Genomic DNA, 56,415 nt, shown 5'->3' with positions numbered 1-56,415 from the left:
GATCTCCGAGCGCAGCGCGCGCAGGCCGGCGAGTTCGGCGGTGTACGTCTTGCGGTCCATCAGGCCTGCTCCCCCTCGGTGGCGGGCTGGTCGGCGGTGCGGGTGGCGACGTAGGCGATCGGGCCGCCGGACACCGACGCCAGCCGGGTGCCGAGCAGCAGGCCCGCCAGGCGCGCGTCCTCGGGGTCGGTGGGGGCGGCGGCGTTGACGGGGGCGGTGAGGTCGGTCAGGTAGCCGGCCAGGCGGGCCCCGGTGAAGCGGTGGCGCCCGGTGGTGCCGGCCGTGCCGTCGGACTCCCACCCGGTGAGGCCGGTCAGCACCGCGACGACGAACCCGGCGACCGTGACCGGCAGCACGGCGCCGGCCGCGACCCGGGCCGGATCGCACCGCCACCAGCCGGAGAGCGCGGCGAGCAGCTGCGCCTGGTCCAGCCCGGTGCCGAAGCCGATCCAGTCGCGGTCCGGTTCGTCCACCTTCGCGGGGGCGTCCGAGCGCAGCACCGCGACTTCGGCCGGGCCGAGCACGGCGAGGTCGGCGGCGGGACGGGCCTGCAACTGCTGGAGAGCGGCCAGCGGGAACACCTGCCGGCCCGTCTCGCGTACGCCGGGGACCACGCCGGTGGCCATCAGCTTCTTCACCGTCGGGATCGAGCAGCCCAGCGCCGTCCCGGCCTGTCCGGTCGTCACGAACACCCCCAGACCTCCATGCCTGTCGACTTGGCTTGAAACGCCAGGGGAACTCTATGCCGCCCGCTGCGCAGGTCATGCCTTTTCAGTGGGCCATACAAGCATGAAAGGGGCGGTGGTCCACCCCGCGCCGCTCGGCGCCGGGCGGGGCGTGGCCGGCCCGAGGGGGGAACGGGCGCGGCGAGGACGGCCTCGCCTGCCGCGAGAGGGGCGTCAGCCGCCGTACTCCTGGGCTTCCTTGGTGGCGGGGCCGCGTGCGTCGATCTTGAGGATGCGGGAGGCGATGGCGCCTTCGTTGCGGCCGAACTCCGTGGACAGCTCGGAGAGGGAGGCGCCCTGGGCGCAGCGTGCGGTGAGTTCGGTGTCCTCTTCCGGTGTCCAGCGTTTGTAGGCGTTGGGGTGCAGGCGTCGTTTCTCCTCGACGGTGTAGGCCTTCTCGGGCTCGGGGGTTCGGGGGGTGGGAACGGTGGCGGCGGCGGTGGTGGTGGCGGTGGTGAGGCTCTGGAGCAGTTGGGTGATCAGGGCGGTGTCGGCGAGGAGGATGTCGCCCTGGAGGTCGGTGACGATCTCGCCGCTCTCGTCGCATCCGGTGATGCTCAGGTGTCCCCGTCCTGGGGTGGGGGACTCGTAGGAGAGGTCGTAGCTGCGGGAGCCGTCGGGGGCGCGCAGGGTCAGGGTCTGCCGGGTCGTCTGGGTGGTGATCCAGTCGGAGTGGTCCGAGTCCGGGTCCGGGTCCGGGTTCGGGTTCGCGGCCGGGTTCGTCGGCATGGTGGGGCCCTTCCCGCCGTGGCACGGGTGGGGCCCGTGCGTGTCCTGGTCTGATGTCGGGTCAGTGGGGGCCGACACGATAGCAGCGGCGGGGCGGGCCGGCGGCGGGTGGGTCAGGCCGGGAGGTGGGCGGCGACGAGGGTGGCGAAGTCCTCGGGGGTGAGGATGCGGATGCCGAGTTCCTCGGCCTTGGCGCGCTTGGAGCCGGCCTTGGAGCCGGCGACCAGGAGGGTGGTGCGCCGGGAGACGGAGGAGGAGGCCTTGCCGCCGGCGCGTTCGATGAGTTCGTTCATCTGGTTGCGGGAGAGGTCGGCGAGGGCACCGGTCATGCTGCCGGTGACGACGACGGCTTCCGCGGCCAGCGGGCCGGCGTCGGCGCGGGTGTCCGGGGTGTCGTTCTCCCCCGTCTGCGCGGCGGCGGCCGGGGTCGTGACGGCGGTGCCCACGCCGAGGGCGGCGAGGCGGTCCAGCAGCGGGGCGAGGTCGGCGAGTTCGGCGGCGATGACGCGGGCCTTCTCGGTGCCGATGCCGTCCACGCCGGCGAGGGTGTCGGCGTCGGCGGCGCGTACGGCGGCCATGGAGCCGAAGTGCGCGGCGATCCGGCGGGACATGGTGCGTCCGGTGCCGCGGATGCCGAGGGCGCAGAAGACCCGGTTGAGGGGCTGGGTGCGGGCGGTGTCGATGGCGGTGAGCAGGTTGTCGGCGCTGGTGTCCCCCATGCGTTCCAGGGTGAGGAGTCGGTCGCGGGTGAGGGTGAAGAGGTCGGCGAGGTCGGTGACGAGGCCGGCTTCGACGAGTTGGACGGCGCGGGTGGTACCGAGGCCTTCGATGTCGAGCTGGTCGCGGCCGGCGGCGTAGCGGACGCAGGCGACGGCCTGGCAGTCGCGGCCTCGTACGCAGCGCCAGCGCTGTTCGGTGGTGTCGATGGCGTCGCCGCAGCGCGGGCAGGCCTCGGGGAAGGTGATCGGCTGTTCGTCCCCGGTGCGGGCGTCGAGGACGGGGGCTTCCACACGGGGGATGACGTCACCGGCGCGGTGGACGAAGACCTGGTCACCGAGCATCAGGCCGCGGCGTTCGATGTCGGCGGGGTTGTGCAGGGTCGCGAAGGTGACGGTGACGCCGTCGACGGCCACCGGTTCCAGGACGGCGCGCGGGGCGATGATGCCGGTGCGTCCGACGTTCCACTCCACGGCGAGCAGCCGGGTGACCTTGTGCCGGGCGGCCAGTTTGCGGGCCACCGCCCAGCGCGGCGCGCGGGAGCCGCAGCCGGCGTCGGTACGGTCGGCGGCCGGGTCGGCCTTGACCACGACGCCGTCGATACCGAAGGGCAGCTCCGCGCGCAGCGCGGCGATCTCCTCGACGCGCCGGCGGACCTGGGTGATGTCGGTGCAGCGGCGCGGTGCGGCGGGGGTGGTGGCGGCGGTGTGGGCGCCGAGGGCGGCGAGGTGTTCCAGCAGGGCGCTGTGGGCGAGGCCGTCGGGGCCGACGGCGTCGTAGGCGAAGAACGTCAGTTCGATGCGGTAGGGGCGGTCCTTGGCGCGCAGGGTGCCGGCGGCGCCGTTGCGCGCGTTGGCGAAGGGGGTGGCGCCGTGCTCGGTGCGGACCTGGTTGGCGTGGTCGAACTGGTCCTGGGTGAGGAGGACTTCGCCGCGCAGTTCGATGTCGGCGGGCTCGGTGAGGTGGGCGGGCAGGCCGAGGATGGCGTCGGCGGCGTGGGTGATGTCCTCGCCGGCGAGGCCGTCGCCGCGGGTGATGACCCGGTGCAGGCGTCCGGCACGGTAGCGGGCGGCGATGGCGAGGCCGTCGAGCTTGGGCTCCACGCACCAGGCGGTGACGGGGCGTGCGAGGCGCCGTTCCAGTGCGGCGGCCCAGGACTCCAGTTCCTCGGCGGAGAACACGTTGTCCAGGGAGAGCATGGGGACGCTGTGCGGGATGTCGCCGCTCGCGGCGCCGCCGGCGACCTTGCCGGTCGGCGAGTGGGGCAGGGCCTGCCCGGGGTGGGCGTCCTCGTAGGCGGCGATGGCGCGCAGCAGGGTGTCGTACTCGTCGTCGCCGAGGGGGGTGGAGCCGTCGGCGTAGTACGCGGCGGCGGCCTGGACGGCGATGGTGACGGCGTCGGCGTACGCGGACGGGCCGGACAGCGGGGCGGCGGTGGCGGTCATGCGGGCATCATGGCGCCCGGCACTGACAGTGACGGCCGGGGGCGGGGCGGGTCAGACCGGTGAGGGCGGTGGCGGGGTCAGACCGGACGGACGGCAGCGGTGGGGGCGGGCGTGGGTTCGGCGGGCACGGCGGCGGCCCGGACACCCGATCCCCCGGGTGTCCGGGCCGCCGCGCCGCCGGCGTGTGGTGCGCCCGGTCAGCCCGCGAGGGTCCGGTGGAGGGCGTCGAGGCCGTCGGCGTAGATGGCGTGGAACAGGTCGACGGCCTCCCGCTCGGTGGCGCCCTTCGGGTTGAAGCGGCCGGACCACTGGACCTCGGCGGCGTCGGCACGGCCGGGGACGGCGTGGACGCGGATGGTGGAGACGTAGCCGTCGACCGGGAAGGGGGCCTGGAGGATGGCGTAGCTGTAGCGGCGCTCGGTCTCGTTGAAGTCGACGAGGCGCTCGACGATGACCTCGCCCTCGGGGTTCTTCAGGCTGCGGACGCGGCCGCCTTCGGAGGCGGTGCTCTCGGGGATGTAGGGGAGCCAGTCGGGCAGGGCGTCGAAGCCGCCGATGAGGTTCCACACCTTCTCGGGGGTGGCGGGGACGATGCGGCTGACGGAGGTGGAGGCCATGATCGCTTCTCCTGGGCTGTGCTGGGGTGCGGCGTGGGTGTGGGGGGTGGGTGAGGCTGGGGGGTCAGGCGCCGTTGGGCAGCGGGGCGGCCGGGCTGACGAGGCCGGCGGCGCGCAGTTCCTGCCAGAACGCGGCGGGAACGCTCTCGCGGAGCGCCGCCTGGTCCTCGGCGATGCGGCCGGGCTTGGTGGCGCCGGCGACGACCGCGGCGGTGGCCGGGTGGGCGAGGGAGAACTGCAGGGCGGCGGCCTTGATGCTCACGCCGTGCTTCGCGGCCAGGGCCTTGAGCCGGGTGACGCGCTCGATGATGTGCGCCGGGGCTTCCTGGTACTCGAAGTGGGTGCCGCCGGCGAGGATGCCGGAGCTGTAGGGGCCGCCGACGACCATGTCGACGTTCTGCTCCTGGGCGAGGGGCAGCAGGCGCTGGAGGGCGTGCTCGTGGTCGAGGAGGGTGTAGCGGCCCGCGAGGAGGAAGCCGTCGGGCTTGGGCTCGTCCAGGGCGAGGGTCAGCTCGATGGGCTCGGTCTTGTTGACGCCCAGGCCCCAGGCCTTGATCACGCCCTCGTCGCGCAGCCGGGACAGGACGCGGAAGGCGCCGGTGCGGGCCTCCTCGAACTTGCTCAGCCACGCGTCGCCGTGGAAGTCCTGGGCGATGTCGTGGACCCAGACGATGTCCAGGCGGTCGGTGCCCAGGCGCTTGAGGCTGTCCTCGATGGAGCGCTCGGTGGCCTCGGCGGTCCACACGTGCAGCATCTTGTTCGGGTTGCCGTGCTCGAACAGCCCGCCCTTCTCGCCGAGCTCGCGGGCGCCCTCCTCCACTTCGTCGAGGATGACGCGGCCGACCTTGGTCGACAGCACGTAGGCGTCACGGGGCTTGGCGGAGAGCACCTCGCCCAGGCGCTCCTCGGCGAGGCCGGCGCCGTAGAAGGGGGCGGTGTCGTAGTAGCGGACGCCGTGGTCCCAGGCGGCCTCGACGGTGGCCAGGGCCTCGATGTCGGGGATGGCGCGGAACATGTTGCCGAGGGGGGCGGTGCCGTAGCCGAGCTTGCCGGGGAGGATGTTCTTGAGGGCCATGTCAGTGCCTTTGCGGAGCGGGCGGGCGGTCGTGGGGAGGGGACCCGCCGGGGGTTACGCACACACCGGGTGATTGGTGCAGACGCGCCTTACATGCAGAAACAATAGTTGCATGCGCGGGGCAATGCAAGGGGTGGGCCGCTCCCGGACGAGCGGGTGGGCGGGGGCTGGGTCCGGCGCCCCTCCCCCGCCCACCCGGCCGGACCCGGGTCAGGAGGCGGTGAAGACCACCTGGTCGACCGTCCAGAACGCGCTGTTGGTGCCGGTGTAGCGGAACTGGAAGCGGGCGGTGGCGGCGCCGGCCGGAACGGTGACGGGAAGGTTCTCGACGGTGTTCAGGTCGCTGCGGTAGGACTTCACCAGCTGCGGGGCGCCGTTGTCGAAGACCACGTAGAGGTCGCCGGTCTGCGGACCGTCGATCTTGTAGTTCGTGGCGAAGGACAGCACGCCGCGGCTCGCGCCCGTCACCGGGTAGGCCGGGCTGACCAGGGTGGAGTCGAACTGGCCGGCGCCGTGCGCCTTGTCGTCCCACTCGTCGGAGTCGGCGACGGCGAAGACGTTGCGGGCGCGCACGTTGGTCTCGCGGGACTGGCCCAGCTCGGCGGCGCTCCAGAACTCGTCGGTGGCGAAGGTCCAGCCGCGCCACTCGGTGACGCCGCCGCCGGGCATCCGGGAGTTGTCGATGCTCCAGCCGGCCGGCGGGGTGTGGGTCCAGCCCTTCACCGCGGCCGGGATGCCGCTCTCGTCGGCGCGGGACTGAAGGCTCGGGCGCAGCGCGTCGAAGGCGTCGGGGGTGATCTCGTCGATGGGGCGGCCGTCGAGCTTCCAGGCGGGGTCGATGGCGGCGCCCTCGTGCTTGAGGACGGTGGGGGCGATGTCGACCGGCTTGACGTCGTAGCGGCGCGAGCCGGGGGTGTAGCCGGTGCCGTTGGCGATCAGGAAGGTCTGGCGCTCGTTGGCGCTGTTGCCGCCGTGGCCGCCGGCGTCGGTGTGGCCGTGGTCGGTGGTGACGATGACCAGCCAGTCCTCCGAGGCGTACGTGGGGCGGGACTTGACGGCCTGGAGGACCTGGCCGACCAGGGCGTCGGCGGAGTGCAGGGCGGCCAGGTAGTCGGGGCTGGCGCCGCCGCGGTTGTGGCCGGCCTCGTCGACCTGGTCGAAGTGCAGGAAGGTGGCGTCGGGGTTGCCGTGGGCAAGGTAGTCGACGGCGTCGGCGGCGGTCTTGGTGTCGTTCTCGCCCTCCTGGAGGCGCACGTCGGCGCGGCCGTTGAAGACGTTGCCGGCGATGGGGTTCCAGGAGCCGATCACCAGGGTGGAGTCGGCGGGATCGGCGTTCTCCAGGCGGGTGGCGAAGTCGGGGTAGAGGTCGAGGCGGGCGCCGGTGAAGTTGTTGTCCTTCACCTGGTGCTTGTCGGGCCACACGCCGGTGGCGATGGTCGACCAGCCCGGGCCGGAGAGGGTGGGGGCCAGCGGGTTGGCGTAGAGGTTGCTGGTGGCGGTCATGCCGCCGGCCATCAGGGCCTTGAGGTTGGGGGCGTCGGCGGTGAGCAGCTTGTCGTAGCGGGTGCCGTCGACGCCGATGACCAGGGTCTTGGCCTGCTTGGTGCCGTTGGGCAGGCCCCGGTACGGGCCGTCCGTGGCGGCGGCCGCGGTGGAGGTGGTGGTCGTGGCGGAGGTGGCGGCCGTGGCGGTGGCCCAGGCGGTGGCGGACAGCGGGATCAGCGCGGCGACGGTGGCGGCGACCGTGGCGGTGGCGAGGGCGGCGGAGCGGGAGGTGCGCAACGGGGGCTCCCCATGGGTCGTCAGTGCGGTGCGTTTGCACCGGAAGTGAGGATGGGTCAGACGGGCGAGGACGACCGCTCGCCGAATCCACGGTCGTATGAACAACCGCCGAAATTCAGACCAGACCCGTTATGTTCACGTGATCTTGAGTCCCGGGCCGCCCGGGCCGCCCGGAGGGCACTCGGTAGGCTTGCGCGGTGAACCAGCCCATCCTCCGCCCCGGCCCCGAGCCCGCCCGCGCCGGCGTCCCCGAGCACGGCCGGGTGCCCAAGTACTACCTGGTCAAGGCCCGGCTGGAGGAGCTCCTCGCCGAGCTGGGACCGGGCGGGCGGCTGCCCACCGAGGCCGACCTCGCGCAGCGCCACGGCGTCGCCCGGGCCACCGTGCGCCAGGCGCTGCGCGAACTGCTGCTGGAGGGCCGGCTGCGCCGCCAGGGCCGGGGCACCGTGGTCGCCGGGCCGAAGATCGAGCAGCCGCTGTCCCTGAGCAGCTACACCGAGGGCCTCTCCCGCCAGGGCCTGCGTCCCGGCCGCACCCTGATCACCCTGGAGGAGCTGCCCGCCGACGCGGCGATGGCCCGTCTGCTGGACGTCCCCGAGGGCGAGCCGCTGTGGCACCTGGAGCGGGTGCTGCGCGCGGACGAGGAGCGCGTCGGGCTGGAGTCCACGTACGTGGCCGTCGCCCGGGTGCCCGCGCTGGCACGGGACTTCGACCCCGAGGGGTCCTTCTACGGCTACCTGCGCGAGCACGGGGTGCGGCTCGGCGCGGCGGACGAGCGGATCGAGACGGTGCTGGCCACCCCGCGCGAGGCGCTGCTGATCGGCACCCCGCCGGCGCTGCCGATGCTGCTGCTGCACCGGCGCAGCCTGGACGCCGGGGGGCGGCCGCTGGAGCAGGTGCGCACCCTCTACCGGGGCGACCGCTTCAGCTTCACGCTCGCCCTCGGTGCCCCGGACGGCGGCTGACCGGACGGCGGACGGACAGGGGCCGGACGGGGGCCAGACGGCCGGGGGCGCGCGGGGCCGGCGGGCGCGGGCGCGGGCGCGGGCCGGAACGAAGGACGGAGGGCCGCGGCGATCCGCCGCGGCCCTCCGTCGCTCAGGTCCTGGTCCCGGTCAGCAGGGGCTCAGCCAGTAGACCCAGCCCCAGGGGGCGGCGGGGTCCTCGCTGTAGCCGCCGGGCGAGGTCCACCCGAGGTTGCCGTTGACGTCGTAGAACTTGGCGTGCAGCCCGGACCGCTGGTTGTTGATCCACGAGCCGGTCCCGCCCCAGGGGATCGGGTTCAACTTGTCGCAGGTGAAGAACGTCAGGGTCGCGCCCGTGAAGTTCGGCAGCTGGTACGCGCACACGTAGGTGTACGGGCAGGTCGCGGCGAGACCGCGCACGTCGCCCGGCGCGGCGAGGTCGCGAGCCCGCGCCTCCCCGGGCAGCGGGACGAGGAGCGCCCCTCCGTCCAGGCTGATCTTGTTGGCGGCCACCTGGGTCCCGCCCATCGTGGCGAGGTAGCCGTCGACCCTGCTCTGGAGTTCCGCGGCCTGGGAGCCGTTCAGCCCGGCACTCCTCGCCTGGGCCGAGAAGTCCGGCCCGGCACCGGCCCGGCCCGGGCCGGCGGCCGCCCCCGCGGCGGCGCCGGCCACGCCCGTGGTGGCCAGGATCGCGAGGACCGCCGTCACCACCGCGACGACGGCTTTCCCCGCCGCGACGGACTTTCGAATTCCGCGCTCTGTCACTTTTCCCCCGTCCGTGAGATGTCCTGCCATTGCACTGGGGACAACCTAAGCCGCACCCGCCCGCATTTGAAGTCGGCGGACGAAAGCGGAATTCACCGGTGTCGAATTCGGTTCACCCCGACAAGGACCGGACGGGACCCGGGCAGGGCCGGACGGGCCCGGACGGGGCCGGAGGCTCCGGTTTCGCCGGGCGTGGCGCCGTGTCCGGCAGGCCGGAAGGCAGGACGGCCCGGCCGATTCCGGCGCCGGAGCGGGAATTGCCGCAAAAGGCGCGCGACGGGCGGCATCCGCCTTCATTCGGCCGGTAATGGTTTCAATGCGCCCTTCTCCGGCGATTGTGCGCGCCGGTGATCGGACCGGCCGAATGGACCGGCCGAATGGGCCGCCCCGGGAATCCACGGCGGGCGGGTGCGGTTCTCGCCGCCGACGGGCAGGGGACGTGGAGGGAGCGGCGATGCGCGAGTGACGGCCGGTACACCGGGAGTTTCCGCAGGCGGGGGCCGGACGGAGCGCGCCCTGCCCGACCTTGTAGGTTTCGGTGTCACCGGCTGCGAGGTGCCGGTGACGCCGGGTGGGGTAGGGGAGCTCCGCCGGGCAGGAAGGGGACGAAGCGCGGAAGGGAAGAGCGGACAGTGGCCACGAGCACGGAGAGCGTGTTCCGCAGCGAGGGCGTGCCCGGGAAGGAACGGTTCGACTGCTGGCGGGAGTTGGTCGGCCGCACCCGTGACAGCGAGGTGACCAGCGCCCACGCCGACGACTTCCGGGCCGAGATGCGGCGCCTGGAACTGGGCCCGGTGACCCTCCTGCGGACCTCCTTCCCGCCCACCCGCTTCCAGCGCACCGCCCGCCGGGTGCGCCGCTCGGACCAGGGGGTGTTCCACCTGACCCTGCTGCTCGACGGCGGCTTCGCCCTGACCCGCGACACCGGGCGCACCGAGACCTTCGGCCGCGGCAACCTCCACATGCTCGACAGCTCGCACCCCTTCGACCTGCGGGCCTTCGGCACCCGGGCCCAGGCCCCCGAGGACCTGCGGATCGAAGCCGTCGGCATCGACTTCCCCACCGCGCTGCTGCCGCTGCCCGCGCACCGGGTGCACGAGCTGCTGGGCCGCGGCTTCTCCGCCCGGGAGGGCACCTGCGCGCTGCTCTCGGACTTCCTCGTCGGCCTCGACCGGCAGGCCGCCGCCCTGGGCCCCGCCGAGACCCCCCGCCTGGGCGGCGTCGTGGTCGACCTGGTGGCCGCCTGGCTCGCCCGGGAACTGGACGCCGAGGCCGCCCTGCCCGACGACACCCGCCGGCGGGCCCTGGTGGAGAACGTCCGGGGCTTCGTCGCACGCCGCCTGCACGACCCCGAACTGACCCCCGCGGTGATCGCCGCCGCCCACCACATCTCGGTCAGCTACCTGCACCGCCTGTTCACCCGGCATTCCGGCGGCGAGACCGTCGCCGCCTTCGTGCGCCGGCGCCGATTGGAGAAGGCCCACCGCGACCTGGCCGACCCCGCGCTGCGCGACCTGCCCGTCCACGCCGTCGCCGACCGCTGCGGGCTGCCGCGCGCCGCCGAGTTCAGCCGCGCCTTCAAAAGCGTGTACGGGCTCTCTCCCAGCGAGCACCGGCGCCAGGCCCTGGCGGGGACCGGATAGCCGTGCGGACGGGCGGGCTGTGCGCGCTCGGGCGGGCGCGGGCGGGCGGGCCGTACGGGCGGCGGGCCCTGCCCGCGCGAAAACGCCGCATCGTGCACACCTGGCACGCACGGGCGGGGCGGAAAACCCGGACCTGTGCACCCGATGCCAAGAACTGTCCACTCAGAGCCAACACCGCGGGGTGCCACCCTGGCATCCTCCAGAGGTGAACACCGCGCGGCGGAACACCCTGTTCCGTTGACGCGCCGGCGGACCGGCACGCCACGGGGGTGCGTGCCGATCCGCCGTTCCCGTACCGGGCGGGCTCAGCGGGCGGGCTCAGCGGGCCGGCGCCGTGCCGTTCGCGTCCTCCCTGGTCCAGGCGCCGGCGCCGAGGCGGCCCGTGGTGCCGAGGTCGAGTTCCGGGGTGACCATGACGGGGGCGGCGTCGGGGGTGGCGCGCACCCGGACGTACGGGGCGTTCTGCGGGGTGCCGGCCTCGGTGGTGTTGCGCCACACCAGGACGGAGCGGGCCCCCTCCCCCGGGCGCAGCGCGATCTTCCGCGGCGGGTCGTCGGCGCCGGTGCCGGAGGCGATCTCGGCGCCGCCGCGCAGGACGCGCACGCCGTCGAGGGGTTGGTGGTCGGCGTCCAGGGGCTGGACCTGCGGGTAGCCGTCGAGGGTGACGGTGGCGGTGCCGCAGTTGCGCAGGTGCACGCTGACGGCGCGCAGGCCCATCGCGGCACTGCCGTCGTCGGCGTAGAGCCGCAGGCCGGAGGGCGGGCAGGGGCCGTCGGGGTGGGGGGCCTCGGCGGTGGGCACGGAGCGGACCGTGAGCAGTTCCGGCTTCGGCGGGCGGGGGTTGTCGGGCCTGCCCTGGGTGGGCGCGCCGGGCGCGGTCAGGTCGATCCGGCCCTTCTCGGTGGCGCCGGGGGCGAGCGCGGTGACGGTCCGGGTGAGGTTCACCGCGTCCCCGGGGCTGCCGAACACCGCCGCGCCGCGGCTCGGGTCGGGGCCGTCGAACACCACGGTGTAGTCGTACGGTTCGGCGTTCGGGTTGGTCACCTCGTACTCGAAGCAGGTGGGCCCGGCGGTGGTGATCCGCGCCCCGCCCTGGGCGAGCCTGGTCGGCTGCGGTGCTCCGGGCACGGTCGGCGGCGGGGTGCCGCACGACGCGGGGGTGCCGGACTCCCCCGGGCCGCCGCCGGAGGCCGTGGTCGTCGCGGAGGCGCAGCCCGTGAGCAGCAGGGCGGCGGCGGTCGCGGCGGTGGCCGTGGTGGCCGCGCGATGGCGGCCCGTCAGCGGGCGTCGGGGCGAGGGGTTCTGGCGCATCGGGCGAGTCGATCACACCCGGGTGCCGGGGGTCCACCGCCGCGTCGGCGGCTGCCGCCCGTGCGTCCGGCCGTGGTTGCCGGGGTGTCACGTGCCGCGGTGGCCGTGAGTGCGGATATGTATACCTGGGATCGTTTCGTCCCTGTTCGACACAGATCACTCCGACCGGTGAGGACTCCGTGACCGCACCCCGCCTCCCCCTGACCGCCGACAACACCGCGCTGGTCCTGATCGACCACCAGGTCGGCACGATCGCGTGGGCCGGTGAGCTGGCCGGCGAGGACGAGCGCGACCAGCTGAAGATGTGGGTGCGCACGATCACGCGCTTCGCGGCGGCGGTCGGCATCCCCGTCGTCCTGACCAGCAGTCTGGAGGACCGGCAGCAGGGCCCGCTGCTGCCCGACTTCCAGACCCTGGTGCCCGCCGCGTACGCCGGCCGGGTGCGGCGCGAGGGCGTCATCAACGCGTGGGACGACCCGGCGTTCGTCGCGGCCGTCCGCGCGACCGGCCGCGAGAACCTCCTCGTCGGCGGCCTGACGACCGAGGTGTGCCTGGTGCCGCCGGTCCTGTCGGCGATCGGGGCCGGCTTCGGCGTCGCGGCCCTGCTCGACGTGTCGGCCGCCGGCACGCGCACCGCCGCCGCCGACAGCCGCGACGTGATGCGGGCCGCCGGGGCGGAGCTGCTCACCGTCGTCCCGGCCCTGACGCGGCTGCTCGGCAGCTGGCAGAGCGGGCACGCCGCCGCGTTCTTCGCGGCCATGGGCGAGGAGGGGGTCTTCGCCGCCTTCGCCCGCGGGAACCTCAGGTAGCCCCGGAAAACCCCGGAAGACCCTGGCCAGACCCCGGCCAGACCCCGGACGCACCTCGGATACATCTCGGACAGACCTCGGACAGACCTCGGATAGGGAGCACGTACATGTCCGCCATCAGCGCAGCCGACCGCTTCGAGATCCACGAACTGCTGGCCCGTTACTGGAAGGCCGTCGACGAGGGCGACCTCAAGGGCTTCGCCGCCACCTTCACCGAGGACGGCAGCCTCACCAACTACACGGGGACGACGACCGGCCGCGCGGCGCTCGCGCAGTGGCTCGACGACTACGGCCCGAGCCGCGCCGGCAACCGGCACATGAGCACCAACACGACCGTCACCGAGGTCGACGGGGACACGGCGACGGTCTGGAGCTACATGGTCGTCCTCGCCGCGTTCGAGCCGCGCACCCAGACCCCGCACGTCGCGGCCTACAGCCGGTTCAACGACACGGTGGTGCGCGGCGACGGCGGGTGGCTGTTCAGGGAGCGCGTGATGGACGAGATCTCCCTGAACGCCATCGACTACCCCGGCTGAGCCCGGCCGCATGCGTCCGTACGCCCGCCCGCGCGCCGTGCGGGGTGCGGGCGGGCGGGCGGGCGGGGTGCCGGACGTCGGGTCTCCCCCGCCCCGGATCCCGGCGCGATCCGTATGGCAGGATCGGGAAGCCTGACGCCTTCCCGGGCAGGCCTGACCGGAGGACCCACGACGTGTCGACACCACCCGATTTCCGCGGCTTCGACCTGGTGCGGCGCGGCTACGACCGCGAACAGGTCGACAACTACCTCACCGCCCTGTCCCAAGCCGGTTCCCCGCCGCCCCCGCCGGCGTTCCAGATCCGCTGGCGGGGCTACGACCGCGAACAGGTCGACGCGCGCGTCGCGGAACTCCTGCGCCGCGGCAGGTAGCCCCGTACGGCGGACGCCCATGGGCGGGGCCGTCGGCGTCGGGCCCCTCGGCGTCGGGTGCGGCCCGCGTCGGGTGCGGCCCGCGTCAGCCGCGGAACAGGTTGTGCCCCACGTCGGACGGGACCTTGTCCTGGGCCGGCTTGCTGCCCGGGCCCGGCACGTGCTCTCCGGGGACGGGGTCGGCGCCTTCCCGGTGGAGGAGGACCACTCCGTCCTCGGCCCAGACCTGCCGGTACCCGTGGTCCAGCAGGAGCCGGATCCGGTCTGCCTGCTGCCCGTCCGTGGCGAAGGGGAACGACCGCTTGTCGGAGCGCGTGAGCACGTACTCGCGTCCCCGCGGGGTTTCGTCCACCAGCACCACGTCCGCCCTCGCGGTCAGCCGCGGCGCGATCTGGTTGTCCGCCTCGACCGACGCGCCGTCGGGGATGAGCGCGGCGGCCCGCACCAGGGCGGCCTCGCTCGGCTTGGGCTGCCAGTAGGACGGCACGGCCAAGTGCACCAGCCCGATCGGCACGGCGGCGGCCAGCGCGCAGCCCGCCGTTGCCAGGCCCAGTGCGCGGGCGCGTCGGGCGGTCCTCTCGTCGGCGCTCAGCCTGCCCAGCACCTCGATGGTGGCCGTCAGCATGATCGGCCAGAGCATGGAGTCGTAGTGGCGGGCTATCGACCAGTGGTTGGGGTTGCTGGAGAGGATCCGCTCGGCGAGCAGCGGAAGGGCGCACAGCACCGTTGCCGACCGCAGCGGCAGCAGGAGCATCGTGCCGAAGAGCCAGAGCAGCAGCAGCGGCTTGAGCGGCTGGTCGAACGCCGCCTGCACCAGCAGCAGCGGGTCGTGCAGCAGGTTGCGAAGCGCACCGCCGGCATCGAGGCCGAGCGAGCCGTAGTTCCAGTAGTAGCCCGGCTCGCCCCCCATCCCGGGGATCAGCCAGGTGACCGTCACCGCCGAGGCGAGCGGGCCGCCCAGCAGCAGGCCCAGCCCCGTGAGGCGGCCGGCACGGTCCTTCGAGCCGCGGGCACGCAGCAGCAGCACCAGGCCGTAGGCCCCCGCCACGAGGCCGAGGTCTTCCTTGGTGCAGCAGAGCAGGACGGCGGCGAGCACCACCGTGCCGTACTTCCGCGCGAGGCCGCGCTCCAGCATCAGCAGGGTCAGCGGTACCGCGAAGGCGACCTCGTGGAAACCGACCCGGGAGGCGACGAGCAGCGGCCAGCCGAGCGCGTAGACCAGACCGGCCAGGTCGCCGGCGCGGCGCGCGGTCCTGTGCTCGGCGTGGGCGAAGCAGTACGCGGTGATCCGCCGGATCAGGGGTACTCCGGCCGCGAAGAGCAGGGCCTGACCGATGATCAGCGAGCGCGGGTCGTCCCAGATCCAGTACAGCGGCGCGAGCAGGGCCAGGACCGGGGAGAAGTGGTCGCCCAGCAGGGAGAAGCCGGGCCGGAACTCGTGGTGGTAGCTCTTCAGGGAGGACACGGGCAGCCCGAAGTGGGCGTATCCGCGCACGCCTTGGTCGAAGATGCCGAGATCGAAGCCGCCGAGCGACACGGACGCCCAGCCCTGCATGCCGACGGCACACATGACGGCGAAGCAGAGAGCGCCGAGCAGCGCGGTGCGCCGGGCCGGCGTGAGGGCGGTGGCCGAGGAGTGCTCGCGCACGCCGGGTGTACCGGTGAGCGATGGCGACGTGGATCTTGTCTGAGTGGTCATGTCACGTCTGATTCGTCAGCGCGGCGTCGCGATCGGTCCTGTCGTGCGGGGAAGTCCAGCCTTCTCGGAACCCGACGTCGGCCTGACGCCGTGCGCGGTACAGCGTGGCCCCGACCACGACGAGAACGGCGATGCCCAGGGGCGGGTAGATCGAGCCGGGCAACTGCCAGTACCAGGCGACACCGCGTCCCCAGCGATGAGGCGGGATCCACATGGCGTGGGAGAGGAACACCGCCAGCGTGACGCAGAGCAGCACCCGCCGCGCCCTCGTCCTCGCCTCCACGGCCAGGAGCGCGATGAGGGGAATGCACCAGACCCAGTGGTGCGTCCAGCTGATCGGTGAGACCAGCAGCGCGGTGAGAGCGGTGCAGACGGCGCCCCAGGCGTCGGCTCGGCGCAGCACGCGGGCGGAGCGCCCGACGAGGACGGCCACGGCGATGCCGAGCGTCCCGACGACAGCGGAGGCGGCGAAGCCGATCAGGCCCGGGTCGTTGACGTCGAGGAGCCGGCAGACCGCTCCGCGGAGCGACTGGTTGTCCATGAGGACCGTGACGCCGACACGGCTCGGATCCCAGAGGTACTCGGTCCAGAACCCGTAGGAGGCGTCGGGCAGTACGAGGGCGCCGACCAGACCGGCCGCGAGGAACGTGCCTCCCGAGACCAGGGCGGCCCTGACGCGGCCCGTCAGGAGCAGGTACACCGCGAACAGGCCCGGTGTGATCTTGATGGCCGTGGCCAGGCCGATGCCCACGCCCTTGAACCGGTTCTTGTCCTGACGGGTCAGATCCCACAGGACCAGGCAGAGGATGCCGAGGTTGACCTGGCCGTACTGGAAGGTGGTGTACACCGGCTCCAGCCAGACGCCGAGGCCTGTCGCCAGGAGGACGGCGGCCGAGCGGTGACGCTCACGCGGCCAGCCGGCCAGACGGAAGGACAGGTGGACGGCCAGAGCGAGCAGGGCGAAGTTGGACAGCATCACCAGGACCCGCAGCGTGCTGACGTCGAACCAGGTGCTCGGGACGAAGAGCATCGCGGCGAAGGGCGGGTAGGTGGCCGGCAGGTCCCACCCCGGCAGCCGCATCGCGTACAGGTCTTCGCCGTTGACGACGGCGGCGCCCTCGGCCCGGTAGACGAGCATGTCGACCATCGTCGCCCCGTGGAAGTGACGCACGATCGCGAACACCGCCAGTGACACCGCCGCCCCGCAGGCCGCCATGACGGTCCAGGATCTGGATCCCCCAGGCGCCGGAGCGTCGCCGGTCCCCTCGGTTTCCACTCGTCGTGCCCACGGCTTGAGACCGAACGTGCGCACCGCGAGAGACCCCCTGGAGATAGTCCAGATCGTTGCGTCGTCAGCGTCTGGGCCTACCCACCCTAACCGACCCCCCGGAGGCCTCCCGCGACTCGACCGGCACCCGGCCCGAGGGCGGCCCGCGGGCGGCCGCCGGCGATCGGCCCCCGGTCTCGTGCCCGCATCGGTGGCCGGAACCCGGGGACCGTCGTGCGGTGCCCGCCGCTTCCTCCCGCTACGGGCGAACGCCGGGCTCGTCGACGACGGCGCGGACGAGGAAGGCCGTCTGGCCGGTGACGTCGCCCTTCTCGAAGGTCCCGCCGTCGGTGGCGAAGCTCTCGGTGGCGACGTCCCGCTCGCCGAGGAAGGCGTAGTCGGCGCGGTCGAAGATCCACTGGGACTCGGTCCGCCCGCCGGTGCGCCGCAGCGCGACGGCGACGCCGGCCCGGCCGACGGCGTCGGTCACCGTGTCGACCACCCTGACTCCGGGGATCTTCGCGGCCGCCCGGTAGAGCGCGGCGCTGACCGCGGGTGGGGCGATCTTCTGCTCGCGCAGGATGTCACCGATGGCCGAGAACGCCTCCTCGTCGGGGCTGGGCCCCTGGCCTGCGGTGTCGGCATGGGTCTTGGCCAGGAGCGCCTCCGGGTCGGTCGGCAGGTTGGCGGCGTAGGCGTAGGTGCCGATGCCGGCGTGGCCCGGGGCGGGGGCCAGCCAGCCGCCGCCCGCGACACGCGGGGGCGGGAGGCGGCGGGGCGGCGGGTCAGGGGTCCTCGTCGGGCGGCGGCGCGGCGGGGGCCGTCCCGATCAGGAGTCGCACGGGGAGTCGCGCTCGGCGTCGGGGAAGGGGACGAGGAGGTTGAGGAGGGTCGAGGCCGGCGCCGTGTCGGAGCGGGCGCGATGGCGCCGGTGGTTGCGGCCAACTGCCACGCCCACTGGGTTCGGGTTGCCCGGCTCCTCACCTGCTGTCTCGGGGTGAGCGACTCGGGGTTCCTCACCGGTGCCGGTGGGCCCGGACGAGCAGCGTGTCGGCCGAGCGCGCGCCGGAATTGGCCGGAGGGAGCCGCTCGATGCTGATCCCGGTGAACCCGGCCTCGTCCAGCAGCTTCGTCCAGACGTGCTCCTGGAGGACCCAGCGACGCATCGTCGTCGCAGTGCCGTCCGGGGTACGGGCCGGGATGTCGGCGTGCCGGACGTCCGGCTCGGCGGGCGCTCCACCGACGTAGTGGCCCAGGGTGGAGGCGGCGAGCAGCCCGCCGGGGCGCAGGGCGCGGGCGGCGGCGGGCAGCAGCCGGCGGGGGTCGGCGAAGTCGAAGCCGCCGAAGACCGAGTAGAGGACGTCGTACTCGCCCGGGTGCGCGTCCAGGTGGTCGATCACGTCGGTGTGCGGTGTGCGCAGGCGCGGCGCGAGGTGGCCGTCGGGAAGCAGATGGGTGACCAGAACGGAGGTCGGCCGCTGTGCCGGGGTGAACTCCCGGACGATGCGGCCGAAGAACGTGTCCAGCCTCGCCCGATCGAACGTCTCCACCGTGGTGCCCCTATCGCGTGGTGCCTGACCCGCCACGGCGAGCCGACGGGACTGACCCGTCAACAGGAAGGTACGGAGCGGGTCGCGAACGCCGCCATGAAGTTCTATGGGATTCCACGCCGATTACAAGGGATCACCCGAGCAGCGCGGCGGCATCGGTGATCAGTTCACGGGCGGCCGTCCCGTAGACGGCCAACTCGGCCAGTTCGCCGAACGTTTCGGCGTACATCGCGATCTCGCTCGGTTGGGTGATGGTGAGGTAGCCGGAGACCAGTTCCACGTTCACCTGTGCACTGTCGAAGATCCAGAAGCCCTCAGTCGGCCAGCGCGTCCGGTCGGGACGCATCGGAACAACTCCCAAGCTCACGTTGGGAAGTGATCCAACTGTCGTCAGATGGTGCAGTTGGTCGCGCATGACAACGCCGCCGCCGATCCCGCAGCGCAGCACGGACTCCTCGACCAGGAAGGCGAACCGCCGGTCGCCCTCGTACAGCACCTGCTGGCGCCGCATGCGGGCGGCCACAGCCGCCGGCACGTCGTCAACGAGCCCTCGGCGCTGTTGGACAGCTTGAAGAGCGGCAGTCGTATACCCCGGCGTCTGGATCAGGCCGGGGACCAGCCAGGACGAGTACGACCGAAACCGATGCGTTCGCTCGTACAACGGAAGCCTGGCCTCTTGAGCGGCTTTGAGGCCGGCACGCTCCATGCGTCGCCACTCGATGAACATGCCTTCGACGGCGCGCAGGGAGGCGATCAAGTCCGGCGCGCGGTCATCGGCCCCGCAAGCGCGGCACCACCGCCGGATGTCGTCCTCCGACGGCGGTGTGCGGGCGTTCAGCAGGCGGGAGACCTTGGACGGGTACCAGCCGCACGCCGCGGCCAGGTCACGCCCGGTCAGCCCGGCATGCCGCTGGATATCGCCGAGCCGGTCGGCGAGATCCTGGCGGGCACGCTGGACACTTGAGGATGCCGGGACGGCCATGGACGGTGACTGGTCAGGCGGGACGGTACTCCGCGTGCGGCGTCGCCCGTTCCCAGGCCGCCTCGTAGGCCGCCAGGTACCGCTTGGCCAGCTCGGGATCGGTCCGGACCTCCATGCCGGCCCCGGCCCACTGCCCGGCCCCGGTGAAGTGGTGGAGGATCACCACCTCGTCGTCCATCACCCAGCCGTCCAGGCCGGGCAGGAGCAGGTCACCGGCGCGGGATCGCGGCAGCCACCGCACGTCCTCTCCCGCCGCGACGTTCGGGAACGTCACGTCGTACTCGTAGCGGATGTAGTCGGTCACCGGCTCGGAGACGACACGCAGGCGGCGCATGGCGACCCCCCGGCCGGTCGCCTCGGCCACCACGTCGAGCCACGACCGCCACCACGACTCGCGGTCCACCGGATCGAGCCGCTTGCCCTGCTGCCAGGCGATGAACTCGGGGTCGTCCAGCATGTAGCTATCCCGCATCTCCAGATGCGCCGCCGAGCGCCGCGCTTTCGCGAGTTGCTCACGAACCGCTGTTGCCACCGTCGTTGACCTCACTGTCCGGCCGGGGGAACCAGAGTGGATTCCACACAGTTTCATGACCTTGACCTCGATCGGTGAAGGGGGCGTCGAGGGCGTGAAGGAGCAGCGCCGCAGCCCCCGGCGCGCGGGGCGGCGGGGGGCGACGGGTCAGGGGTCCTCGTCGGGCGGCGGGGCCGTGCGGAGGAGGGTGACCACGCCCAGGGCGAGGGTGGAGAGCGCCAGGGCGAGGAGGACAGCAAAGACTGTCCCGATCAGGAACCGCACGGGGAGGCGCGTTCGGCGTCGAGGAGGAGGACGAGGAGGTTGAGGAGAGTTGAGGCGGGAGCGGTGTTGAAGCGGACGAGGACGCGTCCGTCGATGGTCTGGTCGGTGTCGGCGGAGGGGAAGATCAGCCCGAACTTCCGCCCGCGCTCCTGGACTTCGGCGAGGAGGCTGCGGATGTGGTCGTCGGTGTAGTGCCGGATCCGGGGGTCGGTCGGCAGCATCGGGAAGGGGCTGCTGGTCATCGGTGGGCCGCTCCGTCCAGCTCGAACCACACGGATTTGGCGCGCTCGTGGGGGTCGACGCCCCAGCGGTGGGTGAGGCCGGCGACGAGCTGGAGGCCCCGGCCGGACTCGGCGAGGAGGGAGAGGGGTTGGGTGGAGGGGAGGACCGGGCTCTCGTCGGTGACGGAGACCCGGAGGTTGCCGCTGTCGGAGATGATCCCGACGAGTGGCGCCGGGGTGTCCGCGTGGCGCCAGGCGTTGACCAGGAGTTCGACGAGGGCGAGCTGCGCGTCGGAGATGACGGCGGGCGGCCAGCCGATGCGGGTCATGGTGGCGTGGAGGGTCTGGCGGGCGATGGCGATGGTGGGGGTGTTGATGTGACGCATGGGGAGTTCTCCCGAGGCGTGAGTGGGGAGGAACCGGCGGGCATGTCGCCGCGAGCCTTGCCAGCAGGCGTTGCTGACGGTCCATTGGATATCGACGCTACAGCAAGAGTTTCATATGTGGTACTCATGCTCGGAGACATCACCCGGACGTGGGACCCGCATGCCGCCGGTGGACCGACACACCTGCCAAACGTCAAACTTGACCAACTCCACGTAAGGACGAACGAATGCCGCCACGCCGCCACCCAACGCTGAGGCAACGCCGGCTCGGTGCCGAGCTTCGGAGGATTCGCGAGGCTGCGGCCCTCAGCGGTCCGCAGCTCGCCAGGATCCTCGACATCGATGTGAGCCAGATCAGCCAGATGGAGTCCGGCAAGGTAGGCGTCAGCCGCCAGCGCCTCCGAGCGATCGCCAATGCGTGCAAGTGCCTCAACACCCCTCTGATCGAGGCCTTGGGCAACATGACACAGGACCGGACCAAGGGGTGGTGGGAGGACTACCGCGGCCTGCTGCCCAGCACTTTCCTCGAATCCGCCGAACATGAAGACTTCGCCTCGGGGACCATAAAGGTCTGGAGTTCGGCCTTCCTTCCGGGACTCCTGCAAACCAGCGACTACGCGAAGGGCATCTTCGGTCGAGTAATTCCAGGGCTTACGATCCACGAGATCGACCTGCACACGGCGTTCCGAACGCAGCGCAAGAACCTCCTCGCTCGAAGCCCCCGGAAGAACCTGGAGGCTTACATCTACGAGTCCTGCCTTCACACGCGATTCGGTGGCACCAAGGCCCTTCGGGAGCAGCTCGGTTGCCTGGTCGACGACTCCTACAGAGAGAACGTCAGCATCCGCGTGGTCCCGTTCGATGTGGACACCTACCCGGGCGCGATCGAGAACGTCATCTACAGCTTCGGGGAGGTTCCAGAGCTTGATACGGTTGAGACGGAGACCTCGCGAGGGCCGCTTTTCTTTGATGCCCCAAGCGAGCTCGGGACATTTCGCACCATCATCGGCCGTATCGAACGTGCGGCGCTTACGGATGTCGAATCACGCGACCTCATCGACCAGGTTGCCCGGAATTTGAAGGACTAGGATGCTCCAGAGCAATTGGCAGAAGTCATCCTTTAGCAGCTCAGGCGATAACTGCGTAGAGGTCAGAACCAGCGGCAGGGCCATCGAACTCCGGGAGTCCGACGAAGGCCACCTCATCCTCCGCACCACCCCCACCGCCCTCGCCGACCTCCTCCTCGCCTTCAAGGCCAACGAGTTCGACTACCCTCCCGTCCGCTGATACAGCACCTCCCGCGACCGCCGGGCCCGGCTCACGAGCCCGGCCCGGTGCAGGATCTGCAGGTGGTACGACACCGTCGCCGGGCTCAAGTACAACCTCCTCGCGACCTCCGTCGTCGTACGCGGCTGCCCCAGCTCCGCCAGCAGCTTCTGCCGTGTCGCGCCGATCAGCGAACTTTCCCGCGCCGGCGGCAGGCAATCCACCTGCGCGGCCGGATAGACGATCAGCGGAGTGCGCGGCGCCGGCGTACCCGGCGGCTCCCCCGCGCAGAACAGCGCCCAGTCGACGAACACGCTCGGCGTCAGGATCACCGCGTCCGCGTCGAGCGTCAGCTGGTGGATGCTCTCCGTACGGAAGTGCACGACCAGCTCCCCGTCCCGCCACTCCAAGTTCGGGGCCAGCCCGTTCAGGGTCTCACCGAGCCCGCACCGCACGATCTCCGAGGCCCGCGCCGCGACATCGGCCTCCAGCCGGGCCCGGATGGCCGGCCAGGACGACTCCAGCGCCGTGTGCCAGAACCGCGACATCTCGTCCGCCAGCCTGTGCGCGAAGTGCTCCTCCCCCCGGTCCAGGGCCCGCAGGAGCCGCGTCGGCGCCGGACGGCCGGAACCGGGGTCCCAGGCATGGCCGTTGACGGCCTCCTCCAGCTCGTAGCGGATCCGCTCGTGCGGGGTCGTCGCGATCTGGTGGAGCCCCGTGTCGATGTCGGTCAGGGACGCCGGTGGCTCCGGCCGGATGAAGTCCGGGGCGTAGCCGAGCGGCCCTCCCCCGCCGACCACCGCCAGCAGCCCGAGCCGGTGCCGGGCCAGTGCCTCCGTGACCCTGGCCCGCCATGCCGGGGTCAGGGTGCCCGGGCTGTTTCCGACCAGCCGCAGCAGGTCCTTGGCGGAGCCCACCGGCGAGACCGCGAACCTGACGCCTCCCAGCCCCCGGGACCCGAGCCGGATCCGGATCACGAACACCCCTCCTCCGCCAGCCGATTCGAAATAAATCGAATCATTCGACCGGTCGACCGGCGTGGCGTTTCCTGTATTCACCGCATCGACCAGCCTCGGGGAGGGCCGGCCCGGGCCACGGGGGTGCCCGGGGCGGCGACGGACGGCCGGTGCGGCGACAGTCGGCCGGGGAAGGCCGGTGGCCCCGTACCGCCGACGGGCGGTACGGGGCCGAGGGTCCGGCAGGGGGCCGGGGGCGTGACCGCCTGCCGGGCCCGGTCCTAGGTCAGCTTCCAGAGCTGGCCGCCGCCCATGCCCCGGTCGCAGTTCCACGCGGCCAGCTGGGCGCCCTGGGAGTCGGCGGTCAGGCAGCCGCCGTTGGGGTAGCCGTTCTGCATGTTGTAGACGCCGCGGACGCGGTACCAGCCGTTGCCGTAGTCCTCGAAGCGCCAGAGCTGGTTGGTGCCGCCGTTGTCCGACACCAGGTGGGTGTGCCAGTCGTTGGGGATGACGTCCATCAGCATCCTGCCGCGGAGGTCGGTCTCGATCTGCCAGTTGCCGTTGCCCTTGTCCCACAGCACCCACTTCTGGGCCTCGGAGCCGTTCGGCCCGTACGCCCAGATCTTGTTCCCGGCGAAGTTCTTGCCGTCCGCGAGGTCGACCGCGAGGCCGTTGTCGGAGATCAGCGAGACCACCTTGCCGTGGGCGGGCTTTCCGGCCGACCCGCGGTTGCGGGCGTCCGCCGCGTCGTGGGCGGACTTCTGGAGGGTGGTGGGGAACCAGTAGGTGTACTTGTCGCTGGTGCTGCCCGCCGTGCCGGTGGAGTGGGTGAACCCGTAGTGCCGCCAGTTCTGGTAGCCGTAGTTGCCGCTGTTGCTCCACACCTGGCCGTCGGAGTCGAAGACGTACACGTCGTACAGGGCCTTCTCCTCGGAGCCCTCGTACTGGACGGTGCCGAAGCAGCTGGACTTCTGGAGGACGTTCTCCGCGAAGCCCTTGCCCGAGCGGACGATGCTGATGTTGTACTCGCCCTTGGTGAGGTACTCCAGCTTCTTCTCCAGGCTCTCGATGAACCCGGCCTGGTTCTCGCGGAGTTGGGCGGCCTTGTTGGCCTCGTCGATGAGCGACTTGATGAACTGGGCGCCCGAGAAGACGCCGCCGAGCAGCGAGCCCGCCTCGGAGCCCCAGCCCCCTTCCCCGCTCCTGGGCGTGATGGTGCCCGCCCGCGCGATGGGCGTGCTGATCCCGCCGACGAACTGGCGGCACTCCACCCCGGTGGTGATGTCGGCGGAGGCCGTGGTCGGCGTGACGAGGGTGAGGCCGGCGGCGGCCGTGACGGCGGCGGCCACGGTTCCGAGTACCTTGCGAAGCATCATGGGGCGTCTTTCCGGGAGTCGTCTGCCGGGCGCCTTCCGGCTGCCCGTGTCGGGAACGGGCCCGACTCTGGCGTGCCGGGGCAGACGGGTGATGGACGGCGCGGCGGGCGGATCGGGAGGGCGCCGCCGCGCGGGGGCCCGGCGGCGTTGATCGATCGTCTACCGCCGGATGCACGGACGGTGGCCCCGTACCGCGGACGGGCGGTACGGGGCCACGAAGGGGGTGCCGGGCGGGACGTCAGCTACGGGCGGCGGTGTCCAGGGCGCGGGCGTCGGCGGCGATCAGCGCGGCCCGGTCGGCGGCCACGCCGCGGCCGGACTGGTTCTCGGCCCACTGGGCGAGCGGCTGGTACTGGCCCTGGCCGAGCATCACGGTCAGTGTGGCGACGGCGTTGCGGTCGGCGCCGGAGGTGAGCACCAGGGCGGCCAGGCCGGTGGGGGTGGCGGCGACGGTGAACTCGGCGGTGGTCTCGGCGCGGCCGCCGGCGCCGTTCGCCTCGGCGCGCAGGGTGTGCTTGCCGAGGGCGAGGGCGGTGGTGTCCAGGGCGGTGCCGGGCGCCAGCTCCTTGCCGTCCAGGGTGAGGCGGACGGTGTCGGCGCCGCTCGCCTGGACGGCGGCCACCGGGCGCTGGGCGCGGTCGAGGGTGGTGCCGGCGGCCGGGGAGGTTATCGCGACGGTGGGCGCGGCGGGCTGGACGGGGGCGCCGCCCTGGCTCCAGGCGCTGTTCCAGCCGGCCAGCTCGGCCGGGCGGTTGGTGATGACGCCGTCGACGCCGGCGGCCTCCAGGGCCTTCCAGCGGGCGGCGGAGTCGACCGTCCAGACGTTGACGGCGACGCCGGCCGCGTGCAGGTCCTTCACCACGTTGGGGCGCGCGGACAGGCCGCCGTCGGAGGGGTTGTAGGCGGACAGGCCGAGTTCCCTGGAGATGGCGACCGGGTCGGCGTCGAGGTCGCCGCGCAGCAGGCCCAGCGGCAGTTCGGGGGCCAGTTCGCGGGTGTGGCGCAGGGCGTCGACCTCGAAGCTCTGGACGAAGACCCGGCCGGTCATCTTGTGGTCGCGCACCTCCTTGACGATCCGGGCGACCTCGTCGCGGCTGTGCTTGCCCTTGATCTCCAGCAGCAGGTTGCCGCCGCGGGTGCGCAGGTCCTCCAGCTGGGCGGCGAGGGTGGGGATGCGGGTGCCGGCGTAGACCGGGCCGAACCAGGAGCCGGCGTCCAGGGTGTCGAGCTGGGCGGCGGTCAGGTCGCGGATGCGGCCCTTGCCGTCGGTGGTGCGGTCGACGGTGTCGTCGTGCAGGACGTAGGGGACGCCGTCCTTGCTGGGCTGGACGTCGTTCTCGATCCACTCGGCGCCGCCGCGGCGGGCGATCTCGTCGGAGACCAGGGTGTTCTCGGGGGCGGCGGAGGAGGCGCCGCGGTGGGCGAAGACGGTCAGCGGGGAGCCGGCCGGGCGCAGCCAGCCGCCGGGGGCGAGGGCGGTGATCTTGAGGTCGGCGAAGGAGACCTTGGCGCCGTTGACGACGAGCGCCTGGCCGCCGCCGGCGGTGCGGGCGACCTGGGTGGTGCGCATGGCCTCCTTGCCGTCGAAGATCCAGCGGGCGGTGGTGCCGTGGACCTCGGCGGCGATGCGCACGTCGCGGCCGGTGCCGGCGGCGGTGGGGGCGGCGGCGGTGTTGGTGACGTTCCAGGCGTTGGCGGTGGTGCGCTGGGCGAATTCGAGGCCGTTGGCGGCGGTGGTGCCGGTGCGCATGGTGGCGATGGACCAGGGGGTGGCGCCGTCGGCGGGGACGTCGAGGCCGAGCGCGGTCCAGCGGGCGCTGTCCTGGGCGGTCTCGAAGCGGGCGGTGGCCTCGATGCGGAAGTCGTCGAGGTGGCGGCCGAAGGTGATCCGGCTCTGCTGGCCGGAGTTGGCGGAGGTGCCGACGAGGCGTCCGTTCTCGACCTTCCAGTCGCCTTCGACGGCGGTGAAGCCGGTGGGCAGGGCGGTGCCGGTGAAGTGCTCGTCGAGGACGACCTCGCCGGGGGCCGGGGTGGCGGCCGCGGCGGCGGCGGGTGCGGGTTCGGCGGACACGGCGCTCGGGGTGTTCAGGGCGACGGCGGTCAGGGTGAGCGAGGCGGCGACGGCGGCGGCGAGCAGGCCGGTGCGGCGGGGTGCGCGGGGGCGGTGACTCTGTGTCATGCGCGGCAGGCTAGGGAGGGTTGCCTAACCGGATGCCACGAGTCCGGGAACCGTTCGTGACCATTGCGCGTGCGGTTCGCGACGGTGGCGTGTTCGTTGCGCTGGTTGGCCGGTTCGTTTCCGTACGGGTGCGGATGGCGGGCCCGGCGGACGGGCGGCGCGGGGTGGGTGGTGCGGTTCCTTGGTCGCCCTGTGCGACGGCCCCGGGGTGTGCGGCCGGGTGAGGGGCGGTCAGTAGCGCAGGGCGGCGGCGACGCGGCCGCTGTCGGCGAGGGTGTCGTCGGGGACGAAGACGACCCGGCCGCCGGTCTCCAGGGTGTGTTCGATGACCTCGTCGACGATGTCCTCGCGGGCGCCTTCCCGGCCGGCCTCGGCGGGCACGAGGTGCTCGCCGTCGTCGCGGACGGTGGCGCGGAAGTTCTCCTCGACCACCAGGCGGTCGATCCGGCCCTCGCCGACGCTCTGCCAGACCTCGTCCAGGCCTGCGGCGAACTGCTGGGCGCCGCGGGCCCTGTCGAGCCGTTCCAGGCCCTCGGCGACCTCGCGCTCGGCCTGGGCGCGCACGGCGGGCTCGACCACCTTGCGGACGGTCTCGGCGTCGGCCTGGGCCAGTCCGCCGTGCGGCAGCTGGGCGGCGGACTCCTTGGCGATCGGGCCGACGGCGTCCAGCAGGGCGAGGGCGGCGGCCTCGCCGACCACGTACAGCGGGCGGGGGGCGGCGGCCAGCAGCTTGCCGACCTCGGTGTCGGCCTGGCGCAGGAAGGTCTTGGTGGCCTCGTCGCGGAAGGTGCTGGGCGTGTCGCCGATCTGCTCCTGGCGCTCGGGGTCGGGGTTGTCGAAGACGCGCGTCAGCGGGAAGCCGTGGGCCTTGTCCTCGGTGACCCGCTCCTGGGTGCCGCCCCACAGCACCACCTTGTCGGCGGCGACGGCGAGGACCCAGTGCGGGCGCTCGGCGGCGTGGGCGGCGACCAGGTTGCGGGTCAGGAAGGTGTCGGAGAGGACCACCCGGGCGGGGGCGGTGCGCCCGAGTGACCAGACCTGGTGCTCGCCGGGGGCGGCGAAGATCGCCAGGCCGTCCTCGGCGTGGACGAGGTCGACCTCGGTGAGGGCCCGGTCGAGCTGCTCCAGCACGTCGATGCGGTCGGCGCGGGAGACCTTCGGGTCGGCCTGGACCCGTTCCTTCGCCTCGGCGATCAGGTTGCGCAGCCGGACCGGGTCCTGGGTGTTGTCCGGTTCCCGCCGGTGGGTCGGCATCAGGATCGACACCGCCGGATAGGGGCGCGGGCGGCGCAGCTCGGCGAGGACGGCGGGGCTGAGGTCGGGGCGCATAAAGACCCTTTCCGAAGGCGGTCGGCCTTCTTTCGTGGACGCGCGGGGCCTGGCACTGCTGGCGAATGTCGCAAATGTACCTATTTGCGGCTTCGGCGGCGCGCGCGAGCACGAGGGGGCGGGTCAGGCGCGGAGGGCTGGGGGCGGATCGGGCGCGGAGGCTGCGGGAGGAGGGGGCGACGGCCCCGCCCCGGGGAGGGGGCGGGGCCGTCGCGGTGGCCGTGGCCGTCAGAACTGCACGTCGGTGCAGGAGTAGAAGGCGTTGCCGGTGTCGGCGACGTCCCAGACGGCGACGACCACCTGGTGGCCGGTGCGGCCGGTGGGCAGCGTCGCGGTGTGGACGGTGGTGGCGGCGGGCTGGCGGCCGTTGTAGGGGACGGTCAGGAACGGGGTCAGGTCCAGGGAGGCGCGGGTGATCGGCTGACTGGCGTCGTAGCCGGGCTTGGTCAGGAAGTACCGGAAGTTGGTGGTGGAGTGCCGGGCCTCGATGTTCCAGGTGAAGTTGAGCTGCTGGCCCGCCGTCACCTTGGTGGTCGGCCAGGCGCCGCCGCGGGGGTTGTCCAGCGGGGCCCAGCGGGCGTCGGCGCCGGCGCAGATGGTGCCGTCGGCCGGGCCGCGGCTCGGGAAGCCCTTGGGGCCCTCGACGCTCTGCGGCTCCCACTGGATGTCGCCGCAGTCCCACGGGACGGCGTTGGCGCCGCAGAGCGCGGAACGGCTCGGCGGCAGGTTGATGAAGCCGTGCGACTGGGCGGGCAGGGCCGCCGCGATCGGCAGGGCTATCGCGGCCATGGCGGTCGCGATCAGGTGGCGCTTGCGCATGGTGCTCCTCCGTGGGGGTGGATGGAGTGTGCGCCCGGCGCGGGCGTGCGCGTGCGCGTGGGGGTGCGCACGGCGGTCTGCCCGAGACATGGCATGCCCGCGCCAGACCGGTTGCCCGACACCGTAGGATCTGCTTTCCCCCTGCGTCAATGGTCTGAACCATTTGCGCCAAACCCTTGTGGATACTGGGCACCGTCCGGCATTCCATCCCGGCGCCCCGCCCGCGCCCCCACGGGAAGATTGCTTGCATGAGCGGCATACAGGCTCTAGCCGATATTTCAGTTCATGGCCTATCCTGGAGGCTAGCCACATCTGGAAGGAGGCCGGGCCCCATGACCGCCACGGACCCCGCGCTCACCGCCCTCGCCAACGGCTGGGGCGCCCTGTCCCTCCTGCACGGCAGGATCGAGTCGCACATCGAACGCGCCCTGCAGGCCAAGCACGACCTGAGCGTGCGCGAGTACTCGCTGCTCGACGTGCTCAGCCGCCAGCACGACGGAGTGGGCGGGCACCTGCAGATGAAGCAGGTCGCCGACGCGGTCGTGCTGAGCCAGAGCGCCACCACCCGCCTGGTCACCCGGCTGGAGGACCGCGGGCTGCTGTCGCGCTACCTGTGCCCGACCGACCGCCGCGGCATCTACACCAACGTGAGCCAGGACGGCCTGAAGCTCCTGGAGGAGGCCCGGCCGACCAGCGACGCCGCGCTGCGCGAGGCGCTCGACGAGGCCGCCCGCACCCCCGAGCTCGCCTCGCTGGTGCGCGCGGTCGAGGCCGTGGACGTCCTCCCGCCCACCCGCTGACCCCGGCCGGCGCCCGCGCCGCCCACTCCCCCGGGCCCGGCCCGTCCCGACCGCCGCACGCGGTCGGGACGGGCCGGGCCCGGTCGCGTTCCACCGCCTCGCAGGACCCTTCACCCGATCGCTGTGAGCGCATGCACCATATCCGCGCTTGCACTTATCGCGCGTCTGCAACTATTGTTTAAGCACGCAAGGCGCTAGCTCAAGCAATCACAGAAGGGTTCGGGCCCATGCCTCTCGCTCTCATCGCCCTGGCCATCGGCGCATTCGGGATCGGGACCACCGAGTTCGTGATCATGGGACTCCTGCCCCAGATCGCCGGCGACTACGGCGTCTCCATCCCCAATGCGGGCCTGCTGGTCACCGGCTACGCCCTCGGCGTGGTCGTCGGCGCCCCGCTGATGACCGTCCTCGGCACCAGGATCAGCCGCAAGACCATGCTCATGCTGCTGATGGGCCTGTTCGTCGCCGGGAACCTGCTCTCCGCGGCCGCCCCGTCCTTCCCCGTGATGCTGGCCGGGCGCATCGTGACCTCGCTGGCCCACGGCGCCTTCTTCGGCATCGGCTCCGTCGTCGCCGCCGACCTCGTCGCCCCGCAGAAGAAGGCCGGCGCCATCGCCACCATGTTCACCGGGCTGACCGTCGCCAACATCGTCGGCGTCCCGCTGGGCACCTACATCGGCCAGGCCGTCGGCTGGCGGACCACCTTCGCCGGCGTCGCCGCGCTCGGCGTGATCGGCCTGCTCGGCATCGCCAAGCTCGTCCCCGCCATGCCCCGCGCCGAGGGCGCCCACCTGCGCCGCGAGCTCACCGCCTTCCGCAACCCCCAGGTGCTGCTCGCGATGGCGATGACCGTGCTCGGCTTCGGCGGGGTCTTCGCCGCGATCACCTACATCGCCCCGATGATGACCAACGTCGCCGGCTACGCCGACGGCTCCGTCACCTGGCTGCTGGTGCTGTTCGGCGTCGGCATGTTCCTCGGCAACCTGCTGGGCGGGCGCTACGCCGACCGCAAGCTGATGCCGATGCTCTACACCACCCTCGGCGGCCTCGCCGTGGTGCTGGCGCTGTTCACCCTCACCGCCCACAACAAGGTCCTCGCCGCCGTCAGCGTCCTGCTGGTCGGAGCCCTCGGCTTCGCCACCGTCCCCCCGCTGCAGAAGCGGGTCCTGGACCAGGCCCACGGCGCCCCGACCCTGGCCTCCGCCGTCAACATCGGCGCCTTCAACCTCGGCAACGCGCTGGCCGCCTGGCTCGGCGGCATGGTGATCGCGGCCGGCCTCGGCTACACCGCCCCGAACTGGGTAGGCGCCGTCCTCGCCGCCGCCGCCCTGCTGCTGGCCTTCTGGTCCGCCGCCCTGGAGCGCCGCGACCACACCCGTGAGGCCGTCACCACCAGCGCGGCTCCCCGCCACGCCGCCCTGCGCCACTGACCATCGATCCGACCGGAACCCACCCCACCACCGGGAGAAGCACCACCATGAGCACCACCGCCGTCGCCCCGCTCACGATCACCGACGCCGAGCGCCTGGTCGACACCGCCCGCGCCGCCGCCGAGGCCGCCGGCGTGACGGTCAGCGTCACCGTCCTGGACGCGGGCGGCCACCTGCTCGCCTTCCGCCGCGACGACCGCGCCGTGCTGATCTCCGGCGAGACCAGCACCCGCAAGGCCTACACCGCCCTCCAGCTGAACGCCCCGACCGCCGACCTGGTCGACCTGGTCAAGCCCGACGGGCCGTTCCACACCCTGCCCACCGCGCTGGACCGCCCGCTGCTGTTCATCGCCGGCGGCATCCCGGTCCACCGCGACGGCCGCCTCGTCGGCGCCATCGGCGTCGGCGGCGGCGCCCCCGAGCAGGACCACTCCTTCGCCGCCGCCGCGCTCGACCGGCTCGGCCGGTGAGCAGCGCCACCCGCGCCCGGACCGTCCACCACCCCCTCACCCACCGCACCGCCTGAAGGAGCCAGACCATGACCACTCCCAGCGTCCCCACCGTGAAGCTGAACAACGGCGTCGAGATCCCCCAGCTCGGCTTCGGCGTCTTCCAGGTCCCCGACGACCAGACCACCGCCGCCGTCGCCTCCGCCCTGGAGGCCGGCTACCGCAGCATCGACACCGCCGCCATCTACGGCAACGAGACCGGCGTCGGCCGCGCCCTGGCCGCCTCCGACGTGGCCCGCGAGGACCTGTTCGTCACCACCAAGCTGTGGAACGCCGACCAGGGCTACGACGCCACCCTGCGCGCCTTCGACGACAGCCTCGCCAAGCTCGGCCTGGACTACGTCGACCTCTACCTCATCCACTGGCCCACCCCGGCCCGTGACCTCTACCCGGACTCCTGGCGCGCCCTGGAGCACCTCGCCGCCGAGGGCCGCATCCGCGCCGCCGGTGTCTCCAACTTCCAGCCCGCCCACCTCCAGCGCCTGCTGGACAACAGCTCGCTGGTGCCCGCCGTCAACCAGGTCGAGCTGCACCCCGGCCTCCAGCAGGCCGAGCTGCGCGCCTTCCACGCCAAGCACGGCATCGCCACCGAGGCCTGGAGCCCGCTCGCCCAGGGCGCCGTCCTCGGCGACCCGGCGATCACCGCGATCGCCGAGCGCACCGGCAAGTCCCCGGCCCAGGTCGTGCTGCGCTGGCACCTGCAGCTCGGCAACATCGTCATCCCCAAGTCGGTCACCCCGGCCCGCATCCGCCAGAACCTCGACGTCTTCGGCTTCGAGCTGACCGAGCAGGACATGGCCGCGATCGCTGCCGGCGACCGCGACCTGCGCACCGGCCCGCACCCGGACGAGTTCAACGCGAGCTGACCCACCGCCCCACCACTCCCGTCCCGGGCGGTCCGCACCGCCGCCCGGGACGGGCTTTTTTCGCAAGGACCCCCGCCATGGCACTGCCCCACCCCGCACTCGCCCGACTCGCCCCCGCCGACGGCCGGCTGACCATCGGCCTGGAACTGCCCCTGGACAACGACTGGGGCCAGGACCGCGGCCGGGCCGACCGCGCGGCCGGCCGGCCCTTCGGCGTCCCCGGCCTCGCCGAGCACGCCCGCCTCGCCACACTCGCCGACCGCCTCGGCTTCGCCGCCCTGTGGGTGCGCGACGTCCCGCTCTACGACCCCCTCCAGTTCGGCGACGCCGGCAGCGTCTTCGAGACCTTCACCCACCTCGGCCACCTCGCCGCCCTCACCGGGGACGCCGTCCTGGCCACCGGCGCGATCGTGCTGCCGCTGCGCGAACCGCTGCTGGTCGCCAAGGCCGCCGCCACCGTCGACGCCCTCTCCGGCGGACGCCTGCTGCTCGGCCTGGCCAGCGGCGACCGCCCCGTGGAGTACCCGCTGTTCGACCGCGACTTCCAGGGCCGCGGCGAGGCCTTCCGCACCGGCGTGGAGACCCTGCGCGCCGCCTGGCGCCCCGGCCCGCTGGAGCTGCCCGCCGCCGGCCTCGGCGCCGACCGGCAGCTGGAGGTCCTGCCCAAGCCCGTCCACCCCGCCGGCATCCCGATCGCCGTCGCCGGCGGCGCCCAGCAGAGCCCCGAGTGGATCGCCGAGCACGCCGACGCCTCCCTCAACTACCCGCGCGACCTCGGCGCGCTGCGGCTGCGGATGCGCCAGTGGCGCGACCTCGCCGGCGACAAGCCGTACCTGACGCCGATGGTGCTCACCCTCGACGAGGACCCGGCCGCCGCGCCGCGCCCCATCCGGCTCGGCCTGCACACCGGGCGCACCGCGCTGATCGAGCACCTGGAGCTGATGAACGCCCTCGGCGTCGCCCACGTCTCCTTCAACCTGCGGCCCAACGACCGGCCCGTGGACGAGCTGCTCCAGGAGCTCGCCGAGGAGGTCCTGCCGCGCTTCGCCGCCCCCGCCGGGGCCCCCGCCGGCGCCGTCGTCGGGCGGCAGCGGGGTTAGGCGGCCCCGCTGCCGGGCGCACGGGAACACCGCGCCGGTCGGCGCGCCGCCGCGCAGCGGCGCCGAGGGCACGCACGCCTGCGGCCCGCCCGGGCGCGAAGGCTCGGGCGGGCCGGGGTGAGGGGCGGGGGTCAGTCGGTGACGGGGCGGGTGTCGAGGCGGATGTGGTCCAGGGCCCAGAACCAGTTGTTGCCCGCGTCGTACATGCGGAACCTGAGGGTCACGCTGCGGGCGCCGGCGGGGACGGCGATGGCGCGGGTGATCCGGGCGTTCTGGGCGTCCTTGCCGGCGTTGTCGTTGCCCGTCGGGTCGGAGCCGTAGGTGAGCAGGCGGGTCTCGGTGCCGTTGTCGAAGACGGCGGTGACGGTGGCCTTCTGGGGGGCTTCCTGGCGGTAGTGGGAGTCGAAGGCGAGGTGGAGGGTGCCGGTGCCGGCCGGGATGGTGACGGCCGGTGAGACGAGGGTGGAGTCGAAGACGCCCTTGCGGGAGGGGGATCCGGTGTCGTCCCAGTCGTCGGGGTCGGCGACGGCGACGACGCCGAGGGCGCGGGTGAAGTTGCCGCGGTCCTGGGCGCCGAGGGTGGCCCATTCGCGCTTGGTGTGGAAGGTCCAGCCCTGGAGGCGCACGGTGCCCTGGGGCATGCCGGGGGCGTTGACGACCGTCCAGCCCTCGGGGGCCTGGGCGGTCCAGCCGAGCAGGCCGGACTCCGGCTTGAGGACGCCGGCCAGGGACTCGAAGTCCTGGTCGAGGAGGTGGCCGGTCATCACCGGGGCGGTGCGGGCGGCGAGTTCGCCGTCGGCGAGGGCCTGGCGGCCGTCGGCCTGGGCGCGGGCGGTGACCAGCAGGCGGTGGGTGGGGACGGCGGGCAGCTGGGCGGGCGGGGTGACCTGCCAGACGGCGGTGGCGCGGGCGCCGGCGGCGAGCTTGTCGGGGGCGGGGGTGACGGCGGTGGCGCTCCAGCCGGGCGGCAGCAGCGGCTGGGTCTCCAGGCGGGTGAGGGCGGTGGTGGCGGTGAGGGTGGCGGTGATCGTGGCGGGGCGGCCGGGCAGCAGGATCGCTTCGTCGATGGTGGTGGAGGCGGCACCGAGGGAGAGCTCGACGGTGAGCGGGTCGGCCAGGCCGAGGGCCGGGTCGGTGACGGTGTGCTCGTCCCAGGGGAAGCGCCCGGCGATGCGGCGGCGGAAGCCGAGGTCGCCCTGGACGGTGACGGCGACGTCGTACCAGCCCTCGGGGCCGACCTTGAGGTTGACGGTGCGGTCGTCGCCGGCCGCGACGCGCACCTCGCGCAGGCCGTCGCCGTAGGCGAGGTCGCCGACCAGGAAGGTCTGGGCGGTGCGGGAGCGGTTGATGACGTCGACCTCCAGCACCTTGCCGTTGCCTTCCTCGGAGAGGGAGACCTCGTAGCCGGCGGCGGTGTCGCCGCGCAGGTGCCACAGGGCGCCGTCGGGGCCGTGGACGCGCAGGTCGTAGCCGGCCGGGCCGACCTTCCAGACGTCGGACAGGCGGGACTTGGCGGCGACGGTGTAGTGCCTGGGGGCTTCGCCGGAGGCGGGGTAGACGGCGAAGACGGCGCCCTGGCGGCCCTGGTTGACGAAGTCGAGGGTGAGCTCGTCGCCCTTGAGGCGGGGCTTGACGAGCAGGTTGTAGGGGGCGGGGCGGGCGGTGCGGGTGCCGCGCTGCTGCTGGGGGAAGGTCTGCGGGCTGGGGACGGTGGGGGCGGGGAGCTTGCCGGTGTCGGTGACCTTCTGGCGGTTGCCGCTGGTGTCGGGCAGCTGGGGCCAGGCGGGATTGCGGCCGGAGAAGTCGAAGACGCCTGTGAGATCGCCGCAGACGGCGCGCCGCCAGGGGCTGATGTTGGGTTCCTGGACGCCGAAGCGCTGTTCCAGGAAGCGCAGGACGGAGGTGTGGTCGTAGACGGTGGAGTCGACGACGCCGCCGCGCGTCCACGGGGAGACGACGACCATCGGCACCCGCACGCCCAGGCCCATCGGGTAGGGGCCGGAGACGAGGGTCTCGCCGGCGGGCAGGGTGTCGGACCAGGTGAGGGTGCCGTCGGCGGCCTTGACCCGGTACCTGCCGTCCTGGTTGACGACGCGGTGGTAGGTGGCGGAGCCCTTGGCGACGCGGACGACGACCTCGCCGTCCACGGACACGCTGGACTTGCCGCGGCCGGCGGCCAGCGGCGGGACGGGCGGCAGCTGGTGGTCGAAGAAGCCGCCGTGCTCGTCGTAGTTGAGGATGAAGACGGTCTTCTGGAACACCTCGGGCTTGGCGGCGAGCGCGGACAGCAGCCGGGCGGTGAGGTGCTCGCCGTTCGGCGGCGCGTAGTTGGCGTGCTCGGACAGGGCCGCGGGGGCCACGATCCAGGAGACCTGCGGGAGGCGGTCGGCCTGGACGTCGGCGGTGAAGGCCTCGACGAGGGCGTCGCCCATGGCGAAGGGGTCGTCCTTCTTGGCCGGGTCGCCGACGGCGCGCATGCCGCGTTCGTACAGCGGCTCACCGGGCTTGGCCTTGACGAAGGGGGCGAACCAGGCGAGGGCGTTGTCGTCGAAGTTGTCGAGGGCCTGGTAGGTCTTCCAGCTGACGCCCGCCTTCTCCAGGCGCTCGGCGTAGGTGGTCCACTCGTAGCCGCCGGGGATCTCGGTGTTGTCCGTCACCGGGACGTCCCGGACGGTGCCGCCGCTGGTGCCGGTCATCGCGTGGTCGCGGTTGGTGTTGGTGTTGCACTGCGTCGAGGAGTAGTAGGCGTCGCAGACCGTGAACACCGAGGCGAGGGCGTGGTAGAAGGGCATGTCGGCGGACTCGTAGTAGCCCTGGCCGAGCCAGCCGGAGGAGCGGCGGGTGACGGAGCCGTCGGCGCGGCCCTCGTTCCAGGCGCTCATCGAGTCGCCGTAGCCGAAGGACGGCGCGCCCTGCTGGTAGGCGCTGGTGTGGGCGGCGTTCATCGCGAAGGGCAGCAGGTAGCCCTCCTTGCGGCCGGGGTCGGGCTGGTGGAACACCGAGCGGCCGTCGACGCCGCGCACGGCGGTGCGGTCGCCGAAGCCGCGCACGCCCGCCAGGGTGCCGAAGTAGTGGTCGAAGGCGCGGTTCTCCTGCATGAACACCACGACGTGCCGGATGTCCGCCAGCTTGCCGGGCCGCGCCGGTGCGGCGAGTGCCTGCCGGACGCTGATCGGGAGGGCGGACAGCACCGCGGCCGCCGCCGCGCCGCCGAGGACGCTGCGGCGCGACAGTTCGGGCTTCGGACTCATGGGGGTGGGGCTCCTTGTGGACGGACCGCGGTCTTCGGTTCGGGGGCCGGGCCGCGCGGTTCGGACCGGACCCGTTATGTGTACGAGACCGAGATGGACGCAGCCGTGGTGTCCGATGACGGGCCGATGACCGGCAAGAAGCGCCGAGCTGTACAGACAACTTGACGGTATTTGATCAAGGTGCGGGCGGTCGCCGGAACGCCCTGCCCGTCAGGACGCCGCACCGGAGCCGGAGGTGGGGGCGGGTCGGCCGCGGGTGACGGGTTCGGGTGCGGGCCGCCGGACGGGCCGGGGCGCTCCCCCGGCCCGCGGCCGCCGTCGTCAGGCGGGGTGGTGGAGCCTGCGGGCGGCGGTGCGGATGGCGAGGGTGTACGGGGCGTCGAGGGCGCGGGTGGGGGCGTCGAGGTCGCGGAAGGGCACCAGGGACCGGTGGGTGCCGTCGGTGGTCTGGGTCCAGGCCGTCCAGGCGTTGTGGACGTCCTCGTCGGTGACCTGCTCGCCCTTGGCCTGGAGCAGCACGGCGTAGATGCGGAACAGGTCGTCGGAGCCCGCGGGGGGTCTCGCCTCGTCGGGCAGGCAGGCGCGGATCAGGTCGGCGATGGGATCGAGGTGGCTCATACGGCCAGTGTGCCGGTGGCGAGGGTGCCGGTGAGCAGGATCAGGTGGGCCGCGGCGAAGATGATCGGCACGGCCCGTTCGCTGGTGCCGAGTTCGGTGTAGTGCCGGTGGTGGCGGCCGGGCGTCGACCCGTTCCTGAGGATGTCCCACTCCGCGGCGAAGATCTGCGCCGGCAGCCTCTTCTCCAGGTCGTTGATGACCTGGAACTTGGCGCCGTTGAGGTCCCGGTAGCTGCGCAGCTGCATCCACCAGGCGCCGGAGAGGGTGATGCCGGCCAGGGCCACGGCCGCCGGCACCCACCACGGGGACTCGGAGAGCTTGGGGATGCCGAAGCCGATCAGGGTGACCAGCGCGGTCTGCACGGACAGGAAGAAGGTGTTGGCGCTGCCCCGGCGCTCCGAGATCCGGTCGGCCATCTCCACGGCGAGCAGGTACAGCTCCATCAGTTCGGAGCGACGGCTCGGCTCCGGCGGCGTGGTCATCGCGCGCTCCCTCGGCAGACGGTGTGCCGGCTCCCCCGGTGCCCGCATCCTTCCCGCCCGTCCGCCCCTCCAGTGCTGCGCCCGCGGTGCGGTGTGCGGGGTCGCCCGGCTGGTGGGGGCGGTGGTCGCGGGAGGGGCGGGCGGGGCGGGCGGGGTGCGGGCGGGGCGGGCGGGGTGCGGCGGGTTCAGTAGGGGGGCGTCATGCGGTGGCGGTCCGTCGGGGCGGCGGCGGGGGTGGCGCCGGACAGGGCGTGCAGGGCCGCGCCGGCCTGGGCCTCGCCCTCCCCGTACTGGTGGGCGCGGGCGGTGCGGACGGCGGCGGCGAGTTGGAGCTGTGCCTCCTGCGGGCGGCCCAGGGCGGCCAGCGCCCGGCCGTAGAGGGTCTGCAGGACGACCCGGCGGGTGACCGGGAAGGGCGGTTCGGCGACGGCCAGCCCGCGGGCGGCGTGGTGGGCGGCCTCCTCGGGGGCGTCGGTGGCCAGGCACTCGGCGGCCAGGTGCTGGCGGGCGAGGGCGACGAGGTCGGCGCGGGCGGCCTGTTCGGCCAGGGCCAGGGCCTGGGTCAGCAGGGTGCGGACCCGGGTGCGGTCGTCGTGGCCGCCGTGGCGGGCGAGGGCGACGGCGAGGTTGACCAGGGCGACGGCCTGGGCGGCGGTGTCGCCCGCCCGGGCGGCGAGGTCGGGGGCGCGTTCCAGGTGGACGAGGGCCTGGTCGGGGCGGCCTTCCTCCAGCAGGACCCAGCCCAGCAGGGCCCGGGCGCGGGACTGGGCGCCGGGGTCGCGGTCGGCTTCGGCGGCGGCCAGGCCGTGTTCGAGCAGCGGGGCCCAGTCGTCGCCGACCTGCCAGACGATCAGCGGCCACTGGAGCAGGACCAGGCGCCAGGCGCGGTCGTGGAGCCCGGCGGCGACGGCCGCCTCGACGGCGCCGCACAGGGTGTCGCGTTCGGCGGCGTACCAGGCGAGGGCGCTCGCGCGGTCGGGGAAGGGGCGGACCTCCGCGGGGCGGCGGGTGCCGGGCGGCAGGGCGCAGCAGGGTTCGCTGCCGGGTTCGGCGGCGGCGCAGGCGGTGAGGAGGGTGTTGAGGAGGTGGTCGAGGAGGCGGGGCAGGACGTCGGGGTCGGTGTCGCCGGGCAGGCTGCGGGCGTAGAGGCGGACGAGGTCGTGGAGGGTGTAGGCGTCGCGGCCGATCTGGACGATCAGGTGGGCGGTGGCGAGTTGGGTCAGGGCGTCGGCGGCTTCCTCGGGGCGGCAGCCGGCCAGGGCGGCGGCGGTGCGGCTGTCGAGGGTGGTGCCGGTGTGGGTGCCGAGGCGGTGGAGGGTGCGGCGGGCGGGTTCGCTGAGGTGTTGGACGGTCAGGGCGAGGGCGGCGGCGACGCTGGTGTCCTCGACGTGGAGGAGGTCCAGGCGGTCCTGTTCGTCGGCGAGTTCGTCGGCGAGGGCGGCCAGGGTGCGGGCGGGGCCGGTGGCGAGGCGGGCGGCGGCCAGGCGCAGGGCGAGGGGCAGGCCGTCGCACAGGCGGGCGAGGCGGGTGGCGGCCTGGGGTTCGGCGGCGACGGGGTCGGGGCCGAGGGTGGCGGCGAGGAGGGTGACGGCCTGGGGGGAGGAGAGTTCGGCGAGCGGGACGGGGCGGGCGGCGTCGGTGGCGACCAGGCCGCCGAGGCGGTCGCGGCTGGTGACGAGGGTGACGCAGTCGTCGCCGTCGGGCAGCAGGGGGCGGACCTGGTCGGAGCGGCGGGCGTTGTCCAGGACGATCAGCATCCGGCGGGTGGCGGTCAGTTCGCGGTAGCGGGCGGTCATCGCCTCGGGGGTGGCGGGCATCCGTTCGGCGGGCAGGCCGAGGGCGAGGAGCAGTTCGCGCAGGACGGCGGCGGTGTCGCGTTCGGGCAGCGGGCTGTGGCCGCAGAGGTCGACGAAGAGGCGGCCGTCGGGGAAGTCCTGGCGGTGGTGGTGGGCCCAGTGGACGGCGAGGGCGGTCTTGCCGATGCCGGCGCCGCCGGTGAGGACGGCGATGGCGCCGGGGGTGTCGGTGGCGCGGTCGAGGGCGGCGAGTTCGTCCTGGCGGCCGGTGAAGCCGCGCGGGCGGCGGGGGAAGGGCCAGGGGGCGGGCTGGGTGGGGGCGAGGGGCGGGGCGGGCGGGGTGGGGGGTCGCCCGGGGGTGGGGGGTGCGGGGGGCATCCGGTCGTACTGCTCCTGGTCGCTGGGGAGGCGGGCGGGCGGCACCCGGTCGGGGCGGTGGGCCGGGGTGGCGGGGCGCGGGGAGGGGTCGGTGCGCGGGAACGGGCCGGTGCGCGGCGGGGCGTCGGTGCGCAGCAGGCGGTCGTAGGCCTCGGTGAGTTCCGGTCCGGGGTCGATGCCGAGTTCCCCGGCCAGGGCGTGGCGGGTGCGGTGGAACCAGTCCAGGGCCTCCGAGCGGCGGCCGGCGCGGCCGAGGGCGTGGATGAGCTCGGCGACCAGGGGTTCGCGCAGCGGGTTCGCGGAGGCCTCGACGTGCAGCAGGCCGGCGGCGGCGGCGTGGTCGCCGAGCCTGCTGTGGGCGCGGGCCAGTTCCTCGGCGGCGCTCAGCCTCTGTTCTTCCAGGGCGCGGGCGGCGCAGCGCAGCGGCAGGCCGGCGGTGGTGCCGGTGAGGGCGGGGCCGCGCCACAGGGCGAGTGCTTCGCGCAGGGCGGTGGCGGCCTGTCCGGCGTCGGGCAGGTGGCGGGCGTGGGCCACGAGGTGTTCGAAGCGGGTGGCGTCCACCGCGAGGTCGGGGGTGCGCAGCAGGTAGGCGCCGTTGTCGGTGACGAGTTCGATGCCGGCGTCGTGGGCGTCGTGGGCGGTGAGCAGGGCGCGCAGGGCGGAGACGTGGTTGTGGATGACGGTGCGTGAGTGGCGGGGCGGTTCCTCGTCCCAGAGGGTCTCGGTGAGCCGTTCGACGGTGACCGGTGCTCCGGGGTTGAGCAGCAGCATGGCGAGCAGGCTGCGGCGTTTGGCCGATCCGGCCGCGAGTTCCCGGCCGTTCTCGGCCACGACGGCCACCGTTCCCAGCAGTCGGAACTTCACGCACCCCCCAGGTGGAATATGACGAGCATCGAAAATAGGCGATCTGACGGTTTCAGGGTCTGGCAGTCGAGGTCTGGCAGTCGGGGTCCGACGGTCTCGGTGCGTCGTACGGGCGGCGGGGCCGGGGTACGGCCCCGCCGCCGGTCGCGCGCTACCCGGCGACGGCGTCGTCCATGGTCTGCTGCCAGTAGGTGACCTTGAGCGAGTCGTCGATGTACAGACCCTTCGGGGGCATCGCGGGGTTGCTTCCCGTTCCGACGCTCTCGTTGCCGGAGGGGCCGTGGAAGTAGACGGTCAGTGTGGTCTCGGTGTGGCCGTGCGCGGCGCTGCCGTCGGTGGCGGAGAGGTTCACGGCGGCGTAGCCGGCCTGGCCGGGCATGAGGGTGACGACGGCCTGCGGCTTGGAGTCCTCGATGACCGGCGGCACGGACTGGGCCTCGCCGAAGCGCACGGCCGGGTAGCCGTAGAGGTGGCAGGGGGCGCTGCCGGTGTTGGTGACGGTGAGCAGGAGGTGGTTGAGCGGGCGGGCCAGCGGGGCGGCGACGGTCTTGGTGGTGGAGCCTTCGCAGGTGACGGCCTTGGCGGCGGCCGGGGGCTGCGGGGCGGGGGCCTTCGCGGTGGGCTTGGCGGTGGTGGGGGCGGGGACGGGGGCGGGCTTGGCGCCGGTGGTGGTTCCGGTGGTTCCGGTGCTGGTGCCGGTGCTGGTGCCGGTGCCGGTGCTGGTGCCGGTGGTTTCGGTGGTGGCGGGTGCGGGGGCGGGGGCGGCCGTCGCCGGGGCGGTCGCGGCGGGGGCCGGGGTGTTCGCGGTCGTCGTCCTGCCGCCCGCGTCCGCCGCGTCGTCGTTGCAGGCGCTCAGTGTGAGTGCGGCGATCGCCACGCTCGCGGCGGCGGTCAGGAGGCGGGTGCGGGCGGTGCGGGCGGTGCGGATGCCGGACATGTGGCCGTGGCCCCTTCGGTGTTCGGGTGGGTGTGCTGCTCGGTGACCGGATCCTGCTCGGCGATCCGTCCCGGCCGCCACGGTCAACGGACCGTCAGGGACGGTGGGACACTGGGACGGGCTCTGAGCAGGGGGGATGCCGGGGCCCTGGAACGTGTGGATGAGACGTGGGGGATGTGCGATGGAACAGTCGCAGACGACGGGGAGCCCGGCGGGGGACGCTCTCGCGGCCCTGCTGGGGGAACTCAAGGAGCGTTCGGGGCTCAGTTACGGGGCGCTGGCCAAGCGCCTGCACCTGAGCACCTCGACGCTGCACCGCTACTGCAACGGCACGGTGGTGCCCACCGAGTTCGCGCCGCTGGACCGGCTGGCGCGGGCCTGCCGGGCGACGCCGCAGGAGATGACGGAGCTGCACCGGCGCTGGATCCTGGCGGACGGGACGCGCCGGGGGCGGGCGGAGGCGGTCTCCGGGCCGGAGTCGGGGGCGGCGGTGGGGGTGACACCGGTGCCGGATGTGGTGCCGGTGCCGGTCCCGGATGTGATGCCGGTGCCGGATTCGGCGCCGGCCGTGGACGAGGAGGACGAGCCGGTCGCCGTCGGCGTGGTGCCCGAGACGGCGGCGCCCGGGCGGGGCCGGCGCGGCCTGCTGGTGGCCGCCGTCGCGACGGCGGCCGTGCTGGGGGCGGTGGCGCTCAGTCTGGCGCCGTTCGGCGGGGCCAAGGGCGGGGGCCGGGCCGACGGCCCGCCGTCGGCCGGCGGCGCCGCGCCGGTCACCACCGGCACCGAGCAGCCGGACGCCGGACAGCCGGACGCCGCCGGGCCCGCCACGGCGGAGGCCTCCTCCCCCGCCCCGGGCGGGGAGAGCGGCGCGCCCTCCCCCTCCGCCTCCGGCTCCCCCGCCCCCGCTCCGGACGGCGCCGCCCCGACGACTGCCGCCGCCTCCCCCTCTCCCGGCGCCACCGCCTCCCCCACCGCCGACCCGCTGAAGGTCGCGACCCGCTCCTTCGTCTACGACAACCCGTGCTACCAGCACTTCCTGGTCAACAGCCCGCCTCAGCAGGTCGGCCCGCCCGCCGGTGAGCAGGACGCGCCGCGCTGGGCGGCGGCCTACGGCGCGGTGGCCTCCGGGGAGCAGCGGGTCGCGCTGACCGTCCAGGGCACCGGGAAGGACACGGTCGTCCTGGAGGCGCTGCACGTGCGGGTCCTCACCAAGGGCGCGCCGCTCGCCTGGAACGACTACGTGATGGGGGACGGCTGCGGCGGTGACGTGGAGAGCGCCTCCTTCGACGTCGACCTGGACGCCGGCAGTCCGACGGTCGCCGCGCGGCGCGGGCAGCGCGACTTCCCCCGCAAGGTGAGCGAGTCCGATCCGGAGGTCCTCTACGTCACCGCGCGCACCCGGGCCCACGACGTGCGCTGGGAGCTGGCCCTGGACTGGTCCAGCGGCGGGCGCAAGGGCACGGTGCGGGTCAACGCCAAGGGCACGGCGTTCCGCACCAGCGCGGGCGTGGGGCGGCCGGGCTACTCCTACCCGCCGGGCAGCAGCGAGTGGGGCCGCCGGGAGGGCTGAGCCGGAGCGGAGGAGGCGGCTCCGGGGTCGCCGCGCCCCGTCGGCGCAGCTCACGCGGGGGGTCAGTGGCCGCGGAGCCATCCGCCAGCCACCACAATGGTGCGGACAGTTCTTCGGAAGTACAGAGAAAGCGAAACCTCACCATGGATCTCGGCGTGCGCTGGAAGCTGCACGGTGACGGGCGCACGCCCGCGCCGGGGGCGGTCGTCCGTCCCGACGAACGGCTCTCCTGGCCCCGCACGGTGGGGCTCGGCGCCCAGCACGTGGTGGCGATGTTCGGGGCGAGCTTCGTGGCGCCCGTGCTGATGGGGCTCGACCCGAACCTCGCGATCATGATGTCCGGCGTGTCGACCGTGATCTTCCTGGTGGCCACCAAGGGCCGGGTGCCCAGCTACCTGGGCTGCTCGCTGTCCTTCGTGGGTGTGGCGGCGGTGATCCGGGCGCAGGGCGGCACCAGCGCGACGGTGACCGGCGCGGTGTTCGTGGTGGGTGTGGCGCTGTTCCTGGTGGGTGTGGCGGTCCAGCGGTTCGGGGCGCGGATCATCCACGCCGCGATGCCGCCGATCGTCACCGGTGCGGTGGTCATGCTGATCGGCTTCAACCTGGCGCCGGTGACCGCTTCGACGTACTGGCCGCAGGACCAGTGGACGGCGCTGCTGGTGATGCTGTTCACCGGTCTGGCGGTGGTGTGCCTGCGCGGTTTCTGGTCGCGGGTGGCGATCTTCCTGGGGCTGCTGTTCGGCTACGGGATCTCCTGGCTGTTCGACCGGGTCTTCGGGAAGATCCACTCGGTGGGCGGCAACGGGCAGATGACCGACCACTGGCGCCTGGACCTGTCGGGTGTCGGCAAGGCGGACTGGATCGGCCTGCCGACCTTCCACGGCCCGTCCTTCCAGTGGTCGGCGATCCTGGTGGCGCTGCCGGTGGTGATCGCGCTGGTCGCGGAGAACGCCGGGCACGTCAAGGCGGTCGGCGAGATGACCGGCTCGAACCTGGACGACAAGCTGGGCACCGCGATCTCCGCGGACGGCGTCGGCTCGATGCTCTCCACCGCGGTCGGCGGCCCGCCGAACACGACGTACTCGGAGAACATCGGCGTCATGGCCGCCACCCGGGTCTACTCGACGGCCGCCTACTGGGCCGCGGCCTGCTTCGCGCTGCTGTTCGGCATCTGCCCGAAGTTCGGCGCGATCGTGGCCGCGATCCCGGGCGGGGTGCTCGGCGGGATCACGGTGATCCTCTACGGCATGATCGGCCTGCTGGGCGCGCAGATCTGGATCAAGTCCAAGGTGGACCTGCGCAACCCGCTGAACCTGGTGCCGGCCGCGGCGGGCATCATCATCGGCATCGGCAACGTGACGCTGAAGTTCACCGACACCTTCAGCCTCAGCGGCATCGCGCTGGGCACGCTGGTGGTCATCACCGGCTACCACACGCTGCGGGCGCTGGCCCCGGCGCACCTCAAGACGCAGGAGCCGCTGCTGGACGAGGGCACCTCCTCGTACGACGAGGACGCCGAGGGCGCCGCGGGCTCCGGGGGCTCCGGCGGTGCCGCGGGCTCCAGGGGCTCCGGGGGCGCTTCGGACGGCGGGGAGCCGCGCAGGCCGTAACGGACGGGGCCCGGTCCGGGTTCAGGTCGCAGGGGCGGCCGGCGGAAGTGTCCGAAAAGGATCTTCCACCGGCCGCTCCGTCTTCCCCGGACGGGCCGGTTGGTGGTCGAATCACTGCTCGCTCCACTGCTCACCCGTATCGGCCACTCATCCCCCTGGGAGAGGCATGTCCCTTCTGACCCCCCGCCGCAAGGCCGCCGCCGTCGTCGCCCTCGGCACCTTCGCGCTCACCTGCGCCGGGGTGACGCCCAGCAGCGCGGCCGGCCAGGTCCTGTGGACGCCGAGCACCAGCACGGGCCCGTCCTCGTTCAAGGCCGTCCAGTGCGCGGCCGGCAACTTCGGCGTCGTCAAGGACGCCGTCAAGGGCAACGTGTGGCGGGCCTTCCAGGCCGCCGGGGAGGAGCGCTGCGAGACGCTCAGCCCGGACCTGAAGGAGGGCGACACCTTCTACCTGGGCTGGTCGTCCAAGGTGGACGTCAAGGACACCAACAGCCGGTACGTGTTCCAGCTGAAGTGCTCGCCGAGCACCGACACGGCCAACCACCCGATCGAGATCGACATCACCAACGGGCGGGTGCGCCTCCAGGAGTGGGACATCGACCACGTGTCGCGCTCCCTGTGGACGGCGCAGACCACGAACAACACGTGGCACTCGTACGCGCTGAAGATCCGTCTGGGGCGCACCGACGGCACCATCGACTTCTGGTTCGACGGCGTGAAGCAGACGTTCACGACGGGCTCGGGCACCTTCACCGGCACCACCTGGGACGGCGACCGCAACTACCTCAAGTGGGGCTCCTACCACCAGTCCACGGCGGACGCGACGAACACCTTCACCAGCCCGGTGATGGCCACGACGCTGGAGGCGGCCACCGCGGGCTCGTAGCGGGGCGGGCGGCCGACGGGCTCAGTCCGTGATGCCGGAGATCGCCAGCGGCAGGTGGCGGGGCCCGCGCAGGATCGGGCTGCGGCGGTACACGGGCGGGTCCTGGAGCAGGCGGGGGCCGTCGAGGCGGCGGGCGAGCGCGGTGAGGGCGATCTGCCCCTCGACCCTGGCGAGCGGCGCTCCGAAGCAGCTGTGCACGCCGCCGCCGAAGCCGAGGTGCTGGTTGTCCCGCCGGGCCGGGTCGAAGCGGTCCGGGTCGCGGAAGCGCAGCGGGTCCCGGTTGCCGGAGGCGAGCACCAGGACCAGCGGCGCGCCCTTGGGGACGGTGACGCCGGCGACCTCGACGTCGGTCAGCGCGGTGCGCTGCGGCAGCAGCTGGACCGGGGGCTCGTAGCGCAGCACCTCCTCCACCACGCCGGGCATCGACCCGGGCCGTTCGCGCACCAGCCGGAGGGCTTCGGGGTGGCGCAGCAGGGTGAGCACGCTGTTGGTGATCAGGTTGACGGTCGTCTCGTGCCCGGCGATGAGCAGCAGGACGGCGGTGGCCATCAGCTCCGGCCGGGTGAAGCCGCCGTCCGGGCCGGGGTCGTTGACGAAGGCGGAGAGCAGGTCGTCGGAGGGCTTGCCGCGGCGGTCCTCGGCGAGTTCGCCGAGGTACAGCCCCATCTCCGTGCGGGCCTGGAGGGCCACGCGCTGCCGCTCGGCCGGGTCGGCGCCGGGGGTGGGGTCGAAGCCCTCGATCAGGGTCTGGGTCCAGGCGTGGAAGCGCGGTTCGTCCTCGCGCGGCACCCCGAGCAGCCGGCAGATCACCGTGACGGGCAGCGGGTAGGCGAAGTCCTCGACGAGGTCGATCCGGTCGCGGCCGCGCAGCCCGTCGATCAGCTCCCCGGCGATCGTGGTGATCTCCTCGCGCATGGCGTCGATCCGGCCGGGCGTGTGGGGCGGGCCGAAGGGGCGCATGGCGATGTCGCGCAGCCGTTCGTGCTCGGGGTCGTCCCGGCCGATGAAGGCGATGGGGACGCCCTGCACCTCGTCCGGGACGGTGCGGTTGCGGCGGTCGGAGCTGATCCGCGGGTCGTGGAGCAGCGCGGCGATCTCGTGGTAGGTGCCGACGAGGTAGCCGCCGTCGTCCTGGCGGGCCACGCCGCCGTGCGCGCGCAGTTCGGCGTAGAGGGGGTAGGGGTCGGCGCGGTTGGCGTAGTCGGTGATCCGGCGGAACAGGGTGCCGGGGGCCTCGGGAGTTTCGGGGATGTCGGGGGTTTCGGCGGGACCGGGGCTGGTGCCGGGGGTGTCGGCGGCGGTCATGGCGGGCTCCTCGGGGGTCGCGGCGGCGGTGGTCCGCGGGGCGGGCGGTGCTCAGCCGCCCCAGCGCCGCAGGGTCAGCCGGCGGTCGGGCAGGTGGCCGGTGAGCGCGACGGTGGGGCCGTGCGAGAGCACCTTCGGGTCGGGCACGTCGGACGGGACGGGGGTGCGGGAGGCCGGCCGTTCCACGCCGTCCCAGTCGGGCGGGAACGGGGCGGCGCTCTCGATCAGCCCCTGGTAGTGCTCCAGCCACTTGGCCCGGTTCACGCTCACGGCGGCCGTGATCCGGCCCCGGTAGCCGTAGACCGCGACGAACCGCCGCTCCCGCGGCGAACCCTGGGCGATCGTCACCTGGTCGGAGAAGGTCGGCACGCCGACGGACTTGATGTTGAGGCCGAACTGGCTGGACCAGAAGGCGGGCACGCTCAGGTGCGGCAGCCGCCGCGGCCCCGGGTTGACCATGTTGTGCGCCGCCACGGCGGCCTGCGCGACGGCGTTGCCCCAGTGTTCGAGGGAGAGCAGCTGGTACTCGAAGAGGGGGTGCGGGAAGCGGGCGACGTCGCCCGCGACGAAGACGTCGTCGGTGACGATCCCGTACATGTCGAAGGCGCGGCAGCCCGCGTCGCAGGCGATGCCGCGCGGACCGGCGGCGAGCCCGGAGTCGGCCAGCCACTCGGTGTTGCGCACGGCCCCCAGGGCGACCACGGCGACGTCCGCCTCGATCCGGCTGCCGTCGGAGAGCTCGGCGCCGGTGAGCCGGCCCTGCCGGCCGGCGAGCGCGGTGACGGTCACCCCGCAGCGCAGGTCGACCCCGGCGGCGCGCTGGACGTCGGCCGCGAAGGCCCCGAAGGCCCCGCCGAGGGCGCCCACCAGCGGGGCGGGGCCGCGTTCCGCGACCGTCACCGCCAGGCCGCGCTCCCGGCAGGCGGAGGCGATCTCGGAGCCGGTGAATCCGGCACCGATCACCAGCACCCGCCGAGGGCCGGCCGCCAGCCGCTCGGCCAGCCCGGCCGCGTCGCCGACGGTGCGCAGGGTGAACACCCCGTCGAGGGCGGCCTGCGCGGGGTCCGGCCAGGGCCTGGCCCGGGTGCCCGTCGCGATGAGCAGCCGGTCGTAGGGCAGCCGTTCGCCGTTCGCGAGCAGCACCTGCCCGGCCGCCCCGTCCAGGCCGCTCGCGCGGACGCCGAGCCGCCAGTCGGCGTCCACCTCGCGGCGGCGCGGCAGCGCGGTCTCCTCGGCGCGCACCCGCCCGAGCAGCACCTGCTTGGACAGCGGCGGGCGGTCGTACGGGGGCAGGCGCTCCTCGCCGACCATGGTCAGCCGCCCGTCGAAGCCCTCGTCGCGCAGCGTCTCCGCGGCGCGCAGACCGGCGAGCGAGGCGCCGACGACGACGATCCGGCCGCTGCGGAGGTCAGCGCACACCGGGGCGGCCCTCCGCGCCGGGGTCCGCGGCCCTGGCCTCGGGGCGATCCTCGGGGCGGTCCTCGACGCCGTCCTCGACCAGGATCGCCTGCACCGGGCACGCCGCGGCGGCCCGCAGGACGCGCTCGCGCTGGTCGGCGGGGGGCTGCGGGGTGTACATCAGGGCCTCCTCGCCGTGCAGCTCGAACACCTGGGGCGCGAGGAACGCGCACTGCGCGTAGCCCTGACAGCGGTTGAGGTCGACGACGATCTTCACGGTCCCTCCTCCCGGCCGGTGCGTATCCGTCCTACCGCCACCGCCCCGGCCCCGCGCCCGGGGGTGCTCCGCGGGAGGGGTTGCGGAGAGTGGCCGTCGCGGGCGGGAGCCTGCCGGGCCCGCCCGGAGCGGGGGGTCAGGACTTGACGATGGCGAGGTACTTCGCGGCGTCGGCGAGGGTGGCGACGGTGACGCCGCCGACCGTGTGCGGGGGCGTCTTGGGATCGGCCTGCTTCTTGATCGCCCAGCCGGAGAAGCCGTCCCAGTCGTTCTCCAGGGCCTTGATGAACGGGCGGTTGCCGACCGTGCCCGTCCAGCCGTCGGTGACGAGGCTCTGGATCCCGCTGAAGCGGGCGGCCTCGCTGGCGTCCTGGATGAGGACGAGAAGCGCGTTGCAGGCCTTCGGGACGTCCAGCTTCGGAGGCGTCCCGGTGGTGGGGGCGGCGAGGTCGATGACGGACTGGTTGACCTTGTCCCGGCTGAGGGAGACGGTGTCGCGCTTGACCGTGCCCTTGTTCTCCAGGGTGACGTAGCCGCCGTCGAAGCCGGTGGGGACGGTGGTGGTGTTGGGGGTGGGCTTGTAGACGGGCGTGGGGGTGTCGGTGAGCGCGTAGAAGGTGTCGGTGGCCGGCAGGTACCAGCCGACGACGTACAGGTTGCTGGCCCGGATGACGAGGTCCACCCGGGCGCCCGTCCCGGCGGTCAGGTGCAGGGGGAACAGGTCGTTCACGGCCGTCGGCCGGGTGCGGTAGATGCCCTGGTAGAACACCTGCCCGTCGGTGGCGCGCAGGCGCAGGGCCTGGACGAAGTCCCGGTACGCGCCGGTACCGGCGGTGCCGGTGTTGAGGACGGGGTCCGGGTAGGCGGCGAGCGGCGCCGCGCGGACGGCTTGGGGGGCTTGGGCGGCTTGGGCGGCGGCCGAGGTGACGGCGCCGGAGGTGGCGAGGGCGGCGGTGAGCGCGAGGGCGAGCAGGCGCGGGATCTGACGGGGCATGGCGGTCTCCTCGTTGGCGCGGAGGGAGCCGTACGGGCCGGGCTGCCGGGAGTCACCAGCACGCACGGCTGGGCCCCACCATCCAGGCACGAGCGGCGCGCGGCCCACCAACGGGGGGCCGCCGTTCGAAGTCGGTTCGCAGGTGAATGGCCCAGTCCGGGCGCCCCCGGGTGGCCGGAGCCGGGCGGGCGGGGTAGGCGTCGGCGCCGCCGTACGACGCCCCCCCTTCGACCAAGCCCGCCTGGTGCTCGCCGACGATGACGGCAGCGTCTGCGGTGGCCGAGCCGGTCAGCGGCAGCCGGTGCCGAGGCCATGATCATCGCGGCGCACGGTGAGGTGTGCGGCCGGGGCGACGGTCGCGCGCGTCCCCGGCGTCCCGGCCCGGCCGGGACCACCGCAACCAGTCGGTCCGTGCAAGTCGTTGCCGGCACCTGACTGTCGCGGGCTGGGCAGGGGCAGTGCCCGGCGACCGTGGTCACCGGTCCTGCTGGAGCTTCAGCAGGTCGTTGAACAAGCCTGGTGCCGTGGAGAGTTCCTCCCACGAACCGTCCTGCACGACGCGCCCGTGCCGGAGCACGATGATCCGGTCGGCCATCCGGGCGCTCGCGAGCCGGTGGGTGACGACCAGTGCGGTTCTGCCCGCCGCGAGATCGCGCAGCCGGGTGAACACGGCGTGCTCGGCACGGGCGTCCATGGCTGCGGTCGGTTCGTCCAGGACGAGCACCGGGGCGTCGCGGTGGAAGGCCCGGGCGACGGCGAGGCGTTGCCACCCGCCGCCGGAGAGGTTGTGCCCGCCCCACCAGGAGCGGGCGAGGGAGGTGTCCAGGCCGTGCGGGAGCCGCTCGATCACCTCGGCGGCGCCGGCCGCCTCGGCCGCCGCGAGGACCTGCGCGTCGGTGCTCCGCCGGCCGAGGGTGATGTTCTCCCGCGCGGCCAGCGGCCAGCGGGTGTAGTCCTGCGGGACGACGGCGACCCGGTCGAACACGCACGCGGGGTCGGTCTCGGCGAGGTCCTGGCCGTCCCAGGCGACGGTGCCCGAGGTCGGCAGGTACAGGCCGGTGAGGAGCTTGGCCAAGGTGGTCTTCCCGGAGCCGTTCTCGCCGATCAGGGCCACCATCTGGCCGTGGCAGAGGGTGAGGTCGATGCCGTCGAGAGCGGGGCGGCCGGTGCCGGGGTAAGTGAATCGGACACCGGTTGCGGTGATCGCCTTCGGGGCGGTGGCGATCCGGGCGGTGCCCCGCCGGTTCGCCCAGGAGCCGGCCAGTCGCAGGAAACCGGTCCAGTCGTCCAGGGCCAGGCAGGTGCGGAACAGCCCGGCTCCGGCGGCGAGCAGACCGGCGGAGGCGGCGGAGGCGGTGCGCAGGGCGAGGGCGGCGGCTGTGGCGGCAGCCGGGTCGGTGCGGCCGGTGGCGGCGAGCCACAGCAGGACGAGCCAGGTGGTCAGGGTGGCGGCGGCGGTGAGGGCGTCGCCGGCGCCCCGGGTGAGGAGCGCGCGGCGGGCGCCGGTGAGCTGCTCGGTCTCCAGCCGGGCGGACACGGTGCGGTACTGCTCGGTGAGGTAGGCGCCCATGGTGTTGGCGCGGATCTCGTCGGCGGTGTTGCGGTCGGTGGCGTAGGAGCGGAAGACGCCGCGCAGCCGGACGTCGGCGAGGGTGCGGTGGTGCGCGGCATGCTCGATGCGGGCGGCGCGGACCGCGCCCCAGGCTGCGGGCAGCGCGGCGGCGAGCAGCAGCGGCAGGAGTGCGGCGTGCAGGTAGGCGAGGAACGCCGCGCCGGCGGCGAGGCGGGCCGCCGCGGCGGTGAGCCGCTGCGCGTCGGTGATCAGGTCACGGGTGCGCTCGGTGCCGTCCGCCGCGGCCTCGTAGGCGTTCGAGAAGTCCGGGTCCTCGTAGGCGATCAGCTCGGCGCGGGTGGCGGCGGTGATCACCTGGAGGTCGGCTTCGCGGACGACCTTCGGGGCGAGACGGGCGGCTGCGGCCTGGGCGGTGGCGTCCGCGAGGTAGCGCCCGCCGACGGCGGCGCCGAGCAGGGCCAGCGGCCAGAGGTGGCCGGTCAGTGCGGCGCGCACGTCACCGGCGGCGAACAGGGCGGACAGCAGGCGGGTGGTCGCGCCGAGCGCGGTGGCGGTCAGGGCCGCCGTCACGAGCTGCGCGGTGAGCAGCAGCAGGACGGCGGGGCGGTCGGTGCGCCAGCCCAGGGCCAGCGCCGCGCGCAGGGCGGCCGGGAGGCGGCGGGCGATGCCGGCGGCGCTGACGGTGTACCCGGCGTCGTCGTGGCGGTCGGCCTCCGGCACCATGTGCGGGACCTGGCCGGCCGGGGCCGGTGGGAGGGCGGGAGCGGTCACGCGCCCATCAGGGACCGGATCGCACCGGATGGGCAACCGGATTCCCCGACATGCCGGGGAATCTTCCGAGTTCAGCGCTCATGTGCGTCAACTCCGATATGCGCGGTTCACCTGTTCGGGGAAGCGCGCGACGGGCGTCCACGGCCGGTCGCACGCGTCCCCGGTGTCCCGGCCCGCCGCGCCGCCGGGGACCTCGGACCAGGCGTGCGCGGCGTCGGGCAGGTGCCGGGCACCGTAGACCAGATCGGCCCGGCGCCCGGCCAGCGCGCAGGCCAGCACGGTGGCCAGCCCCACCTCCGTGCACGCGATGCGGCCCGGCCACCACCGGGGCGCCACTGCGAGGACCGCGTCGTGCAGTTCGGCCAGCACCGTGGGGTCCGCGTACCGAAGGTGCCCCAGCGGCCGGAGTGCCAGCACGCGGTGGCGCAGTGGAAGGCGATGCAGCACCAGCGAGCCGGCCAGCGCCAGGGCAGCCAAGAGCCGGGCACCCGGCCGGACCGGGGACCGGGCGATGGGGGCCATCACCGTCATCGCGAACCTCCGGTGCGGCGCCACCACCGCCGTCGGGGCGGCGGTGTGCTCGGGTCGGTGAACAGGCCCCGCTCGACCATGCCGGAGATGGCGGCGGCGATCCGCTGCCGGACGACGGCCGGGTCCGCGCCGAGCTCGATGGCGATCTCGTCCGCGAGCCCTTCGACGCCGCCTCGGTGCACGATCGCCTGCCAGATCCGGGAGGCCGCCGGGTTGAGCATCACCCAGTTCCCGGTCCGGATGTCCAGGATCGCCGTCCGGCCGCCGATGGTGGCGTGCCGCACGTGCGGCGCGGCGCTCAGCACGTCGCCGCCGACGGCACCGAAGCAGCCACCGGGCCGTGCAGCCACTTGCACACCGCGACCAGATGGTGGAGGTCTGCGATCGGGTCGGCGGTAAGCCCGGCCGCGGCGTCGGCGAGCGCGGAACGCACCGACCCCGGGTCGACCAGTCCGGACGTCACCAAGGCGCTGTGGGTCACCAGTTCCTCCAGCGCGCGGCGATGGCGGGCCAGGCCTTCGATGCGCTGAGCCGTGAACGAGCCCTTCGAGCGGCGCCCGACCAGCCAGTCCGGCAGGTCCAGCGCGGCGGCGAGCACCGGCTTGTAGGTGTAGGTGCCCCGGCGGCGGTACGCGGGGATCGCGAACGCGGCGCGCACCACCTGGTTGTCGAGGAAGGGATGCGCAGGCCGGACACCGATCGCCTCGTACAGCGGGGCGCCGGCGCGGGCATCGTCCCCGACCGCCCACAGCGCCGACCACTGGTCCACCTCGTCGGCGAACCCGTCGAACAGCGGCTCGCTCCAGGCGCCGTCCAGCAGACGGGCGACGGAGTGCCGTCCGAGGGTGGTCAGCCACCCTGCGCCCGGGCCCAGCCGGCACCACGCCCACCCCGCGGTCGACGGAACGAGCCTTCCCGCCCGCAGCCGCCGGGCCGTCACCACCGCGGCCCGGGACGGCGAGGTGGTGGCGGCCTGCTTGATCGACCGCCAGTACGGGCCGGGCGCGACGTTGCGCAGCCGAGCGAAGTCGTGCGCCGCCCTCCGGGCTTCGCCGGGCCGGCGGCGCTGGACCTGGCCGACCCAGCACGCCGCCGAGGAGTCCAGCACCACGTCCCCGCCGTGCCCGGTCAGGTGCAGGGGCAGGCCGGCCACGGGCTCCAGGTAGCAGCGGTCCATCCCCAGGTTCACCACGGCCGCGGCGGGCTCGACGGTGGGTGGCGCGCCGCCGAGGCCGAACGGCAGCTCGCCCACCCCGCCCCGGGCGGTGGTGTGCCGCACCCCGGTGTGGGCTGCCATCCTCGCGGCGAAGTGGGCGTCCTCCGCGCTGGTCAGGGCGTCGGTGTAAGTGACCGCGTGCACCGGGCCCGCCTCGGCTGCCAGCATCACGACCGCCGACGAGTCCAATCCCCCGGACAGGTCCGCCCCGACCATCCCGCCCGCGAGCCGCGTCCTGCGCCGCACTGCCACCCGCAGCGCCTCGCCGAGCCGCGCGGCTCCGGCCACCAGGTCCTCCTGCGGCTCCACGCCTCGCACGTCGACCAGGTGAACCGCGCTGCGGTCGAGGAGCAGACCCCAGCCGCCTGGCACCCGCCGAACCCCTGCCCAGCGGCTGCGGGTCGGCCAGTGCTGGCCGCCGACCGCCAGGTGCGCGGCCAGCAGTTCCAGGTCCACCGGCGCCCCGATCCGGGTGGCCAGCCGGCCCGGGTCGCTCGCCCACACCACCCCGGCCGCCCCCTCCCGGCCGTGCCACAGCCCCCGGACTCCGGCCAGGTCCCCGCACACGAACCGGCAGCGGCCCACCCGCTCGGCCACCACCCAGTACGAACCCGCCCAGCCCGTCAACTCCGTCCAGCGCCCCGCAGCGACCGCATCCAGCCCGGCACGCAGCTGCGCCGGGTCCGCTCCGCAGTCACCGGCGACCGTCAGCCGTGCCCGGTCGTCGGCGGCCTCGCGCACCGCGACGCCACCGCCGAACACCGCGCGGCCGGACAACCCCGGCCCACCGCCCTCGATCCACTCGATCACAACGCCTCCTCCGCCGAAGACCGCCGCCCTGTACGAACCGGGGTCCGGCGCGGCTTCCCGCCACGCCGGACCCCGGCACTTGCCACCTGCCCCACGACTTCCGCGCGGGACGCCGGCGGCTACTCGAAGTAGTTGTCCTTGTCGGAGTCGTTCGACCGGTTGCGGCCGTTGGTCAGCACGTCGGCCTCGTGCTCGCCGAACTGCGGGTCGAAGTCCTCGCCGATCGGCACGGTCTGCTCCATCGTGATCTCCTTCTGGTGAGTCGACTGCCCGGCGCCCGCCGGCTGACCACCACGACACCGCACGCGGCCGCTGCGACGACAGGCGCGCGACTGCTGCACTCCCGTGCGGACCGGCACCGCGGGACCCGCTGCGAACTGCTGCGTTTTGCTGCGAACAGCCGCTCGAAGAAGCGTGGTTGACGGAGCGGGGCGTACGCTGATGGCCCTGAACTGCACGGCCGCCGAGCAGAGGGGGAACCTCCGGTGCCAGCATCCGGACGACGCCCGAACGACGCCCTGGCCCACTGGGTCACCAACAGCGGGGCAAGCCACGAGAAAGTCGTCCGGGAAGTCGCCAAGGTCGCCCGCGAACACGGCCGCAACGACATCCGGCCCGACCGCTCCCGCGTCCCCCGGTGGATCAAGGGCGAGGAACCACGCGAACCCGTCCCGGAATACCTGGCCACGGCCCTCGGGCGCCTCAGCAGCCCCCAGATCCCCCTCGCACCCGCCGACATCGGCATGACGGGCCGACCGTCCGTCGGCATCGCCTCGTCCTGGTCCGGAGCGGCGGTCGTCGCGGCGATCATCGACACCACCAGGAGCGACGCCATGACCGACGACACCGCCCCCACCCGCGCCCGCCTCCTCGTCGGCCCGGACCTCCTCGCCGCCGTGCAGCCCTGGCTCCACCTGCCGGACGCCGAACTCCCCGCCCCCACCCGCCCGGGGCGCCTCGGCATGTCCGACGTCCAGCGCATCAGGGACACCACCGACGCCTTCCGCACGCTCGACAACGCGCACGGCGGCGGCCTCAGCAGACGAGCCGTCGTCGGCCAACTCCGCGACGTCACCGAACTCGCCAAGCAGGGACGCGTCAGCGACAAGGTCGGGCGTGAACTGTTCGTCGCCGTAGCGGACCTCGCCTCCGTCGCCGGCTGGATGACTCACGACACCGGGCGCCACGCCGAAGCCCAGCACTACCTCCTGCTCGGCCTCCAAGCCGCCAAGGCAGCAGGCGCCCAAGGTGCGGGAATCGCCGGCCACCTCCTCAACTGCCTCGCCCGTCAGGCCAACCACCTGGGCCGCACCGCCGACGCCCTCGACCTCGTCCAGGCCGGGCTGTACGGCACCCGCAAACGACCCGCCGACCGGCTACGTGCCGTCCTGGCCACCCTGGAAGCCCGCTGCCACGCCACCCTCGGCGACCTGCCCGCCGTCGAACGGTCCATCGCGGTCGCCGAACACGCCCTCGACTCCGACACCGAAATCCCCACCTGGGTGGAGTGGTTCGACCGAGCCGAGTACGAGGTCACCGTGGGCGTCTGCGAGCTGATCGCCGCCGAACACGACGCCGACCGGGCACGGCGGGCGATCACCGACATCCAGGCAGGCACCGCACTGCGCCCTGCGGAGCGGACCCGCAGCCGGGCCTTCGACCAGATCGCCCTGGCACGGGCGTACACCCGGGCCCGGGACATCGACGGCGCGGACGGCGCGACCGCGGCTGCCCTACAGCTGTTCGGCCGGGTCAACTCGACCCGCATCACCGACCGCCTCCAGGAACTCGACGGCGAACTCGCGGCCGTACCAGGGTCCAGCGCAGCCCGCTCCGCCCGCGACCGGATCCACTCGGCCACCGCCGGCTGACCGCCGCTGCGGACGGCCGAGAAGTCGTTGGCAACGGCCGGCAGCCGCTCGGGTACCGGCCGACGACGCCCGCGAGCCACCTCTGCGTCGGCGGCGGGGACGTGCCCGTGACCGGTGGTCGCCATGCCGGCGCAGACGGACCAAACCGTCGAAGCGGACCGGTCCGACGTCCCCGGTAGGCCGTGCCCGCCCGGTGGCGAGTCCGGCACGTCAAGACGAGGAGGAACCGCGGGCCCGGACCGCAGTGTGTGCGGTC

At 73.7% G+C, this 56,415-nt stretch carries 52 protein-coding genes and 1 pseudogene (1 of these 53 only partly in view); 16 read left to right on the top strand and 37 right to left on the bottom strand.

Annotated elements, in window-relative coordinates; genetic code table 11:
* The 7 genes from ACFRAR_RS15770 to ACFRAR_RS15740 form a co-directional block, all read right to left on the bottom strand.
* Positions 1–60, bottom strand: partial view of a hypothetical protein gene (locus ACFRAR_RS15770; RefSeq protein WP_380698623.1) — the 5' end (the start) only. It extends 2,166 nt beyond the left edge of the window; only the first 60 of its 2,226 coding nucleotides appear in the window; it begins with the start codon at positions 58–60; the stop codon falls past the left edge of the window.
* On the bottom strand, positions 60–692 hold the full coding sequence (locus ACFRAR_RS15765; RefSeq protein ID WP_380698622.1) for a DNA-binding protein: 633 nt from the start codon (positions 690–692) through the stop codon (positions 60–62). Before ACFRAR_RS15765 ends, ACFRAR_RS15770 begins: the two co-directional genes overlap by 1 nt.
* Before the next feature lie 207 nt (positions 693–899).
* Entirely contained in the window at positions 900–1,454 is a 555-nt protein-coding gene (locus ACFRAR_RS15760; RefSeq protein WP_380698621.1) for a hypothetical protein, read from the bottom strand.
* 113 nt (positions 1,455–1,567) lie between these two features.
* Positions 1,568–3,616, bottom strand: coding sequence for an NAD-dependent DNA ligase LigA (ligA, locus tag ACFRAR_RS15755; protein WP_380698620.1), 2,049 nt, complete (start codon positions 3,614–3,616; stop codon positions 1,568–1,570).
* A gap of 197 nt (positions 3,617–3,813) precedes the next feature.
* Positions 3,814–4,233 carry an SRPBCC family protein gene (locus tag ACFRAR_RS15750; RefSeq protein WP_380698619.1) on the bottom strand — a complete coding sequence of 140 codons (420 nt, stop codon included), beginning with the start codon at positions 4,231–4,233 and terminating at the stop codon, positions 3,814–3,816.
* Positions 4,234–4,297: 64 nt separating this feature from the next.
* Positions 4,298–5,308: an aldo/keto reductase gene (locus tag ACFRAR_RS15745; protein WP_380698618.1), complete on the bottom strand. Its 1,011-nt coding sequence runs from the start codon at positions 5,306–5,308 to the stop codon at positions 4,298–4,300.
* 210 nt (positions 5,309–5,518) lie between these two features.
* Entirely contained in the window at positions 5,519–7,090 is a 1,572-nt protein-coding gene (locus ACFRAR_RS15740) for an alkaline phosphatase family protein (protein ID WP_380698617.1), read from the bottom strand.
* Between the two features lie 197 nt (positions 7,091–7,287).
* Between ACFRAR_RS15740 and ACFRAR_RS15735 the strand changes: the two genes are divergently transcribed.
* Positions 7,288–8,055, top strand: coding sequence for a GntR family transcriptional regulator (locus ACFRAR_RS15735; RefSeq protein WP_380698616.1), 768 nt, complete (start codon positions 7,288–7,290; stop codon positions 8,053–8,055).
* Between the two features lie 150 nt (positions 8,056–8,205).
* Here ACFRAR_RS15735 and ACFRAR_RS15730 read toward each other — a convergent pair whose 3' ends face one another.
* A complete protein-coding gene (locus ACFRAR_RS15730; protein WP_380698615.1) occupies positions 8,206–8,820 on the bottom strand; it encodes a peptidase inhibitor family I36 protein in 615 nt (204 codons plus the stop codon).
* Between the two features lie 632 nt (positions 8,821–9,452).
* Here ACFRAR_RS15730 and ACFRAR_RS15725 point away from each other — a divergent pair.
* Positions 9,453–10,463, top strand: a complete 1,011-nt coding sequence (locus ACFRAR_RS15725) for an AraC family transcriptional regulator (protein ID WP_380698614.1) — start codon at positions 9,453–9,455, stop codon at positions 10,461–10,463.
* Positions 10,464–10,781: 318 nt separating this feature from the next.
* Here the strand turns inward: ACFRAR_RS15725 and ACFRAR_RS15720 are convergent, their stop codons facing one another.
* The gene (locus ACFRAR_RS15720; RefSeq protein ID WP_380698613.1) at positions 10,782–11,774 is read right to left on the bottom strand and encodes a DUF4232 domain-containing protein; all 993 of its coding nucleotides are present in this window, start codon (positions 11,772–11,774) and stop codon (positions 10,782–10,784) included.
* Between the two features lie 179 nt (positions 11,775–11,953).
* On the opposite strand from ACFRAR_RS15720, the gene ACFRAR_RS15715 reads away from it, so the two are divergent.
* From ACFRAR_RS15715 to ACFRAR_RS15705, 3 genes are all read left to right on the top strand, one after another.
* Complete coding sequence (locus ACFRAR_RS15715; RefSeq protein WP_380698612.1) at positions 11,954–12,583, top strand: isochorismatase family protein; 630 nt, start codon at positions 11,954–11,956, stop codon at positions 12,581–12,583.
* Between the two features lie 107 nt (positions 12,584–12,690).
* Positions 12,691–13,119 (top strand): nuclear transport factor 2 family protein, encoded by a 429-nt coding sequence (locus tag ACFRAR_RS15710; protein ID WP_380698611.1) that lies wholly within the window; start codon positions 12,691–12,693, stop codon positions 13,117–13,119.
* A 173-nt stretch (positions 13,120–13,292) separates the two neighbouring features.
* Complete coding sequence (locus ACFRAR_RS15705) at positions 13,293–13,490, top strand: hypothetical protein (RefSeq protein WP_380698610.1); 198 nt, start codon at positions 13,293–13,295, stop codon at positions 13,488–13,490.
* Between the two features lie 85 nt (positions 13,491–13,575).
* Here ACFRAR_RS15705 and ACFRAR_RS15700 read toward each other — a convergent pair whose 3' ends face one another.
* The 9 genes and pseudogenes from ACFRAR_RS15700 to ACFRAR_RS15660 form a co-directional block, all read right to left on the bottom strand.
* The gene (locus ACFRAR_RS15700; protein ID WP_380698609.1) at positions 13,576–15,138 is read right to left on the bottom strand and encodes a DUF2079 domain-containing protein; all 1,563 of its coding nucleotides are present in this window, start codon (positions 15,136–15,138) and stop codon (positions 13,576–13,578) included.
* A gap of 52 nt (positions 15,139–15,190) precedes the next feature.
* Positions 15,191–16,405 carry a glycosyltransferase 87 family protein gene (locus ACFRAR_RS15695; protein WP_380698608.1) on the bottom strand — a complete coding sequence of 405 codons (1,215 nt, stop codon included), beginning with the start codon at positions 16,403–16,405 and terminating at the stop codon, positions 15,191–15,193.
* Between the two features lie 310 nt (positions 16,406–16,715).
* A pseudogene (locus tag ACFRAR_RS15690) lies at positions 16,716–17,252 on the bottom strand (CU044_5270 family protein); the annotation flags it as partial.
* 33 nt (positions 17,253–17,285) lie between these two features.
* Positions 17,286–17,408, bottom strand: a complete 123-nt coding sequence (locus ACFRAR_RS15685) for a hypothetical protein (protein WP_380698607.1) — start codon at positions 17,406–17,408, stop codon at positions 17,286–17,288.
* 64 nt (positions 17,409–17,472) lie between these two features.
* Entirely contained in the window at positions 17,473–18,006 is a 534-nt protein-coding gene (locus ACFRAR_RS15680; RefSeq protein ID WP_380698606.1) for a hypothetical protein, read from the bottom strand.
* 133 nt (positions 18,007–18,139) lie between these two features.
* The gene (locus ACFRAR_RS15675; protein ID WP_380698605.1) at positions 18,140–18,988 is read right to left on the bottom strand and encodes a helix-turn-helix domain-containing protein; all 849 of its coding nucleotides are present in this window, start codon (positions 18,986–18,988) and stop codon (positions 18,140–18,142) included.
* A gap of 13 nt (positions 18,989–19,001) precedes the next feature.
* A complete protein-coding gene (locus ACFRAR_RS15670; protein ID WP_380698604.1) occupies positions 19,002–19,520 on the bottom strand; it encodes a DUF6879 family protein in 519 nt (172 codons plus the stop codon).
* Between the two features lie 251 nt (positions 19,521–19,771).
* A complete protein-coding gene (locus ACFRAR_RS15665; RefSeq protein ID WP_380698603.1) occupies positions 19,772–20,026 on the bottom strand; it encodes a hypothetical protein in 255 nt (84 codons plus the stop codon).
* Complete coding sequence (locus ACFRAR_RS15660; RefSeq protein ID WP_380698602.1) at positions 20,023–20,391, bottom strand: ATP-binding protein; 369 nt, start codon at positions 20,389–20,391, stop codon at positions 20,023–20,025. Before ACFRAR_RS15660 ends, ACFRAR_RS15665 begins: the two co-directional genes overlap by 4 nt.
* 227 nt (positions 20,392–20,618) lie before the next feature.
* Here ACFRAR_RS15660 and ACFRAR_RS15655 point away from each other — a divergent pair, with 227 nt between their 5' ends.
* Together ACFRAR_RS15655 and ACFRAR_RS15650 are read left to right on the top strand one after the other, a co-directional pair.
* Positions 20,619–21,479 carry a helix-turn-helix domain-containing protein gene (locus ACFRAR_RS15655; protein WP_380698601.1) on the top strand — a complete coding sequence of 287 codons (861 nt, stop codon included), beginning with the start codon at positions 20,619–20,621 and terminating at the stop codon, positions 21,477–21,479.
* Position 21,480: 1 nt separating this feature from the next.
* Positions 21,481–21,678, top strand: coding sequence for a DUF397 domain-containing protein (locus ACFRAR_RS15650; RefSeq protein ID WP_380698600.1), 198 nt, complete (start codon positions 21,481–21,483; stop codon positions 21,676–21,678).
* On the opposite strand, the gene ACFRAR_RS15645 is transcribed toward ACFRAR_RS15650, so the two are convergent.
* The 5 genes from ACFRAR_RS15645 to ACFRAR_RS15625 form a co-directional block, all read right to left on the bottom strand.
* Positions 21,660–22,634: an ArsR/SmtB family transcription factor gene (locus ACFRAR_RS15645; protein WP_380698599.1), complete on the bottom strand. Its 975-nt coding sequence runs from the start codon at positions 22,632–22,634 to the stop codon at positions 21,660–21,662. The genes ACFRAR_RS15650 and ACFRAR_RS15645 overlap by 19 nt on opposite strands.
* 260 nt (positions 22,635–22,894) lie before the next feature.
* Positions 22,895–23,989: an RICIN domain-containing protein gene (locus ACFRAR_RS15640; protein ID WP_380698598.1), complete on the bottom strand. Its 1,095-nt coding sequence runs from the start codon at positions 23,987–23,989 to the stop codon at positions 22,895–22,897.
* A gap of 238 nt (positions 23,990–24,227) precedes the next feature.
* Complete coding sequence (locus tag ACFRAR_RS15635) at positions 24,228–26,168, bottom strand: glycerophosphodiester phosphodiesterase family protein (RefSeq protein ID WP_380698597.1); 1,941 nt, start codon at positions 26,166–26,168, stop codon at positions 24,228–24,230.
* A gap of 231 nt (positions 26,169–26,399) precedes the next feature.
* On the bottom strand, positions 26,400–27,497 hold the full coding sequence (locus ACFRAR_RS15630; protein ID WP_380698596.1) for a chemotaxis protein: 1,098 nt from the start codon (positions 27,495–27,497) through the stop codon (positions 26,400–26,402).
* Positions 27,498–27,725: 228 nt separating this feature from the next.
* A complete protein-coding gene (locus ACFRAR_RS15625; RefSeq protein ID WP_380698595.1) occupies positions 27,726–28,316 on the bottom strand; it encodes a lytic polysaccharide monooxygenase in 591 nt (196 codons plus the stop codon).
* 332 nt (positions 28,317–28,648) lie between these two features.
* Here ACFRAR_RS15625 and ACFRAR_RS15620 point away from each other — a divergent pair, with 332 nt between their 5' ends.
* The 5 genes from ACFRAR_RS15620 (at position 28,649) to ACFRAR_RS15600 (ending at position 33,021) form a co-directional block, all read left to right on the top strand.
* Positions 28,649–29,116 carry a MarR family winged helix-turn-helix transcriptional regulator gene (locus ACFRAR_RS15620; RefSeq protein WP_380698594.1) on the top strand — a complete coding sequence of 156 codons (468 nt, stop codon included), beginning with the start codon at positions 28,649–28,651 and terminating at the stop codon, positions 29,114–29,116.
* Between the two features lie 227 nt (positions 29,117–29,343).
* Positions 29,344–30,546, top strand: a complete 1,203-nt coding sequence (locus ACFRAR_RS15615; RefSeq protein WP_380698593.1) for an MFS transporter — start codon at positions 29,344–29,346, stop codon at positions 30,544–30,546.
* A 47-nt stretch (positions 30,547–30,593) separates the two neighbouring features.
* Positions 30,594–31,016, top strand: coding sequence for a heme-binding protein (locus tag ACFRAR_RS15610; RefSeq protein WP_380698592.1), 423 nt, complete (start codon positions 30,594–30,596; stop codon positions 31,014–31,016).
* 68 nt (positions 31,017–31,084) lie between these two features.
* The gene (locus tag ACFRAR_RS15605; protein ID WP_380698591.1) at positions 31,085–31,921 is read left to right on the top strand and encodes an aldo/keto reductase; all 837 of its coding nucleotides are present in this window, start codon (positions 31,085–31,087) and stop codon (positions 31,919–31,921) included.
* A gap of 77 nt (positions 31,922–31,998) precedes the next feature.
* Positions 31,999–33,021 carry a TIGR03571 family LLM class oxidoreductase gene (locus ACFRAR_RS15600; protein ID WP_380698590.1) on the top strand — a complete coding sequence of 341 codons (1,023 nt, stop codon included), beginning with the start codon at positions 31,999–32,001 and terminating at the stop codon, positions 33,019–33,021.
* A 131-nt stretch (positions 33,022–33,152) separates the two neighbouring features.
* Here ACFRAR_RS15600 and ACFRAR_RS15595 read toward each other — a convergent pair whose 3' ends face one another.
* From ACFRAR_RS15595 to ACFRAR_RS15575, 5 genes are all read right to left on the bottom strand, one after another.
* The gene (locus tag ACFRAR_RS15595) at positions 33,153–36,272 is read right to left on the bottom strand and encodes a phosphocholine-specific phospholipase C (RefSeq protein WP_380698589.1); all 3,120 of its coding nucleotides are present in this window, start codon (positions 36,270–36,272) and stop codon (positions 33,153–33,155) included.
* A 321-nt stretch (positions 36,273–36,593) separates the two neighbouring features.
* Entirely contained in the window at positions 36,594–36,890 is a 297-nt protein-coding gene (locus tag ACFRAR_RS15590) for a hypothetical protein (protein ID WP_380698588.1), read from the bottom strand.
* A complete protein-coding gene (locus tag ACFRAR_RS15585; protein WP_380698587.1) occupies positions 36,887–37,372 on the bottom strand; it encodes a hypothetical protein in 486 nt (161 codons plus the stop codon). Before ACFRAR_RS15585 ends, ACFRAR_RS15590 begins: the two co-directional genes overlap by 4 nt.
* A gap of 185 nt (positions 37,373–37,557) precedes the next feature.
* Positions 37,558–40,410 (bottom strand): BTAD domain-containing putative transcriptional regulator, encoded by a 2,853-nt coding sequence (locus tag ACFRAR_RS15580; protein ID WP_380698586.1) that lies wholly within the window; start codon positions 40,408–40,410, stop codon positions 37,558–37,560.
* Between the two features lie 151 nt (positions 40,411–40,561).
* Positions 40,562–41,347, bottom strand: coding sequence for a DUF4232 domain-containing protein (locus ACFRAR_RS15575; RefSeq protein WP_380698585.1), 786 nt, complete (start codon positions 41,345–41,347; stop codon positions 40,562–40,564).
* Between the two features lie 181 nt (positions 41,348–41,528).
* Here ACFRAR_RS15575 and ACFRAR_RS15570 point away from each other — a divergent pair, with 181 nt between their 5' ends.
* From ACFRAR_RS15570 to ACFRAR_RS15560, 3 genes are all read left to right on the top strand, one after another.
* A complete protein-coding gene (locus ACFRAR_RS15570; protein WP_380698584.1) occupies positions 41,529–42,917 on the top strand; it encodes a helix-turn-helix domain-containing protein in 1,389 nt (462 codons plus the stop codon).
* 143 nt (positions 42,918–43,060) lie between these two features.
* Complete coding sequence (locus ACFRAR_RS15565) at positions 43,061–44,527, top strand: uracil-xanthine permease family protein (RefSeq protein ID WP_380698583.1); 1,467 nt, start codon at positions 43,061–43,063, stop codon at positions 44,525–44,527.
* Positions 44,528–44,693: 166 nt separating this feature from the next.
* Positions 44,694–45,413: a hypothetical protein gene (locus ACFRAR_RS15560; RefSeq protein WP_380698582.1), complete on the top strand. Its 720-nt coding sequence runs from the start codon at positions 44,694–44,696 to the stop codon at positions 45,411–45,413.
* 21 nt (positions 45,414–45,434) lie between these two features.
* On the opposite strand, the gene ACFRAR_RS15555 is transcribed toward ACFRAR_RS15560, so the two are convergent.
* The 9 genes from ACFRAR_RS15555 to ACFRAR_RS15515 all read right to left on the bottom strand — a co-directional run bounded on the left by ACFRAR_RS15555 (position 45,435) and on the right by ACFRAR_RS15515 (position 54,530).
* Complete coding sequence (locus tag ACFRAR_RS15555) at positions 45,435–46,718, bottom strand: cytochrome P450 (protein WP_380698581.1); 1,284 nt, start codon at positions 46,716–46,718, stop codon at positions 45,435–45,437.
* Between the two features lie 51 nt (positions 46,719–46,769).
* Positions 46,770–48,137, bottom strand: a complete 1,368-nt coding sequence (locus tag ACFRAR_RS15550; RefSeq protein WP_380698580.1) for an NAD(P)/FAD-dependent oxidoreductase — start codon at positions 48,135–48,137, stop codon at positions 46,770–46,772.
* A complete protein-coding gene (locus ACFRAR_RS15545; protein ID WP_380698579.1) occupies positions 48,127–48,393 on the bottom strand; it encodes a ferredoxin in 267 nt (88 codons plus the stop codon). Before ACFRAR_RS15545 ends, ACFRAR_RS15550 begins: the two co-directional genes overlap by 11 nt.
* A gap of 136 nt (positions 48,394–48,529) precedes the next feature.
* Complete coding sequence (locus tag ACFRAR_RS15540) at positions 48,530–49,387, bottom strand: ribosome-inactivating family protein (protein ID WP_380698578.1); 858 nt, start codon at positions 49,385–49,387, stop codon at positions 48,530–48,532.
* A 475-nt stretch (positions 49,388–49,862) separates the two neighbouring features.
* Positions 49,863–51,731: an ATP-binding cassette domain-containing protein gene (locus ACFRAR_RS15535; protein ID WP_380698577.1), complete on the bottom strand. Its 1,869-nt coding sequence runs from the start codon at positions 51,729–51,731 to the stop codon at positions 49,863–49,865.
* Positions 51,732–51,818: 87 nt separating this feature from the next.
* Positions 51,819–52,262, bottom strand: a complete 444-nt coding sequence (locus ACFRAR_RS15530; protein ID WP_380698576.1) for a lasso peptide biosynthesis B2 protein — start codon at positions 52,260–52,262, stop codon at positions 51,819–51,821.
* Complete coding sequence (locus ACFRAR_RS15525) at positions 52,259–52,612, bottom strand: PqqD family protein (protein WP_380698575.1); 354 nt, start codon at positions 52,610–52,612, stop codon at positions 52,259–52,261. Before ACFRAR_RS15525 ends, ACFRAR_RS15530 begins: the two co-directional genes overlap by 4 nt.
* A complete protein-coding gene (locus ACFRAR_RS15520) occupies positions 52,561–54,288 on the bottom strand; it encodes an asparagine synthase-related protein (protein WP_380698574.1) in 1,728 nt (575 codons plus the stop codon). Before ACFRAR_RS15520 ends, ACFRAR_RS15525 begins: the two co-directional genes overlap by 52 nt.
* Before the next feature lie 119 nt (positions 54,289–54,407).
* Positions 54,408–54,530, bottom strand: coding sequence for a hypothetical protein (locus ACFRAR_RS15515; RefSeq protein WP_380698573.1), 123 nt, complete (start codon positions 54,528–54,530; stop codon positions 54,408–54,410).
* A gap of 243 nt (positions 54,531–54,773) precedes the next feature.
* Here ACFRAR_RS15515 and ACFRAR_RS15510 point away from each other — a divergent pair, with 243 nt between their 5' ends.
* A complete protein-coding gene (locus ACFRAR_RS15510) occupies positions 54,774–56,159 on the top strand; it encodes a transcriptional regulator (RefSeq protein ID WP_380698572.1) in 1,386 nt (461 codons plus the stop codon).
* Positions 56,160–56,415 lie beyond the last annotated feature (256 nt).

Source organism: Kitasatospora sp. NPDC056651 (genome assembly GCF_042792155.1).
In the GTDB taxonomy this organism is placed as follows: Bacteria; Actinomycetota; Actinomycetes; order Streptomycetales; family Streptomycetaceae; genus Kitasatospora.
The sequence above is the reverse complement of the archived record's forward strand: the minus strand, read 5'-3'. Positions and strand labels throughout refer to the sequence as shown.

Bases quoted from the DNA above. Each gene is read 5' to 3' on its own strand.
- ACFRAR_RS15530 (WP_380698576.1), bottom strand. From the start codon at position 52,262: ATGACGGTGATGGCCCCCATCGCCCGGTCCCCGGTCCGGCCGGGTGCC.
- ACFRAR_RS15640 (WP_380698598.1), bottom strand. From the start codon at position 23,989: ATGATGCTTCGCAAGGTACTCGGAACCGTGGCCGCCGCCGTCACGGCC.
- ACFRAR_RS15710 (WP_380698611.1), top strand. From the start codon at position 12,691: ATGTCCGCCATCAGCGCAGCCGACCGCTTCGAGATCCACGAACTGCTG.
- ACFRAR_RS15600 (WP_380698590.1), top strand. From the start codon at position 31,999: ATGGCACTGCCCCACCCCGCACTCGCCCGACTCGCCCCCGCCGACGGC.
- ACFRAR_RS15630 (WP_380698596.1), bottom strand. From the start codon at position 27,497: ATGCGCCCCGACCTCAGCCCCGCCGTCCTCGCCGAGCTGCGCCGCCCG.
- ACFRAR_RS15595 (WP_380698589.1), bottom strand. From the start codon at position 36,272: ATGAGTCCGAAGCCCGAACTGTCGCGCCGCAGCGTCCTCGGCGGCGCG.
- ligA (WP_380698620.1), bottom strand. From the start codon at position 3,616: ATGACCGCCACCGCCGCCCCGCTGTCCGGCCCGTCCGCGTACGCCGAC.
- ACFRAR_RS15590 (WP_380698588.1), bottom strand. From the start codon at position 36,890: ATGAGCCACCTCGATCCCATCGCCGACCTGATCCGCGCCTGCCTGCCC.
- ACFRAR_RS15655 (WP_380698601.1), top strand. From the start codon at position 20,619: ATGCCGCCACGCCGCCACCCAACGCTGAGGCAACGCCGGCTCGGTGCC.
- ACFRAR_RS15570 (WP_380698584.1), top strand. From the start codon at position 41,529: ATGGAACAGTCGCAGACGACGGGGAGCCCGGCGGGGGACGCTCTCGCG.
- ACFRAR_RS15625 (WP_380698595.1), bottom strand. From the start codon at position 28,316: ATGCGCAAGCGCCACCTGATCGCGACCGCCATGGCCGCGATAGCCCTG.
- ACFRAR_RS15565 (WP_380698583.1), top strand. From the start codon at position 43,061: ATGGATCTCGGCGTGCGCTGGAAGCTGCACGGTGACGGGCGCACGCCC.
- ACFRAR_RS15555 (WP_380698581.1), bottom strand. From the start codon at position 46,718: ATGACCGCCGCCGACACCCCCGGCACCAGCCCCGGTCCCGCCGAAACC.
- ACFRAR_RS15695 (WP_380698608.1), bottom strand. From the start codon at position 16,405: ATGGCGGCCTGCGGGGCGGCGGTGTCACTGGCGGTGTTCGCGATCGTG.
- ACFRAR_RS15650 (WP_380698600.1), top strand. From the start codon at position 21,481: ATGCTCCAGAGCAATTGGCAGAAGTCATCCTTTAGCAGCTCAGGCGAT.
- ACFRAR_RS15620 (WP_380698594.1), top strand. From the start codon at position 28,649: ATGACCGCCACGGACCCCGCGCTCACCGCCCTCGCCAACGGCTGGGGC.
- ACFRAR_RS15745 (WP_380698618.1), bottom strand. From the start codon at position 5,308: ATGGCCCTCAAGAACATCCTCCCCGGCAAGCTCGGCTACGGCACCGCC.
- ACFRAR_RS15615 (WP_380698593.1), top strand. From the start codon at position 29,344: ATGCCTCTCGCTCTCATCGCCCTGGCCATCGGCGCATTCGGGATCGGG.
- ACFRAR_RS15560 (WP_380698582.1), top strand. From the start codon at position 44,694: ATGTCCCTTCTGACCCCCCGCCGCAAGGCCGCCGCCGTCGTCGCCCTC.
- ACFRAR_RS15675 (WP_380698605.1), bottom strand. From the start codon at position 18,988: ATGGCCGTCCCGGCATCCTCAAGTGTCCAGCGTGCCCGCCAGGATCTC.
- ACFRAR_RS15610 (WP_380698592.1), top strand. From the start codon at position 30,594: ATGAGCACCACCGCCGTCGCCCCGCTCACGATCACCGACGCCGAGCGC.
- ACFRAR_RS15635 (WP_380698597.1), bottom strand. From the start codon at position 26,168: ATGACACAGAGTCACCGCCCCCGCGCACCCCGCCGCACCGGCCTGCTC.
- ACFRAR_RS15575 (WP_380698585.1), bottom strand. From the start codon at position 41,347: ATGTCCGGCATCCGCACCGCCCGCACCGCCCGCACCCGCCTCCTGACC.
- ACFRAR_RS15605 (WP_380698591.1), top strand. From the start codon at position 31,085: ATGACCACTCCCAGCGTCCCCACCGTGAAGCTGAACAACGGCGTCGAG.
- ACFRAR_RS15540 (WP_380698578.1), bottom strand. From the start codon at position 49,387: ATGCCCCGTCAGATCCCGCGCCTGCTCGCCCTCGCGCTCACCGCCGCC.
- ACFRAR_RS15760 (WP_380698621.1), bottom strand. From the start codon at position 1,454: ATGCCGACGAACCCGGCCGCGAACCCGAACCCGGACCCGGACCCGGAC.
- ACFRAR_RS15660 (WP_380698602.1), bottom strand. From the start codon at position 20,391: ATGCGTCACATCAACACCCCCACCATCGCCATCGCCCGCCAGACCCTC.
- ACFRAR_RS15750 (WP_380698619.1), bottom strand. From the start codon at position 4,233: ATGGCCTCCACCTCCGTCAGCCGCATCGTCCCCGCCACCCCCGAGAAG.
- ACFRAR_RS15720 (WP_380698613.1), bottom strand. From the start codon at position 11,774: ATGCGCCAGAACCCCTCGCCCCGACGCCCGCTGACGGGCCGCCATCGC.
- ACFRAR_RS15515 (WP_380698573.1), bottom strand. From the start codon at position 54,530: ATGGAGCAGACCGTGCCGATCGGCGAGGACTTCGACCCGCAGTTCGGC.
- ACFRAR_RS15665 (WP_380698603.1), bottom strand. From the start codon at position 20,026: ATGACCAGCAGCCCCTTCCCGATGCTGCCGACCGACCCCCGGATCCGG.
- ACFRAR_RS15585 (WP_380698587.1), bottom strand. From the start codon at position 37,372: ATGACCACGCCGCCGGAGCCGAGCCGTCGCTCCGAACTGATGGAGCTG.